Source organism: Amycolatopsis sp. 505 (genome assembly GCF_031625235.1).
Classification (GTDB): domain Bacteria; phylum Actinomycetota; class Actinomycetes; order Mycobacteriales; family Pseudonocardiaceae; genus Amycolatopsis.
This window is the reverse complement of the sequence record NZ_JACKQP010000001.1, coordinates 505,159-560,096: the sequence shown is the minus strand read 5'-3', so window position 1 is coordinate 560,096 and position 54,938 is coordinate 505,159. Positions and strand designations below refer to the sequence as shown.

Annotated in this window: 61 protein-coding genes (2 of these 61 only partly in view); 49 read left to right on the top strand and 12 right to left on the bottom strand. The window is 71.3% G+C overall.

Going from position 1 to position 54,938, the window contains the following annotated elements:
* From rpsQ to truA, 25 genes are all read left to right on the top strand, one after another.
* Positions 1-119: the 3' end of a 30S ribosomal protein S17 gene (rpsQ, locus tag H5965_RS02810; protein WP_004558866.1), read on the top strand. Its footprint begins 160 nt before the window's first position; the window shows 119 of its 279 coding nt (coding positions 161-279); its start codon lies beyond the left edge, outside the window; its stop codon occupies positions 117-119.
* Between the two features lie 78 nt (positions 120-197).
* Complete coding sequence (gene rplN, locus H5965_RS02805) at positions 198-566, top strand: 50S ribosomal protein L14 (RefSeq protein WP_004558867.1); 369 nt, start codon at positions 198-200, stop codon at positions 564-566.
* A complete protein-coding gene (gene rplX / locus H5965_RS02800; protein WP_013222610.1) occupies positions 566-880 on the top strand; it encodes a 50S ribosomal protein L24 in 315 nt (104 codons plus the stop codon). The genes rplN and rplX overlap by 1 nt, the downstream gene beginning before the upstream one ends.
* Positions 880-1,443, top strand: a complete 564-nt coding sequence (rplE, locus tag H5965_RS02795) for a 50S ribosomal protein L5 (protein WP_013222611.1) — start codon at positions 880-882, stop codon at positions 1,441-1,443. Before rplX ends, rplE begins: the two co-directional genes overlap by 1 nt.
* A gap of 4 nt (positions 1,444-1,447) precedes the next feature.
* Positions 1,448-1,633, top strand: a complete 186-nt coding sequence (locus H5965_RS02790) for a type Z 30S ribosomal protein S14 (protein ID WP_004558870.1) — start codon at positions 1,448-1,450, stop codon at positions 1,631-1,633.
* A gap of 85 nt (positions 1,634-1,718) precedes the next feature.
* On the top strand, positions 1,719-2,117 hold the full coding sequence (gene rpsH / locus H5965_RS02785) for a 30S ribosomal protein S8 (protein WP_004558871.1): 399 nt from the start codon (positions 1,719-1,721) through the stop codon (positions 2,115-2,117).
* 16 nt (positions 2,118-2,133) lie between these two features.
* Positions 2,134-2,673 (top strand): 50S ribosomal protein L6, encoded by a 540-nt coding sequence (gene rplF / locus H5965_RS02780; protein WP_043781945.1) that lies wholly within the window; start codon positions 2,134-2,136, stop codon positions 2,671-2,673.
* A gap of 2 nt (positions 2,674-2,675) precedes the next feature.
* On the top strand, positions 2,676-3,074 hold the full coding sequence (gene rplR / locus H5965_RS02775) for a 50S ribosomal protein L18 (RefSeq protein ID WP_004558873.1): 399 nt from the start codon (positions 2,676-2,678) through the stop codon (positions 3,072-3,074).
* Positions 3,075-3,108: 34 nt separating this feature from the next.
* Positions 3,109-3,753, top strand: coding sequence for a 30S ribosomal protein S5 (gene rpsE, locus H5965_RS02770; RefSeq protein WP_004558874.1), 645 nt, complete (start codon positions 3,109-3,111; stop codon positions 3,751-3,753).
* A gap of 1 nt (position 3,754) precedes the next feature.
* The gene (rpmD, locus tag H5965_RS02765) at positions 3,755-3,940 is read left to right on the top strand and encodes a 50S ribosomal protein L30 (protein WP_033291195.1); all 186 of its coding nucleotides are present in this window, start codon (positions 3,755-3,757) and stop codon (positions 3,938-3,940) included.
* Positions 3,937-4,383 (top strand): 50S ribosomal protein L15, encoded by a 447-nt coding sequence (rplO, locus tag H5965_RS02760; RefSeq protein WP_086842934.1) that lies wholly within the window; start codon positions 3,937-3,939, stop codon positions 4,381-4,383. The genes rpmD and rplO overlap by 4 nt, the downstream gene beginning before the upstream one ends.
* Before the next feature lie 330 nt (positions 4,384-4,713).
* Entirely contained in the window at positions 4,714-5,709 is a 996-nt protein-coding gene (locus H5965_RS02755; RefSeq protein ID WP_310967688.1) for a hypothetical protein, read from the top strand.
* On the top strand, positions 5,672-6,319 hold the full coding sequence (locus tag H5965_RS02750; RefSeq protein WP_310967686.1) for a LysE family translocator: 648 nt from the start codon (positions 5,672-5,674) through the stop codon (positions 6,317-6,319). Before H5965_RS02755 ends, H5965_RS02750 begins: the two co-directional genes overlap by 38 nt.
* A 254-nt stretch (positions 6,320-6,573) precedes the next feature.
* A complete protein-coding gene (gene secY / locus H5965_RS02745) occupies positions 6,574-7,881 on the top strand; it encodes a preprotein translocase subunit SecY (RefSeq protein ID WP_310967684.1) in 1,308 nt (435 codons plus the stop codon).
* Positions 7,878-8,432: an adenylate kinase gene (locus H5965_RS02740; RefSeq protein ID WP_310967683.1), complete on the top strand. Its 555-nt coding sequence runs from the start codon at positions 7,878-7,880 to the stop codon at positions 8,430-8,432. Before secY ends, H5965_RS02740 begins: the two co-directional genes overlap by 4 nt.
* A 44-nt stretch (positions 8,433-8,476) precedes the next feature.
* A complete protein-coding gene (gene map, locus H5965_RS02735) occupies positions 8,477-9,253 on the top strand; it encodes a type I methionyl aminopeptidase (protein ID WP_310967681.1) in 777 nt (258 codons plus the stop codon).
* Positions 9,254-9,516: 263 nt separating this feature from the next.
* Entirely contained in the window at positions 9,517-9,738 is a 222-nt protein-coding gene (infA, locus tag H5965_RS02730) for a translation initiation factor IF-1 (protein WP_004558881.1), read from the top strand.
* Positions 9,739-9,775: 37 nt separating this feature from the next.
* Entirely contained in the window at positions 9,776-9,889 is a 114-nt protein-coding gene (rpmJ, locus tag H5965_RS02725) for a 50S ribosomal protein L36 (RefSeq protein WP_004558882.1), read from the top strand.
* A gap of 206 nt (positions 9,890-10,095) precedes the next feature.
* On the top strand, positions 10,096-10,476 hold the full coding sequence (rpsM, locus tag H5965_RS02720; RefSeq protein ID WP_004558883.1) for a 30S ribosomal protein S13: 381 nt from the start codon (positions 10,096-10,098) through the stop codon (positions 10,474-10,476).
* Complete coding sequence (locus H5965_RS02715; RefSeq protein ID WP_013222623.1) at positions 10,473-10,658, top strand: hypothetical protein; 186 nt, start codon at positions 10,473-10,475, stop codon at positions 10,656-10,658. Before rpsM ends, H5965_RS02715 begins: the two co-directional genes overlap by 4 nt.
* Before the next feature lie 18 nt (positions 10,659-10,676).
* A complete protein-coding gene (rpsK, locus tag H5965_RS02710) occupies positions 10,677-11,084 on the top strand; it encodes a 30S ribosomal protein S11 (RefSeq protein WP_004558885.1) in 408 nt (135 codons plus the stop codon).
* A 23-nt stretch (positions 11,085-11,107) separates the two neighbouring features.
* Entirely contained in the window at positions 11,108-11,713 is a 606-nt protein-coding gene (gene rpsD / locus H5965_RS02705; RefSeq protein ID WP_125306120.1) for a 30S ribosomal protein S4, read from the top strand.
* 103 nt (positions 11,714-11,816) lie between these two features.
* Complete coding sequence (locus H5965_RS02700) at positions 11,817-12,887, top strand: DNA-directed RNA polymerase subunit alpha (RefSeq protein ID WP_004558887.1); 1,071 nt, start codon at positions 11,817-11,819, stop codon at positions 12,885-12,887.
* A 41-nt stretch (positions 12,888-12,928) separates the two neighbouring features.
* Positions 12,929-13,483 carry a 50S ribosomal protein L17 gene (rplQ, locus tag H5965_RS02695; protein ID WP_310967669.1) on the top strand — a complete coding sequence of 185 codons (555 nt, stop codon included), beginning with the start codon at positions 12,929-12,931 and terminating at the stop codon, positions 13,481-13,483.
* A gap of 73 nt (positions 13,484-13,556) precedes the next feature.
* The gene (gene truA / locus H5965_RS02690) at positions 13,557-14,384 is read left to right on the top strand and encodes a tRNA pseudouridine(38-40) synthase TruA (RefSeq protein WP_310968482.1); all 828 of its coding nucleotides are present in this window, start codon (positions 13,557-13,559) and stop codon (positions 14,382-14,384) included.
* Positions 14,385-14,450: 66 nt separating this feature from the next.
* Here truA and H5965_RS02685 read toward each other — a convergent pair whose 3' ends face one another.
* From H5965_RS02685 to H5965_RS02675, 3 genes are read right to left on the bottom strand one after another with little or no spacing between them, the layout of a single operon-like run.
* Positions 14,451-15,170, bottom strand: a complete 720-nt coding sequence (locus H5965_RS02685) for a hypothetical protein (protein ID WP_310967668.1) — start codon at positions 15,168-15,170, stop codon at positions 14,451-14,453.
* A complete protein-coding gene (eccE, locus tag H5965_RS02680) occupies positions 15,167-16,348 on the bottom strand; it encodes a type VII secretion protein EccE (RefSeq protein WP_310967666.1) in 1,182 nt (393 codons plus the stop codon). Before eccE ends, H5965_RS02685 begins: the two co-directional genes overlap by 4 nt.
* Positions 16,282-16,854, bottom strand: coding sequence for a hypothetical protein (locus tag H5965_RS02675; protein WP_310967664.1), 573 nt, complete (start codon positions 16,852-16,854; stop codon positions 16,282-16,284). The genes eccE and H5965_RS02675 overlap by 67 nt, the downstream gene beginning before the upstream one ends.
* A gap of 253 nt (positions 16,855-17,107) precedes the next feature.
* On the opposite strand from H5965_RS02675, the gene eccB reads away from it, so the two are divergent.
* From eccB to H5965_RS02660, 3 genes are all read left to right on the top strand, one after another.
* The gene (eccB, locus tag H5965_RS02670) at positions 17,108-18,742 is read left to right on the top strand and encodes a type VII secretion protein EccB (RefSeq protein ID WP_310967663.1); all 1,635 of its coding nucleotides are present in this window, start codon (positions 17,108-17,110) and stop codon (positions 18,740-18,742) included.
* A 64-nt stretch (positions 18,743-18,806) separates the two neighbouring features.
* Positions 18,807-19,124: a hypothetical protein gene (locus tag H5965_RS02665; protein ID WP_310967661.1), complete on the top strand. Its 318-nt coding sequence runs from the start codon at positions 18,807-18,809 to the stop codon at positions 19,122-19,124.
* The gene (locus H5965_RS02660; RefSeq protein ID WP_310967660.1) at positions 19,121-20,248 is read left to right on the top strand and encodes a WXG100 family type VII secretion target; all 1,128 of its coding nucleotides are present in this window, start codon (positions 19,121-19,123) and stop codon (positions 20,246-20,248) included. Before H5965_RS02665 ends, H5965_RS02660 begins: the two co-directional genes overlap by 4 nt.
* Before the next feature lie 205 nt (positions 20,249-20,453).
* Here H5965_RS02660 and mycP read toward each other — a convergent pair whose 3' ends face one another.
* Complete coding sequence (gene mycP, locus H5965_RS02655) at positions 20,454-22,031, bottom strand: type VII secretion-associated serine protease mycosin (RefSeq protein ID WP_310967659.1); 1,578 nt, start codon at positions 22,029-22,031, stop codon at positions 20,454-20,456.
* A 20-nt stretch (positions 22,032-22,051) separates the two neighbouring features.
* Entirely contained in the window at positions 22,052-23,416 is a 1,365-nt protein-coding gene (eccD, locus tag H5965_RS02650) for a type VII secretion integral membrane protein EccD (protein WP_310967657.1), read from the bottom strand.
* A 510-nt stretch (positions 23,417-23,926) separates the two neighbouring features.
* Here eccD and eccCa point away from each other — a divergent pair.
* The 5 genes from eccCa (at position 23,927) to H5965_RS02625 (ending at position 31,376) form a co-directional block, all read left to right on the top strand.
* Positions 23,927-27,937, top strand: a complete 4,011-nt coding sequence (eccCa, locus tag H5965_RS02645; RefSeq protein ID WP_310967655.1) for a type VII secretion protein EccCa — start codon at positions 23,927-23,929, stop codon at positions 27,935-27,937.
* 103 nt (positions 27,938-28,040) lie between these two features.
* A complete protein-coding gene (locus H5965_RS02640) occupies positions 28,041-30,080 on the top strand; it encodes a type VII secretion-associated protein (RefSeq protein WP_310968481.1) in 2,040 nt (679 codons plus the stop codon).
* A gap of 14 nt (positions 30,081-30,094) precedes the next feature.
* A complete protein-coding gene (locus tag H5965_RS02635; RefSeq protein WP_310967654.1) occupies positions 30,095-30,442 on the top strand; it encodes a hypothetical protein in 348 nt (115 codons plus the stop codon).
* A gap of 256 nt (positions 30,443-30,698) precedes the next feature.
* The gene (locus H5965_RS02630; protein WP_310967652.1) at positions 30,699-31,025 is read left to right on the top strand and encodes a WXG100 family type VII secretion target; all 327 of its coding nucleotides are present in this window, start codon (positions 30,699-30,701) and stop codon (positions 31,023-31,025) included.
* A gap of 57 nt (positions 31,026-31,082) precedes the next feature.
* The gene (locus H5965_RS02625; protein ID WP_310967651.1) at positions 31,083-31,376 is read left to right on the top strand and encodes a WXG100 family type VII secretion target; all 294 of its coding nucleotides are present in this window, start codon (positions 31,083-31,085) and stop codon (positions 31,374-31,376) included.
* A 79-nt stretch (positions 31,377-31,455) separates the two neighbouring features.
* Here H5965_RS02625 and H5965_RS02620 read toward each other — a convergent pair whose 3' ends face one another.
* Together H5965_RS02620 and H5965_RS02615 are read right to left on the bottom strand one after the other, a co-directional pair.
* A complete protein-coding gene (locus H5965_RS02620) occupies positions 31,456-32,148 on the bottom strand; it encodes a DUF4333 domain-containing protein (protein WP_310967650.1) in 693 nt (230 codons plus the stop codon).
* Positions 32,149-32,177: 29 nt separating this feature from the next.
* Positions 32,178-33,071 (bottom strand): hypothetical protein, encoded by an 894-nt coding sequence (locus tag H5965_RS02615; RefSeq protein ID WP_310967649.1) that lies wholly within the window; start codon positions 33,069-33,071, stop codon positions 32,178-32,180.
* Between the two features lie 261 nt (positions 33,072-33,332).
* On the opposite strand from H5965_RS02615, the gene rplM reads away from it, so the two are divergent.
* The 3 genes from rplM (at position 33,333) to glmM (ending at position 35,811) form a co-directional block, all read left to right on the top strand.
* Complete coding sequence (rplM, locus tag H5965_RS02610) at positions 33,333-33,785, top strand: 50S ribosomal protein L13 (RefSeq protein WP_004560141.1); 453 nt, start codon at positions 33,333-33,335, stop codon at positions 33,783-33,785.
* Between the two features lie 14 nt (positions 33,786-33,799).
* Complete coding sequence (gene rpsI / locus H5965_RS02605) at positions 33,800-34,300, top strand: 30S ribosomal protein S9 (protein ID WP_310967646.1); 501 nt, start codon at positions 33,800-33,802, stop codon at positions 34,298-34,300.
* 176 nt (positions 34,301-34,476) lie between these two features.
* Complete coding sequence (gene glmM / locus H5965_RS02600) at positions 34,477-35,811, top strand: phosphoglucosamine mutase (protein WP_310967645.1); 1,335 nt, start codon at positions 34,477-34,479, stop codon at positions 35,809-35,811.
* Here the strand turns inward: glmM and H5965_RS02595 are convergent.
* Positions 35,797-36,681: a cytochrome P450 gene (locus H5965_RS02595; protein ID WP_310967644.1), complete on the bottom strand. Its 885-nt coding sequence runs from the start codon at positions 36,679-36,681 to the stop codon at positions 35,797-35,799. The genes glmM and H5965_RS02595 overlap by 15 nt on opposite strands.
* Before the next feature lie 30 nt (positions 36,682-36,711).
* On the opposite strand from H5965_RS02595, the gene H5965_RS02590 reads away from it, so the two are divergent.
* The 5 genes from H5965_RS02590 (at position 36,712) to H5965_RS02570 (ending at position 41,970) form a co-directional block, all read left to right on the top strand.
* A complete protein-coding gene (locus tag H5965_RS02590) occupies positions 36,712-38,241 on the top strand; it encodes a fatty acyl-AMP ligase (RefSeq protein WP_310967643.1) in 1,530 nt (509 codons plus the stop codon).
* Positions 38,234-38,494 carry an acyl carrier protein gene (locus H5965_RS02585; protein WP_310967641.1) on the top strand — a complete coding sequence of 87 codons (261 nt, stop codon included), beginning with the start codon at positions 38,234-38,236 and terminating at the stop codon, positions 38,492-38,494. Before H5965_RS02590 ends, H5965_RS02585 begins: the two co-directional genes overlap by 8 nt.
* A 152-nt stretch (positions 38,495-38,646) precedes the next feature.
* Positions 38,647-38,961 (top strand): hypothetical protein, encoded by a 315-nt coding sequence (locus H5965_RS02580; RefSeq protein ID WP_310967640.1) that lies wholly within the window; start codon positions 38,647-38,649, stop codon positions 38,959-38,961.
* Entirely contained in the window at positions 38,961-41,489 is a 2,529-nt protein-coding gene (locus H5965_RS02575; protein ID WP_310967639.1) for a hypothetical protein, read from the top strand. Before H5965_RS02580 ends, H5965_RS02575 begins: the two co-directional genes overlap by 1 nt.
* Before the next feature lie 19 nt (positions 41,490-41,508).
* Complete coding sequence (locus tag H5965_RS02570) at positions 41,509-41,970, top strand: hypothetical protein (protein ID WP_310967638.1); 462 nt, start codon at positions 41,509-41,511, stop codon at positions 41,968-41,970.
* Positions 41,971-41,987: 17 nt separating this feature from the next.
* On the opposite strand, the gene H5965_RS02565 is transcribed toward H5965_RS02570, so the two are convergent.
* Positions 41,988-42,806: a chlorophyllase/cutinase-like alpha/beta fold protein gene (locus H5965_RS02565; protein ID WP_310967637.1), complete on the bottom strand. Its 819-nt coding sequence runs from the start codon at positions 42,804-42,806 to the stop codon at positions 41,988-41,990.
* Between the two features lie 231 nt (positions 42,807-43,037).
* On the opposite strand from H5965_RS02565, the gene glmS reads away from it, so the two are divergent.
* The 8 genes from glmS to tsaE are packed head-to-tail and all read left to right on the top strand — an operon-like array spanning position 43,038 to position 52,459.
* Positions 43,038-44,900, top strand: a complete 1,863-nt coding sequence (gene glmS, locus H5965_RS02560) for a glutamine--fructose-6-phosphate transaminase (isomerizing) (protein ID WP_310967635.1) — start codon at positions 43,038-43,040, stop codon at positions 44,898-44,900.
* Between the two features lie 14 nt (positions 44,901-44,914).
* Complete coding sequence (locus H5965_RS02555) at positions 44,915-46,354, top strand: NAD(P)H-hydrate dehydratase (protein ID WP_310967634.1); 1,440 nt, start codon at positions 44,915-44,917, stop codon at positions 46,352-46,354.
* 56 nt (positions 46,355-46,410) lie between these two features.
* On the top strand, positions 46,411-47,247 hold the full coding sequence (locus H5965_RS02550) for a DeoR/GlpR family DNA-binding transcription regulator (protein ID WP_310967633.1): 837 nt from the start codon (positions 46,411-46,413) through the stop codon (positions 47,245-47,247).
* On the top strand, positions 47,237-48,667 hold the full coding sequence (xylB, locus tag H5965_RS02545) for a xylulokinase (RefSeq protein WP_310967631.1): 1,431 nt from the start codon (positions 47,237-47,239) through the stop codon (positions 48,665-48,667). The genes H5965_RS02550 and xylB overlap by 11 nt, the downstream gene beginning before the upstream one ends.
* Before the next feature lie 3 nt (positions 48,668-48,670).
* On the top strand, positions 48,671-49,762 hold the full coding sequence (locus tag H5965_RS02540) for a sn-glycerol-3-phosphate ABC transporter ATP-binding protein UgpC (protein ID WP_310967629.1): 1,092 nt from the start codon (positions 48,671-48,673) through the stop codon (positions 49,760-49,762).
* A 29-nt stretch (positions 49,763-49,791) separates the two neighbouring features.
* Entirely contained in the window at positions 49,792-50,907 is a 1,116-nt protein-coding gene (alr, locus tag H5965_RS02535) for an alanine racemase (RefSeq protein WP_310967628.1), read from the top strand.
* Entirely contained in the window at positions 50,904-52,001 is a 1,098-nt protein-coding gene (locus tag H5965_RS02530; protein WP_310967626.1) for an alpha/beta hydrolase, read from the top strand. Before alr ends, H5965_RS02530 begins: the two co-directional genes overlap by 4 nt.
* Positions 51,998-52,459, top strand: coding sequence for a tRNA (adenosine(37)-N6)-threonylcarbamoyltransferase complex ATPase subunit type 1 TsaE (tsaE, locus tag H5965_RS02525; protein ID WP_310967625.1), 462 nt, complete (start codon positions 51,998-52,000; stop codon positions 52,457-52,459). The genes H5965_RS02530 and tsaE overlap by 4 nt, the downstream gene beginning before the upstream one ends.
* Positions 52,460-52,480: 21 nt before the next feature.
* On the opposite strand, the gene H5965_RS02520 is transcribed toward tsaE, so the two are convergent.
* The 3 genes from H5965_RS02520 to H5965_RS02510 all read right to left on the bottom strand — a co-directional run.
* A complete protein-coding gene (locus H5965_RS02520) occupies positions 52,481-53,443 on the bottom strand; it encodes a serine hydrolase (protein WP_310968480.1) in 963 nt (320 codons plus the stop codon).
* A 67-nt stretch (positions 53,444-53,510) separates the two neighbouring features.
* Entirely contained in the window at positions 53,511-54,842 is a 1,332-nt protein-coding gene (locus tag H5965_RS02515; protein ID WP_310967623.1) for a carboxyl transferase domain-containing protein, read from the bottom strand.
* Positions 54,835-54,938: the 3' portion of an acyl-CoA synthetase gene (locus H5965_RS02510; protein WP_310967621.1), read on the bottom strand. The gene runs 1,321 nt beyond the window's last position; the window shows 104 of its 1,425 coding nt (coding positions 1,322-1,425); the start codon falls outside the window, past its right edge; it ends in the stop codon at positions 54,835-54,837. Before H5965_RS02510 ends, H5965_RS02515 begins: the two co-directional genes overlap by 8 nt.

Below are 54,938 nucleotides of genomic sequence, written 5' to 3'. Positions count from 1 at the left end.
AGGTGCACGACGAGAACAACGAGGCGGGCGTGGGCGACCGGGTCACCCTGATGGAGACCCGCCCGCTGTCGGCATCGAAGCGGTGGCGCCTGGTGCAGATCGTGGAGAAGGCCAAGTAAGCAGGGCTCTTTAAGAGTTCTTAGTTCCGCAAGGCTCGCTCGTCCGGGCGAGAACCGGCGCGACATACAGGAGTAGACGTGATCCAGCAGGAGTCGCGGCTTCGGGTAGCCGACAACACGGGTGCGAAGGAAATCCTCTGCATCCGCGTTCTCGGTGGCTCCGGGCGGCGCTACGCCGGCATCGGCGACATCATCGTCGCCACCGTGAAGGACGCCATCCCGGCCGCCGGGGTGAAGAAGGGCGACGTCGTCAAGGCCGTCATCGTCCGCACGGTCAAGGAGCGCCGTCGTCCGGACGGTTCCTACATCCGGTTCGACGAGAACGCCGCCGTGCTCATCAAGAACGACAACGAGCCCCGCGGCACCCGCATCTTCGGCCCGGTGGGCCGCGAGCTGCGCGACCGAAAGTTCATGAAGATCATTTCGCTCGCGCCGGAGGTGCTGTGATGAAGGTGAAGAAGGGCGACACGGTCGTCGTCATCGCCGGCAAGGACAAGGGCGCCAAGGGCAAGGTCATCCAGGCTTACCCCGAGCGCGAGCGCGTGCTGGTCGAAGGCGTGAACCGGATCAAGAAGCACACGCGGATCAGCCAGACCCAGCGCGGCGCGCAGTCCGGCGGCATCGTCACGCAGGAGGCGCCCATCCACGTCTCGAACGTGATGGTCGTCGACTCGGACGGCAAGCCGGCCCGGGTGGGTTACCGCATCGGCGAGGACGGCAAGAAGGTCCGGATCTCGCGCCGGAACGGTAAGGACATCTGATGACCACCGCTGAGAAGACCTCTCCGCGCCTCAAGGTGCGGTACCGCGAGGAAATCAAGGGCCAGCTGCAGGCCGAGTTCTCCTTCGCCAACGTCCACCAGATCCCGGGCGTGACGAAGGTCGTCGTGAACATGGGCGTCGGCGACGCCGCCCGCGACAGCAAGCTGATCGAGGGCGCGGTCAAGGACCTCGCCCTGATCACCGGCCAGAAGCCGGAGGTCCGGAAGGCCCGCAAGTCCATCGCGCAGTTCAAGCTGCGCGAGGGCCAGCCGATCGGCGCGCGCGTCACGCTGCGCGGCGACCGGATGTGGGAGTTCCTCGACCGGCTGCTGACCATCGCGCTGCCGCGTATCCGCGACTTCCGCGGGCTTTCGCCGAAGCAGTTCGACGGCCACGGCAACTACACGTTCGGTCTCAACGAGCAGTCGATGTTCCACGAGATCGACCCCGACTCCATCGACCGCCCGCGCGGCATGGACGTCACCGTCGTCACGACCGCCACGAACGACGACGAGGGCCGGGCGCTGCTGCGCAAGCTCGGCTTCCCGTTCAAGGAGAACTGAGCCGATGGCCAAGAAAGCACTGGTCCACAAGGCCGCGAAGAAGCCGAAGTTCGCCGTGCGCGCCTACACCCGCTGCCAGCGGTGCGGCCGCCCGCACGCCGTGTTCCGCAAGTTCGGGCTCTGCCGGATCTGCCTTCGCGAGATGGCGCACGCGGGCGAGCTGCCCGGCGTCCGCAAGTCCAGCTGGTAAGAGCTTCTATTTAACTCCACTTCGCCACAGGCCCCGTCCCGCTCCGGCGGGCGGGGAACCAGGCGAGAAAGGTTGACAGGTCACCATGACGATGACCGACCCCATCGCAGACTTCTTGACGCGTCTGCGCAACGCGAACTCGGCGTACCACGACGAGGTCAAGCTCCCGCACTCGAAGCTCAAGGCGAACATCGCCGAGATCCTCAAGCGCGAGGGCTACATCGCGGGTTACCACGACGAGCCGGGCGAGAAGCACAAGAACCTCGTCGTCGAGCTCAAGTACGGCCCCAACCGTGAGCGGAGCATCGCCGGCCTGCGGCGTGTCTCCAAGCCCGGTCTGCGGGTCTACGCAAAGTCCACCGAACTGCCGTCGGTCCTCGGCGGCCTGGGCATCGCGATCATTTCGACGTCCGGTGGCCTGCAGACGGACCGGCAGGCCAAGCGCAACAGCGTGGGCGGCGAAGTCCTCGCCTACGTCTGGTAAGGGAAGGGGAACAGGCATGTCACGCATCGGAAAGCTGCCGGTCGCCGTCCCTTCCGGGGTCGAGGTGACCATCGACGGTCAGCTGATCAAGGTCAAGGGGCCCAAGGGCACCCTCGAGCACACCGTCGCCGAGCCGATCACCGTCGAGCGCGACGAGGACGGCACGCTGCTGGTGAAGCGCCCGGACGACGAGCGCACCTCCAAGGCGCTGCACGGGCTCACCCGCACGCTGGTGAACAACCTCGTCGTCGGCGTCACCGCCGGCTACGAGAAGAAGATGGAAATCCACGGCGTGGGTTACCGCGTGCAGGCCAAGGGCTCGGACCTCGAGTTCGCCCTCGGCTACTCGCACCCGGTCAAGATCGAGGCCCCGGAGGGCATCACCTTCAAGGTGGAGACCCCGACCCGGTTCTCGGTCTCGGGCATCGACAAGCAGAAGGTCGGCCAGATCTCGGCCGTCATCCGCAAGCTGCGTCGCCCGGACCCGTACAAGGGCAAGGGCCTGCGCTACGAGGGTGAGAAGATCCGCCGCAAGGTCGGAAAGACGGGTAAGTGATCATGAGCGACACGACTACGAAGCGCAAGCCGGTGGGCAAGGACATCTCGACCCGCCGCCGCGTCGCGAAGGCCCGTCGGCACTTCCGGCTCCGCAAGAAGGTCTCGGGCACCGAGCAGCGTCCGCGCCTGGTCGTCAAGCGGTCCTCGCGGCACATCGCCGTGCAGGTGATCGACGACCTCGCCGGCCACACGCTGGTGTCGGCGTCCACCCTCGAGGCGGACGTCCGGGCGGTCGACGGCGACAAGAAGGCCAAGGCCGCCAAGGTCGGGGCCCTCGTCGCCGAGCGGGCCAAGAACGCCGGGATCTCGGCTGTGGTGTTCGACCGTGGGGGCAACGCCTACCACGGCCGCATCGCCGCGCTCGCCGACGCCGCCCGTGAGGCGGGGTTGGAGTTCTGACGATGCAGAAGCTTGTTAACGGAAGGAAAGCCTGATGCCGGGACGTACACGGCAATTCGGCGGCGGCCAGGGTGGACCCGGCGGGCAGGGCGGCAACGACCGCGGTGACCGTCGCGACCGCCGCGACCGGCGCGACAGCGGCCGTGGCGGGGCGGCCCAGGACAAGACCCCGCACCTCGAGAAGGTCGTGACGATCAACCGCGTCGCCAAGGTCGTCAAGGGTGGTCGTCGCTTCAGCTTCACCGCCCTGGTGGTCGTCGGCGACGGCGACGGTCAGGTCGGCGTCGGCTACGGCAAGGCCAAGGAAGTTCCCGCGGCCATCGCCAAGGGCGTCGAGGAAGCGAAGAAGAACTTCTTCCGCGTTCCCCGCGTCGGTGGCACCATTCCGCACCCGATCCAGGGTGAGGAAGCCGCCGGTGTGGTGCTGCTCCGCCCGGCTTCCGCCGGTACCGGCGTCATCGCCGGTGGCCCGGTGCGCGCCGTGCTGGAGTGCGCGGGTGTCCACGACGTGCTGTCGAAGTCGCTCGGCTCCGACAACGCGATCAACATCGTGCACGCGACCGTGGCGGCCCTGAAGGGCCTGCAGCGTCCCGAAGAGGTCGCGGCCCGCCGCGGTCTCCCGCTCGAGGACGTCGCGCCGGCCCGGATGCTGCGCCAGCGCGCGGGCCAGGGGGTCTGACATGGCTCAACTCAAGGTCACCCAGGTCAAGAGCAAGATCGGCACGAAGCACGCTCACCGCGAGTCGCTGCGCACCCTCGGGCTGCGCAAGATCCGCCAGAGCGTCGTGCGTGAAGACACCCCCCAGGTGCGCGGCCTGATCCACACCGTCCGCCACCTGGTGGAGGTCGAGGAGGTCAAGGCATGACGGCCATCAAGATCCACCACCTGCGTCCGGCTCCGGGCGCCAAGCGCGACAAGATCCGCGTGGGCCGTGGTGAGGGTTCGAAGGGCAAGACGGCCGGTCGCGGTACGAAGGGCACCAAGGCCCGGAAGAACGTGCCGGCCCGGTTCGAGGGTGGGCAGATGCCCATCCAGATGCGGCTCCCGAAGCTCCGCGGCTTCAAGAACCGCTTCCGCACCGAGTACCAGCCGGTGAACGTGGGCGACATCGCCCGCGTCTTCCCGGACGGCGGCACCATCGGCGCCGACGAGCTGGTCAAGGGCGGTCTGGTCCGCAAGGGCAAGCTGGTGAAGGTCCTCGGCAACGGCGACGTGAACGGCGTCAAGCTGAACGTCACCGCCGACGCGTTCTCCGGCTCCGCCAAGGAGAAGCTCGAAGCGGCCGGTGGCTCCGCCACCACCAACTGAGGCTTATTCTGGTTAGGCCGCCGTGCCCCCCGCGCAGACCGCCGGTCAGCTCGGATGTCATGCGGCGGCCGACGGCTGAATAAGCCTCACTGAGATTGCTCGCCCGAAGGCCCGTCCGGCTCACGCCGGGCGGGCCTTCGGCGTTCCCGGACTTCCTTGCCGGAAGCCGGATCCGGGCGGAGGATCACAGGGGTGGACAGACCCGCACAAGACCCCCCACCCCCGGCCGGCGCGGCGGATTCCCCGCTGAGCTTCCCGGTCGAGGCGCCCAAGCTCGCCGGGGTCGAGCCGGGAGCCGGAGCACCGGCAGGCGCCCCGGGGGAGGCGGCAGTGCCGAGGCAGGACGACCCCCTGGCATCCCCGTCGGAGGCGGCGGCCGCACCGCCGAGGCAGGGCGATCCGCTGACCTTCCCCGCGGCGGCCGCACCGCCGAGGGAGGGCGACCCGCTGACCTTCCCCACGCCAGGCGCACCCCACACCGAGCCGCCGCTGTTCCCGGCGGAAACCCCGCCCGCGGAGCCCCTCGCCTTCCCCGCGGCAGCCACGCCCCATACCGAGCCACCGCTCTTCCCACCCCCCACCCCGCCCGGGCACCTGCCGTTCCCGGTCGCCGAGCTGCCGACGGTCGCCGCCGGGCCCCCGCCGGCCGCCCCCGCGGCCGCCCCGACGCCCGCCCAAGCCCCCGCTCCCGAGCCGCCCGCCTCCCGGCTGCCCCGGCACCTCCCGGCGGCCCTCGCCGCCCTGGCGGCCCTCCTGGCCGTCGGAGGCTGCTTCCTGCCGCTCTTCCGGATGCTCCAGGAACTCTCCTTCCGCCAGGGCTTCGGCGACGCGCAGCTGACCATCACCGAGACCGCGTGGGGCAACCGCATCGAGGTCTCCGGCCAGGAACCCACCGACCGGCCGGGGGTGCCTGTCGGCATCCCGGTGATCGTCGCGATCGTTCTCCTGGCCGCGGCCGCGTTCGCGGCCTTCTCCCGGCCCGGGCGCGGCCTCACCCGGTGGCTGCTGTCGGCCGGTGCGGTGTTCGCCGCGGGCGTCGTCACCACCGTCGCGATGTTCCGGTTCGAGCTGGCCGCCATCGCCGGGGAAGAGGTGGACCTGGAGGTCACCACCGGGCCCGGCATGTGGCTCCTGGCCCTGGCCGCCGTGGCGGCCGCCGCCGCGGCGGTCGTGGCCCACCTGCCCCTCCTCGGCCACCTCCGGGACCCCGCCTGGGCTGATCCGGCCGTCGCCTACGCCGACACCCCGACGCCGCCCTCCGGGGTCGCCATCACCGTGCTGCCCCCGGATGAGCCGGACGAGCCGGACGAACCGCCGCTACGGTGAACACGCGTGGGTCTTCTTCGGCGCCTCCGTGCTCGTCGCCCTTACGCCAGGGGCGAACAACCTGCTCGGCCTCCACCACGGCATGACGCACGGTGTTCGCCACGGCCTCGCCGGCCTGGGTGGCCGGCTGGCCGCGTTCACCCTGCTGATCGCCGCCGTCGCGGCCGGGCTGGGGCAGCTCTTGGCCGCCTCCGAGACCGCTCTGACGATCATCAAATGGGCCGGCGCCGCCTACCTGCTCTACCTCGGCGTCCGCCTGCTCTGGTCCACCTTCCGGGGCAAAAACACCCCGAACGAGCTGCCCAAAACCCCCACCACGGCCTGGCGCGTCACCCGCAAGGAGTTCGGTGTCGCGATCACCAACCCGAAGGCGATCCTGATCTTCACCGCCTTCGTCCCGCAGTTCATCGACGCAGGTCACGGCTCCTTTCCGACGCAGATCGCGCTGCTCGGCGCGGTCTATCTGCTGGCCGAGTTCCTGGCCGGCTCGGTCTACGTCGTCGCCGGCGCCGCGGTGAAGACGATCAAACTGCCCCGGCGGGGCGTCGACCGGGCGACCGGGGTGGTCCTCGTCGGGCTGGCCGGCGTGCTCGCGACGTCGAACGCCTGATCCACATTCTGTCAAGGAATACCGCCAAGACGGCGATGTGGATCAACCCGCCGGAGCAACCTTGGTACGGAAAACGCACACGGACTGCGGACACGCCCTGTGAAGCTGTTAGAGTCGGCGACACGCTTCGGGACGAGTGTGCCCCGAAGCGTTCCTGGCTTGCGTGCCAGTAGTGCTGTGTGTTCCCGCCGGCCCCGTGCCGGCCAAGCCGATCGTCGGTTAGGACAGCCGACGACGCCGAGGAGGTCCCCCGCGTGCTCAGCGCCTTCCGCTCGGCTCTCGCGACGCCGGATCTACGCAAGAAGATCCTGTTCACGCTAGCCATCGTCGCGGTTTACCGAATCGGTGCGACCATTCCGGCGCCCGGCATCTCGTACGGTGCCGTACAGGCTTGTAGCTCCCAGGCGCAGCAGGAGGGCGTCTACCAGCTGCTGAACCTGTTCAGCGGTGGTGCGCTGCTGCAGCTGTCGCTCTTCTCGACCGGCATCATGCCGTACATCACGGCGAGCATCATCATCCAGCTGCTCACCGTGGTCATCCCGCGGTTCGAGGAGCTGAAGAAGGAAGGGCAGTCCGGCCAGGGCAAGCTGACCCAGTACACCCGGTACCTCACGATCGCGCTGGCGATCCTGCAGGCCACCGGGGTGGTCGCGCTCGCGGACCGCAAGCAGCTCTTCCCGGACTGCGACCAGCCGATCATCCCGGACAACAGCGTCTACTCGCTGGCGATCATCGTCATCACCATGACCGCGGGCACCGCCGTCATGATGTGGCTGGGCGAGCTGATCACCGAGCGCGGCGTCGGCAACGGCATGTCCGTCCTGATCTTCCTGAACATCGCCGCGCGCATCCCGGTCGAGGGCGGCAACATCCTCAGCAACGCCGGTGGCCTCGGCCTGGCCGTCGTCTGCGCCTTCGGCCTGGTGATCATCGCCAGCGTCATCTTCGTCGAGCAGGGCCAGCGCCGGATCCCGGTGCAGTACGCCAAGCGCATGATCGGCCGCCGGATGTACGGCGGCACGTCGACCTACCTGCCGATCAAGGTGAACCAGGCCGGCGTCATCCCGGTCATCTTCGCGTCGTCCCTGCTGTACCTGCCGGACCTGATCAGCCGTCTCGTCGGCGACCAGAACAGCAACTCCGGCTGGCAGGTGTTCATCCGGAACTACATCGTGAACCAGTCCAGCTGGGTGCACATCCTGCTGTACTTCGCGCTGATCATCTTCTTCACGTACTTCTACATCACGATCACGTTCAACGTGGACGAGCGTGCGGAAGAGATGAAGAAGTTCGGTGGCTTCATCCCGGGCATCCGCCCCGGCCGCCCGACGGCCGAGTACCTCAGCTTCGTGCTGGGCCGGATCACCCTGCCGGGCTCGCTGTACCTGGGCATCATCGCGATCCTCCCGAACTTCTTCCTGTCGGTGACCGGTAGCGGGAACAACCAGAACTTCCCGTTCGGTGGCACGGCTGTGCTGATCATGGTCGGTGTCGGCCTCGACACCGTGAAGCAGATCGAAAGCCAGCTGATGCAGCGCAACTACGAAGGGTTCTTGAAGTGACGCGCCTGGTTCTCGTCGGCCCGCCCGGTGCGGGCAAGGGCACGCAGGCGGTGGCCCTGTCCGAGCAGCTGCGCATCCCGCACATCTCGACCGGTGACCTGTTCCGCGCCCACGTCGGCCAGGAGACCCCGCTCGGCCAGGAGGCGAAGCGCTACCTGGACTCGGGCGAGCTCGTGCCCGACTCGGTGACCAACGAAATGGTCCGCGAGCGGCTCGCCGAGCCGGACGCCAAGGCCGGCTTCCTGCTCGACGGCTTCCCCCGCAACACCAAGCAGGCCGAGGTCCTCGGCGAGATCCTGGGCGACGCGGACGTCGCGCTCGACGCCGTGATCCAGCTGCAGGTGCCGGAGGACGTCGTCGTCGCGCGGCTCATGTCGCGCGGCCGCGCGGACGACACCGAAGAGGTCATCCGCCGCCGTCAGCAGATCTACGTGTCGGACACCGCGCCGCTGCTGGAGTACTACGCCGACATCCTGGTGACCGTCGACGGTGTCGGCAGCGTCGAGGAGATCTCCGGCCGGGTGCTGAAAGCGCTGCGCGACCGCACGTGAACCTCGGAGGATTGCGTGTTCTGCAAGTGCTCCGCCGTGGGCGCATGATCGAAGTCAAGACCCCGGACGAGCTGCAGGCGATGCGGGCCGCGGGCCTCGTCGTCGCCCGCACGCTCGCGGCGGTCCGCGCCGCGGCGAAGCCCGGTGTCAGCACGGCCGAGCTCGACGAGCTGGCCGAGCAGACGATCCGGGACGCCGGCGCGGTGCCGTCGTTCAAGGGCTACCACGGGTTCCCGGCGTCGATCTGCGCGTCGGTGAACGAGCAGATCGTGCACGGCATCCCGGCGAAGACCCAGGTGCTGGCCGACGGCGACATCATCTCCGTCGACTGCGGCGCCATCCTCGACGGCTGGCACGGCGACTCCGCCGTCACGCTGGCCATCGGCAAGGTCTCCGACGCCGACCTGGCGCTGTCCGCGGCGACCGAGGCGGCGATGTGGGCCGGCATCGAGGCGGTCAGTGCCGGTGGCCGGCTCACCGACATCTCCCACGCCGTCCAGTCCGCCGCCGAGCGCGCGGGCCGCGACGACGGCATCGAGTACGGGATGATCGTCGAGTACGGCGGCCACGGCATCGGCCGCCAGATGCACATGGACCCGTTCCTGCCGAACGTCGGCAAGCCCGGCAAGGGCCCCCGGCTCAAGCCCGGCATGGCCCTGGCCATCGAGCCGATGCTCACCGGCGGCGGCGGCGAGACCCGCGAGCTGGACGACGGCTGGACGGTCGTCACGGCCGACGGCTCCCGCGCGGCCCACTGGGAGCACACCGTCGCCATCACCGAAGACGGTCCCTGGGTGCTCACTGCCGCCGAGGACGCCTGACCTGCGCGTTCACCCACAAGCGGTGATCGCCATCACGTCCACCTGCACGGTCCTTTAGCATGGTCACCCCCGGTTTGGGGGTCGCGACACGACCTGCGTACACTGTCAAGTCGGCGCACTTATCGCGCCCGGATCCTGCGCGCTCGTGAATTCACGGTCTTGGGAGCCGGGCACCAGTGTGCCACGCAACACCCGACCCAGCACTAGTGCTCGAGTTGATCAGGTGTGGCGACAGACGCTGCAGACAAGGAAATGCGGAGGACATGGCGAAGAAAGACGGGGCCATCGAGGTCGAAGGCCGCGTAGTCGAGCCGCTCCCCAACGCGATGTTCCGCGTCGAGTTGGAGAACGGTCACAAGGTCCTGGCACACATCAGCGGCAAGATGCGGCAGCACTACATCCGCATCCTGCCGGAGGACAGGGTTGTCGTGGAGCTTTCGCCCTACGACCTCTCTCGTGGTCGCATCGTCTACCGCTACAAGTGATCACGAAGAGCGGCTCAGAAGCAGGAGAGCAGAAGACGTGAAGGTTCAGCCGAGCGTCAAGAAGATCTGCGACAAGTGCAAGGTGATCCGCCGTCACGGCCGGATCATGGTGATCTGCGAGAACCTGCGGCACAAGCAGCGGCAGGGCTGATCGCCAAGCACTCGACCAGAGTGGATTGACGGCTACACAACCTCCCCGCACCTGCCGGCTCACGTGAGTGAACCGGTTCACCCCCGGGCTTCAGGCCGGGGCTGGGACACCCGAGGCGCAAGCCGAGGGCACGACAGGCGAGTCGGTCCCGGAACCGGACGGGGAGCAGACCTGAAGAAGAAACCGAAGAAGGAGCATCAGCGCCAATGGCACGACTCGCTGGCGTAGACCTCCCCCGCGAAAAGCGGTTGGAGATCGCGCTTACCTACATCTACGGCATCGGCCGTACCCGCTCGAAGCAGCTCATCAAGGCTGCCGAGCTCAACGCGGACACCCGCGTCAAGGACCTCAGCGATGACGACCTCGCGAAGCTGCGTACGTACATCGAAGAGAACTTCAAGGTCGAGGGTGACCTTCGCCGTGAGGTGAACGCCGACATCCGTCGGAAGATCGAGATCGGGTGCTACGAGGGCCTTCGCTGGCGCCGCGGACTTCCCGTCCGTGGTCAGCGCACCAAGACGAACGCCCGCACCCGCAAGGGTCCGAAGAAGACGGTCGCCGGCAAGAAGAAGGCTGGAAAGAAGTGAGCGTCCAGGGCAAGAAGGTCGTGCAGATGGGTGGCGTTCAGCGCCGCGGCTCGGCTTGTGTCTCGCCCAAGGCGCTCTACGCCCGCCCGATGGCGCTCCGCAACCTGTACACCGACGCCGGTTCGATCATCCGGCGCGGCCAGGCCGAAGCGGTCGCCGCTCACCAAGAGAACGCGCGCTAACAGGAGAACCCTCAGAACATGCCACCGAAGTCTCGTACTGCGGCCGGGGCCAAGAAGGTCCGCCGCAAGGAAAAGAAGAATGTCGCGCACGGTCACGCGCACATCAAGAGCACCTTCAACAACACCATCGTCTCGATCACGGACCCGACCGGTGCCGTGATCGCGTGGGCGTCGAGTGGGCACGTGGGCTTCAAGGGCTCCCGCAAGTCCACCCCGTTCGCCGCGCAGATGGCCGCCGAGAACGCTGCCCGCAAGGCCGCCGAGCACGGCATGAAGAAGGTCGACGTCTTCGTGAAGGGCCCGGGTTCGGGCCGCGAGACGGCGATCCGCTCGCTGCAGGCGGCCGGCCTCGAGGTCGGCACCATCCAGGACGTGACCCCGCAGCCTCACAACGGCTGCCGCCCGCCCAAGCGGCGCCGGGTCTGAGGAACGGGGAGGAGTAAGAAGAAATGGCTCGTTACACCGGCCCCGCGACGCGTATTTCGCGTCGCCTCAAGGTTGACCTCATCGGCGGCGACCAGGCTTTCGAGCGTCGCCCCTACCCGCCGGGCCAGCACGGCCGCGGGCGCATCAAGGAGTCCGAGTACCTCCTGCAGTCGCAGGAGAAGCAGAAGGCTCGCTACACCTACGGCGTTCTCGAGCGCCAGTTCGTCCGGTACTACAAGGAAGCCGTCCGGCGTCCGGGCAAGACCGGTGAGAACCTGCTGCAGATCCTCGAGTCCCGCCTGGACAACGTGATCTACCGCGCCGGCATCGCCCGCACCCGCCGCCAGGCGCGTCAGCTGGTGAGCCACGGCCACTTCCTGGTCAACGGCCAGAAGGTGAACGTCCCGTCGTTCCAGGTCACCAAGTGGGACATCATCGACGTGCGGCCGAAGTCCATGGGCATGCTGCCGTTCGTCGCGGCGAAGGAGTCCTTCGGCGAGCGCCCCATCCCGGCGTGGCTGCAGGTCGTCCAGTCCAACCTCCGCGTGCTGGTCCACCAGCTGCCGGAGCGTGCGCAGATCGACGTTCCGGTTCAGGAACAGCTGATCGTCGAGCTCTACTCGAAGTAGTCCGGCACCGTCGGACAGGGCGGCGGCGCGACAGGTGCGCCGCCGCCGCGCCATCCCTTCGACGTCATATGGCGGGCGTCGTCTGGAAAGGAACTAGGAAGAAATGCTGATTTCCCAGCGGCCGGCTCTCGGCGAAGAGACGGTCAACGAGACCCGCTCCCGATTCACCATCGAACCGCTGGAGCCCGGCTTCGGCTACACGCTCGGCAACTCGCTGCGGCGCACGCTGCTGTCGTCCATCCCGGGCGCGGCCGTGACGAGCATCCGCATCGACGGCGTGCTGCACGAATTCACCACCGTTCCCGGGGTGAAGGAAGACGTCACCGACATCATCCTGAACCTCAAGGAGCTCGTGGTGTCCTCGGAAGAGGACGAGCCGGTCACCATGTACCTGCGCAAGCAGGGCCCGGGTGAGGTCACGGCGGCCGACATCGTGCCGCCGGCGGGTGTCACCGTGCACAACCCGGATCTGCACATCGCGTCGCTGAACGGCAAGGGCAAGCTCGAAATCGAGCTCGTCGTCGAGCGCGGCCGCGGTTACGTTCCGGCCCTGCAGAACAAGCAGGCGGGCGCGGAGATCGGCCGGATCCCGGTCGACTCGATCTACTCGCCGGTGCTCAAGGTGACCTACAAGGTCGAGGCCACCCGTGTCGAGCAGCGCACCGACTTCGACAAGCTGATCCTGGACGTCGAGACCAAGCCGTCGATCACGCCGCGGGACGCGGTCGCGTCGGCCGGCAAGACGCTGGTGGAGCTGTTCGGTCTCGCCCGCGAGCTGAACGTCGACGCCGAGGGCATCGAGATCGGCCCGTCGCCGCAGGAGGCGGACACCATCGCCGCCTACGCGATGCCGATCGAGGACCTGGACCTCACCGTCCGGTCGTACAACTGCCTCAAGCGCGAGGGCATCCACACGGTGGGCGAGCTCGTCTCGCGCAGCGAGGCGGACCTGCTCGACATCCGCAACTTCGGCGCCAAGTCGATCGACGAGGTCAAGCTCAAGCTCGTCGGTCTTGGCCTCGCGCTGAAGGACAGCCCGCCCGGGTTCGACCCGACCGCGGCGGCCGCCAGCTACGACGGCGAAGGCTGGTCGGAGGGTGTCGGTGGCATCGCCGACGGGATTTCGGACGGCCACGACGATGGCCAGGACTACGCAGAGACCGAGCAGCTCTGAGGCCGTGTGCCTGGACGCTGTGAGCTGAACTAGGAGAACCAATGCCCACCCCTACCAAGGGAGCCCGGCTCGGCGGGTCGTCCGCGCACGAGCGGCTGATCCTGGCCAACTTGGCCACGCAGCTGTTCGAGCACGGCAAGATCACGACCACCGAGGCGAAGGCCCGCCGGGTCCGCCCGCTGGCCGAGAAGCTGATCACGAAGGCGAAGCGGGGCGACCTGCACAACCGTCGTCAGGTGCAGAAGGTCGTCCGTGACAAGGACGTCCTGCACAAGCTGTTCGCCGAGATCGGTCCGCACTTCGCGGAGCGCGCGGGTGGCTACACCCGGATCACCAAGACGATGCCGCGCAAGGGCGACAACGCCGCCATGGCCGTCATCGAGCTGGTGGCCGAGAAGACGGTGACTTCGGAAGCCGAGCGCGCTCGCAAGACGAAGTTCGCCAAGGACGAGAAGGCCGCCGCCCCGGCTGCTGCCGAGGAGACCTCGACCGAGGAGACCACCGAGGCGCCCGCCGCCGAGGAGGCCAAGGCCGAGGACACCGCCGCCGAGACCGAGGCTCCGGCTTCGGACGACGCCGACGCCAAGAAGGACTGACGTCCTGACGGCCGCTTCGACACCGGACGAGCCCGCCACTCCCCCCGGGGAGGGCGGGCTCGTTCGTCTGCGCCTGGACGTCTCCTACGACGGCACGGACTTCTCGGGCTGGGCCCGCCAGCCGGGCCGCCGCACGGTCCAGGGCCTCCTGGAGGAGGCCCTGCAGAAGCAGCCACCGGGGGCGTCGGTGCCGAAGTCCGTCGTCGTGGCGGGCCGCACGGACGCCGGCGTCCACGCGACGGGCCAGGTGGTGCACGTCGACGTGGTGCCCCTCTCGTCGCCTTCGGGCCGGATTCCGGTGTCCCCGGAAGGCATCCCGGATCTGACGCGCATGACGGGCCGCTGGAACCGCCTGCTGCCGGGCGATGTGCGCGTGCTGGGCGCCCGGGTGGCGCCGGAAGGCTTCGACGCCCGGTTCTCGGCGATCCGCCGGCACTACCGCTACCGGGTCTCGGACGCGCCGTGGGGCGTGGACCCGCTGCGCCGCCACGACACCCTGGCCTGGAACCGTCCACTGTCGACGGACGCGATGAACGCGGCGGCGGCGGACCTGCTGGGCCTGCACGACTTCGCGGCGTACTGCAAGCAGCGCGACACGGGCACGACGATCCGCGAGCTGCAGCGGCTGGAGTGGGCGCGGGTCGACGACCACCTGCTGGAGGTCCGCGTTTCGGCGGACGCGTTCTGCCACTCGATGGTCCGCAGCCTGGTCGGAGTGCTCCTCCTGGTCGGCGACGGCCGCCGCACCGACGCGTGGCCGTCGAAGGTCCTGGAGAGCGGCATCCGCGACAGCGCGGTCGCCCCGGCTCACGGCCTCACCCTGCTCGGCGTGGACTACCCGCCGGACGCCGAACTCGCGGCCCGGGCAGCCCAAACCCGCAACATCCGCACGGCCCCGTAACCGAACGTCGCGAATGACTCATTCGGGACCTCCGAGGTCCCCAATGAGTCATTCGCGACGGGCAGTTCAGTCGCCGCGGCGGACCGGGCCGAGGAGCTGCTGCTCCTTGCCCGTCGTCACCAGCCTCAGCGGCCGCCAGAGGTTGCGGCCCAGGGCCACCACCTGGTCGTCCTGCAACGTCGTCAGCTGGCGCATCATCTGGGGCGGCAGGCGCCAGATGCGGGCCGCCAGCTCGGCCTGGCCGGCCGGGAGGCGCTGCATCAGCACCAGGTCCGCCGCGTTGGCCGTCGCGCCCGCTTGCGGGTGCAGGTACGGGAGCACGTAGACCGTCGTCTGCCAGGGCGAGCGGGGCGGGAACAGGTCCTGCGGTGTCGGGCCGCCGTCGGTCACCACCAGCAGCGGGGCGTCCTCCGACGGCCGCGGCAGCTCGACCGGGGACAGCCGGCGGATCTGCACCAGCGGTGACGGCCGGCCGTCGCGGCTGCCCGCCGCGCGGGACAGGACCTGCCACTCGGTCGGGCGACCGGTCGCGACCACGACCCACGCCCCGACCGCCATCGCCCGCATCGCGACCTGCCGGGCCAGGTACAGCCCGCCCACCAGCACGATCCGGGTGGGGGTCGAGCGCAGCGCCGAGATGGTCAGCGGCTCGCCCTTGAGACCCGAGCCGAGGACGATGCCGCCGCGGTCGCCCGAGGGGCTGATCGCGTCGAGCAGCGCGGGGTCCACCGTGAACTCCGGTGCCACGCCGCCGTTCTGCCCGGCGTCACGGACGCGCGAACTCATGCTGTGCCTCCGATCGGCAACGTCGCGGCGAGCGCGGACACCTGCAGCCCGCGCAGCGGCGTCAGGTCCACCCCGAGCCGTTCGGACAGGCTCTGCAGCCGCTGGTCGGCGGCGTCGAGCTCACGCGGGTTCCGCGCGCTCAGCCGGACCACGCCGCGCAGGCCGATCTTGCCCTCGTCGGACGCCGGGGAGATCGACATCGCCAGCGTCGCCGACAGCGCGCGGACGCTCGTCAGCGCGTTGAGGCTGCTGGTGACCTTGCCCTTCGGCCAGCCGGTGATGGCGTAGCTCGCGTGCCCGATGCCGGCCGCGGTCACGCCGGACCAGCGTTCCTGCAGCGTCACCTTCGTGGGTGAACCGGCGACGGAAGTGAGCTCCGCGGCCGAGATGCTCGCCCGCAGCAGCTCGTCCGGGTCGAGCGGCCGCGTCGGCACGCCCTGGGACTCCAGCGCGTTGCGCACCCGCGAGAGCGCGCCGATCAGCGCGCGGTGGGCGCCGACGACGCCGCCGCCGCGTTCCCGGATCGCCGCCGGGCACCGCCGCGGGTCGAGCCGGATCGCCACCCACGTCGTCCGCCGGGCCGCCGCGGGCAGCGGGCCCAGGACCTCCATGTAGGAGCTCAGCGCGGGCGAGTCCGACGGCAGCGCGGCGCTGCCCGGGTAGCAGTGCCAGATCATCTGGATCGAGTCGAGGACCACCCCGCGGTCCTCGAGGCAGGGCGCCAGCGCCGACAGCGGCAGGCTCGGCGCGCCGTCGGCCTGGGTGATCAGCGCCGGGGCCGGCTCGACGAGCAGCACCGCCGTCCACGTGCCGTCGTTCCAGGCGAGCCCGACCTGCTGGCGTTCGTGGTCGACGCCGTGCGCGACGACGAGGTCCGGCACGGCGATGCGCAGCAGGTTCACGCGGGCGTCGTCGGGGCCGGTGACCGTGGTCTCCTCGGCGGTCATGGCTTCGACGGTGCTCGGCGGCAGCGGCTCGGCGACCCGGTCGTGCGAGCGGAAGGTGTAGCGCAACGTCAGGCCCACCCACTGGGTGAACCAGCGGCCGCGCCAGCGCAGCAGCGCGACGACGAGGGCGAAGCCGACGATGCCGACGCCGACCCACTTCAGCTTCATGTCGATGGCGAGCAGCACCAGGCCGATCGCGAGGCCGACTTCGAGCACGACGAGGTTGGCCACGGGCAGCGGGCCGAGGGTGACGCCGGCGGACCGTCGCCGCGCCGGCGGGGCCACCCGGGCCGGGCCGGGCGGGGGAGTGGCGGGACCGCTGTCGTCGGGCCCCTGCGGGCCGCCGGGGCCACCCGGGCCACCGCCGCCGGGACCGCCGGGACCGCCACCACCGGGACCACCAGGACCACCGCCGCTGGGGCCACCAGGGCCGCCGGGACCACCGCCACCGGGGCCGCCGGAGCCACCAGGACCGCCGCCACCCGGGCCGCTACCGCCGGGACCGCCGCCGCCAGGCCCACCGGGCCCACTCGGGCCGCCAGGCCCACCGGGCCCACTCGGGCCGCCGGGGCCGCCAGGGCCGCCCGGACGTCCGCCGGGGCCACCCGGGCCGGGACCGGGGCCGCCGGGACCGCGCGGAGGCAGTCCGGGTACGCCGCCGGGTCCACCGGGCCCGCCAGGCACTCCGCCGGGTCCGCCGGGAACGCCGGGAACGCCACCGGGTCCACCGGGACCACCCGGTCTGCCCGGCCGCGGCGGCGGGCCCGGCGGACGGCCACCGGGCGGCGGGGGCCCGGGCGGGCCAGGCGGACGTGGAGGAGTGGTGACGGACATCCGCGCTTTCTCTTCCCCTCGTGCTTGCTGCGTACCCGGAAGCCGGGTCCCGGGGTGCCCGACACTAGCTTGAGTTGGTAGAAACCCCACACCAGACGGTCCCCGTACGGCTATCCTGCGGAACCGTACCGCGACGGGGAGAGCTGTAGGTCGAGAATGCCATCAACACCCACGACTAAGTCTCAGGTCCAGGCGTATCAGTTCGTCCTGCGGCGGATGCAGTCGGCGCTGGTCCGGCGGGACGCCGTGATGCTGCACGACCCGATGCGCACCCACACGCGGGCCACGATCGTGGGGGTGGTGCTGGGCGCGCTCGGCATGATCGTCTTCGTCGTCTGGGGCCTGCTCAGCCCGGCGCCGTCGGTGCCCGAGGCCGGGAACATCGTGATCGGCGAGCAGTCCGGCACGGTCTACGTCGTGACGGGCAACCCGAAGAAGCTGATCCCGACGTTCAACCTCGCGTCGGCCCGGCTTCTCCTGCTGGCCCAGCAGAAGTCACCGGGCGCGGGAGCCGGCGGCGCGACCGCGGCACCCGCTCCGGCTCCGGCGAGCCCGGCGAGTGTGAAGAATCCCACGGTCGTTTCCGACGACCAGCTGAAGGACATTCCGCGCGACAAACTGACCGGAATTCCGGACGGTCCGCAGCTGATCCCGACGGATTCCCAGCGAATTCCCGCGAATTGGGCCGTGTGCGACCAGGTTCAGCTCGACACGTCGCTGCCGAACCCCGACACGGGCCGCACCAACACCTACGTTTTCGGCGGGATCGCGCCGAGCGGCCTCGGCACCGAGCTGGGCGAGAACGAAGCGCTGCTGGCGAAGGCCGACAACGGGAAGACCTACCTCGTCTACCGGCTGCCGAGCTCCCGGAACCGGCCGAACGCGAACACCGTGCGCGCCGAGATCGACGTCGACAACCCGAACGACGCCGTCCGGACGGCGCTGCAGCTGCCGCCGTCGCCGCGGAAGATCACGCAGGGCCTGCTCAACGCGATCCCCGAGGTCGCGAAGCTGTCGCCGCCGAAGATCCCGAGCGGCCAGGCCCCGGCGGACTTCGACGGCCTCACCTCGGGCGACGTCTTCGCCACGCAGCAGGCCGGCCAGCGCGAGCTGAACTACTGGGCGATCACGCCGACCGGCATCCAGCGGGTGTCCAACGCCGTCGCCGACATCATCCGCGTCGCGAAGAACGGCAGCTCCAGCAGCATCCAGACGCTGGGCCTGGACAAGCTCGCCGGGGTGAAGACCCTGCAGCCGAACGACCCGGACTACATCCCGGTCGACGACTTCCCGCGCTCGGTGCCGACGATCCTCGACGCGACGAAGAACTCCTCGGTCGCGTGCCTGGGCTGGTCGCTGGTCGGCTCCGGCCCGGACCAGGACGGCCACACCTCGGTGTACGTCGACACGCAGCTGCCCGGCCAGAAGAGCACCGGCGAGAAGTTCACCCCGATGGCCGTGACGACGCCGGGCCCGAACCGGGTGCCGCTCAACGGTTTCTACGTCAAGCCCGGGTTCGCCGCGGTCGTCCAGTCCGCCACCGGCAAGGCCAGCTTCGGCAAGGGCGCGATCCAGCTGATCTCCGACCGGGGCGTCCGCTACAGCGTCCCGGACGCCCAGACCGCGGACGCGATCGGCCTGAACAACCGGCAGCCCGCGCCCGAGTCGATCATCGGGCTGCTGCCGACCGGGGCGTCGCTGAATACCCAGGACGTGCTGCGGCAGTTCGACGCGGTGCCGATCGACCCGAACGCCGGCGCGTTCCCGACGACCCAGCAGCCGGCCAACTGAGCGGAACCGCCGGGCCGCGGCGGACGTCCCACGCTCGAAGGTCCTTTTCGCGAGCGGAGGTGCCGTGGCCGGCTTGAAGATGGACGGCGTCGTCGTCGCCGGGTACGCCGAGACGGCCGAGGCCGCTGCGGACGACCTGGACGCGGCGGCGGCCGAGGTCGGCGGCGACGTCACCGGGGAGTCCTTCGGGACGCTGGGGGCGCAGATCGGCGTCGGGGAGTCGTACGGCCGCGCGGCCGGGGCGTTGCGGCGCCAGCTGGCCGACGGCGCCGAGGCGCTGCGCTCGGCCGCGGAGGCGCTGCGGCAGGTGACGGTCCGCCACGGCGGCCAGGACGCCGAAGCCGCGGAGCTGATCAAGCGGGCCGGAAGGCTCGACGGATGACGTTCGCCGAGCCGGAGGCTTCCACGGACTCCATCCCGCACCCGCTCGCGAAGCGGGCCGCCGCCCCGGTGGTCACCGCGCCCGCGGTCGCGTTCGCCCCGGACGCGGACGGCGCGGGGATCGCCGCCACCGCCGAGCCCTACCTGGCCTACCTCACCGAGGTGTCCGGCCGGCTCGGGCTGATCGACCCGGTCGAGACGTACTTCCGCCCGCTGCTCGGCCGCTGGGGCGACCTCGGCGCCGAAGCCGGCCGGTTGCGCTCGGCGGCCGCGGCAGCGGCCGAGGTGTCCGCCCGGCTCGACGACCACCTGGGCCGGCTCGACGCCGGCTGGGCGGGCCGCGACGCCGACGCGTTCGTCGGGTACATCCGGGAGATCGGTGCCGCGGGCGGTGACCTCCGCGAGGCGCTCACGACGCTCGCGGACGCCCTCGACGACCTGGTGACCACCCTGCGCCACCTGGTCGTCGACCTCGCCGACGTCCTGGTCGGTGCCGCAGACCTGATCTCCGAGACGATGATGCTGCCGAGCGGCGGCACCAAGCGCGCGCGGGCGCAGCTGGGGGAGACGCAGGACGCGGCGAAGGCGTTGTACGAGACGGCGCGAGACGTCTTGGAGGCGTTCGACCGGCTGTGCAACGGCGTCGACGACCCCGACGCGGCCACACGCAGCATCGAGATCGCGCACCGGTACCCGGAGGAGCGCTTCCACCTGCACGAGCCGGAATCCGGCACCCCTGCCCCGGCTTCCGCCGGGCCGGGCTCCGACCCCAGCTCCGACTCCAGTTCCGACGCGGTCATGACACCGTCGTCGGCGAGCGGGGACCCGGCGGAGCCGAAGCACACGGGCGCCGGCACGCCGGACGCGGCCCAGCCTGTGGAGCCGGCACCCCAGCCGGCCCCGGACAGCGCCGCGAGCCACAGCGCGTCCGGGATGCCGATGATGCCGATGATGGGCTTCGGCGCGTTCGGCGGAGGCGGTGGCGGCGGCCGCCGCCAGTCGAAGACCCGCCCGACGACGAAGCCGTCGGAATTGCTGGGCGAGCCCGATCTGGTGGCCCCGCCGGTGATCGGCGAGGACGAAAACCCCCAGCCGAAGAAGCCCCCGGCCCCACCCGCGAAGTGACGGAACCGGCAGCACCCGTGATCAGAGGGTCGACACGCGTGATTGAAGGGTCGACACGGGTGATCAGCGGGTCGACACGCGTGATTGAAGGGTCGACACGCGTGATTGAAGGGTCGACACGGCGAGGTTTGGCGTGTCGACCCTTCAATCACGTGTGATGCCTCCCCAATCACGCGTGATGACCCTTCAATCACGGGTGGGCGGGCTATTCGGGGCGGTTGCGGCGGATCGTGCGCATCACGAACAGGGTGATCAGCAACGCCACCAGGCCGCCGCCCGTTCCGGCCAGCGCCACGATCACCGGGGTCGGGCTGCGGTCGTTGGCCGGCGGGAGCTGGGCCAGCTGCGGGCCCGGGATCGGCGCCGGGTTCCCCACCTCCGACGGCAGGCTCTGGGTCAGCGCCGCCACCGGGTCGATGACGCCGTAGCCGACGAAGTTGTCGCGGCCGCCCGGTGCCGCCGGGTGCTGGGCCGTCTCCTTGATCCGGTTGATGATGCCCTTCGCGTCCAGCTGCGGGTACTTGGCCTTGACCAGGGCCGCGAGCCCCGAGACGTACGGCGCCGCGAAGCTCGTTCCCTGGATCGGGCTGGCCTTGTCGCCGTTCTCGAACGTGAGGTTCGCCAAGCCGTCGGAGCCTTCGGCGGGGTCGAGCGACATGATCTGCGTCCCCGGCGCCGCGACGCCGACCCACGGGCCGTGCACGCTGAACGGGGCCACGCTGCCGGTCTCGTCGATCGCCCCGACGGACAACACGTCGTCGGCGAACCACGGCGGTGTCACGATCGTCTTCGGCTTCCGCGCGTCCGGCTGGTCGTTCTGCGGGCAGGTGTCCGTCGCGTTGCCCGCGGCGGCGATGATCACGACACCCCGCTGCGCGGCGAAGCGGGCGGCGGCCTGGACCTGCTGCTCGCCTTCGGTGATCGAGCCGGTGGCCGGGCGGCAGTTGTCGACCGACATGTTGATGATGTCGGCTTCGTTGCGCTCGGCGATGCCGCGGATGATCTCGGCCAGCGTCTTCAACGTCCCCGCGGTGCCGGCCTTCTCCAGCTGGCGGCCGCCGTTGGTCTGCCCCGGAGACGTCCGGTCGCCTTCACCGCCGCCGCCCCCGCCGCCCGGCGGCGGGCTGGTGCTCGACGACGGCGGAGGCGTGCCCCCGCTGCTGCTCGCCGGCGGCGTCGGGGTCGAGGTGTCGGGCTCGTAGTTCTCGCTCAGCTGGCGGTAGGACACGATCGTGGCGTCCGGGGCGACGCCGATGAACCCGACCTCCGGGTTGTCGGGCTTGCCCGCGATGATGCCGGCGACTTCGGTGCCGTGGCCGTCGCAGTCTTCGAGGCCTTCGGGCTTCCCGTCCGGCTTCGCGACGTAGTCGCCGCCGGACTTGACCCGGTTCTGGAACCACGGGTGCTGGGTCACGCCGGTGTCGACGACCGCCACCCGCACGTTGCCCCCGGCGCTGCCGGTGGCCGCTTTGACGATCTCCTGCGCCTTGCCGATCTGCAGGTAGTCCTGGCCCCACGGCCGGTTCTTCAGCACGATGTCCCGGCCGAGCGTGCTGCGCTGGACGCAGGCCTTCGACTTCTTGTACTTCTTGTCCGGCTGCCGGGAATCCGGGATCAGCTTGCTGTCGTCGACCGGGGGCGGCGTCGCGAAGTAGCCGTCGGCCGGGGCGGCCTGGGCGTGCGCCGGCACCGCGCCCGCGACCGTGGCCAGGACGCCGATCGTGCCGGCGAGCAGGGCCGTCGTGGTGCGCCGGGCCGAGCCAAGGGGGCGTCCTGCTGACATCCGAGATTCACCCGACCCGGTCACTTGAAGTTCAGGTGCCGCAGGGTGGTGTAGAGGTCCATCACACCGAGGGCGAGGGGCAGCACGGAGGCGATGCAGATCGCCTCGATGATCTCCACCGTGCGCCGCAGCGGCGGCGAGAACCGCTGGTTCGGGAAGATCACGCCGACGACGAGCGCGCCCGCGGCGAGCAGGATCAGCAGGCCGAAGACGTAGAGCAGGCGGTTCTGGGCGCTCGCCGAGACCAGCCAGCCGACGGCGATCCCGGTGGCCGAGACCAGGCCCGTGGTGAGCAGGGCGATCGCTTGGCTGCCGTTGGCGTACGCGCGGGCGCGCAGCAGCAGCACGAGCGTCGCGACGACGCCGAGGATGATCCCGAACGCGCCGGGCGCGCTCGCCGCGATGATCGCCGAGACGGCCACCGTGGCACCGCAGCCGACCATCAGGCCGGTCATGTAGTTGTGCGCGATCGCCGTGCGGCGCTCGATCGCCCGGTAGTCGGGGAAGCCGGAGTCTTCCTTCAGCTCTTCGGCGTTGCTCGGGACGTGCGGCAGCGGCAGCTTCGCGAGCCAGATGGTGGCGCGCGGGAGGATCGAGATGCAGGCGAGGGCGACCGCGACGGTGCCGGCCGCGATCCCGGGCGCCGGGTGCGCGACGAGCGTGCCGAACAGGAAGGCCAGCGCGCCGAAGGTGCCCGCGGTGGCCGCGGCGATGAACGTCGTGATGCCGGCGCCGATGACCATGATGCAGACCGAGGCGACGATGATCACCAGCACCGCGCCGAGCAGCAGGTTCGCCCGCAGCGACAGCCCGGGCACGATGTAGAAGCCGCTGACGAAGGCCAGCGGCAGCCCGCCCGCCGCGGCGATCAGCACGCCGGTCGGTTCGGCCTGGTAGCCCTTGGCGAGCGTGGCCCCGATCGCGACGCAGGCGATCGCGCCGATGCCGCCGGCGATGGCCGCACCCAGCGCGCTGCCGCCGTAGAAGGAGCCGCTCATGAACAGCGCGACGGCGGCGGCGAACAGCGCCAGCCCGCCCGCGACGTGCCCGAACCGGTTCGCGGTTTCCTTGGTCCAGGGGCGGAAGCTGTCGGGGGAGGACTCGGCGATGGCGTCGACGACGTCGTCGTACAGCGGCGGCGGCGGGTTTTCGTTGCGCTTGCGCAGCTGGAGCAGCTCACCGTCGACGACGCCGAGCGAAGCCAGCGTGCGGCTCGGGTCGAGCGGGGCGTCCCCGAGCTTCGCCAGCGCCCAGCCGCCGTGGCGGGCCCCGCCGTCGGGCGCGGTCTCCTTGGCCATGTCCAGCAGCATCGGCAGCAGATCGGCCACCGCGACGTCGGCGGGCAGCGCGACGTCGATCCGGGTGGACGGTGCGACGACCGTCACCCTGCTGAAAACTGTCGTGCCCGTAGCCACTGCACTGCCCCCGCTCTGATGAGACGTCTCCCGGGGGAACTTATACCGAAGCCGCCCGCGGGCATCATCGAACGTCCGAAATTCACCGGCTGCCGCAGGCCACGGCAACGTCGCCGCGCGGTGCGGCCCACTAGCTCCGGGCCGCCGTCGGATGTCGCGTATGACTCATTCGGGACGTCCGGCGCTGCGAATGAGTCATTCGCGACGCGGCTTGGCAACGGCAGGCCACGGCAACGTCCCCGCGCGGTGCGGCCCACCAGCCCCGGGTCGCCGCGCGACGTGGCTTGGCCCGGCTGCCGCAGCTCACGGCGGCAAACCACACATTACTGTCGGTGCCGCGCCGTACACTCTCCTCACGACGATCGGGCAGCGTTCCCGGGCGGTTCCGGCATCCGGCGGAATTCCACGAGGGCGTTCGATAGGTTGGTCGCGCACCGACGCGGTGGCCGCCATCGTCGAGTTTGAATGAGGGGTCCTTCGATGAGCACGCTGCAGTTCAAGAAGTCGCCGCGGCTGGCGGCACCGCGGCCACCGGGCGGTGAGGTTCACCTCGAGCCGCCGCCCGAGGTGCCCCGGGTGATCCCCGGGAACATCGTGATGAAGGCGCTTCCGGTCGTCATGATCGTCGCGTCGCTCGGGATGATGGTCTTCATGTTCCAGGCCAGCAACCGGAACCCGATGATGATGGCCATGGGCGGCATGATGGTCGTCGGGACGCTCGGGATGATGGCCGGCGGTGGCGGCAAGGGCGGCGGCGCCAAGCGCGCCGAGATGGACGAGGACCGCAAGGACTACCTGCGCTACCTGGGCCAGATGCGCGACCGCGCCCGCGAGGCGATGGTCGACCAGCGCGCCGCCCTGGAATGGGTGCACCCGGACCCCCAGTCGCTGTGGTCGCTGGCCGCCAGCCGCCGGATGTGGGAGCGCCGGCAGAACGACCAGGACTTCCTGCACCTGCGCGTCGGGCGCAGCTCGCACCGCCTCGCCACGCGGCTGGTCCCGCCCCAGACCGGCCCCGTCGACGAGCTGGAGCCGATCGCCACCCTCGCGCTGCGCCGGTTCGTGCGCGCGCACTCGATCGTGCCGGACCTGCCGACCCAGATCACCCTCCGCGGGTTCGCCGCGGTCAGCATGCAGGGCGACCGCGCGCTGACCCGCGGCCTCACCCGCGCCATGCTCGCGCAGCTCGTTTCCTTCCACAGCCCCGACGACGTGCTGATCGCGGTCGCCACCGCGGGCCGCGCGAAGGAGGAGTGGGAGTGGGCGAAGTGGCTGCCGCACGTCCAGCACCCCACGCTGTCCGACGGCATCGGCCAGCTCCGCATGATGGCCGGCTCGCTGGCCCAGATCGAAGACTGGCTCGACGAAGAACTGCGTGACCGCCAGCGCTTCTCCCGCAACGCCACGCCGGCGCCGGACCAGCCGCACGTCGTGATCATCATCGACGACGCCGAGGTCACCCGCGAAGAGCAGATCGTCCTGGAAGAGGGCCTGGTCGGCGTCACGCTGATCGACCTGTCCGACTCCCTCGGCAACCTCGCCGCCCGGCGCGGCCTCCGGCTGGTCGTCGAGCCGGAGAGGCTGGGCGCGCGCAGTGCCGGCGGTGTCGAGTGGTTCGGCCGCCCGGACACCCTCAGCCTGGTCGAGACCGAGTCGCTGGCCCGGCTCATCTCGCCGTACCGCGTCGGCGGTGCCGCGGGTCAGGACGTCGGCGACGAAGAGCCGCTGCTGTCCAACCCGTCGCTGCTGGAGCTGCTCGGCATCCCCGGCGACCCGATGACCTTCGACGTCCAGCAGGCGTGGCGGCCGCGGCCGATCCGCGACCGCTACCGCGTCCCGTTCGGCGTCGGCGAGTACGGCCAGCCGGTCGAGCTGGACATCAAGGAAGCCGCCGCCGAGGGCATGGGCCCGCACGGCCTCTGCATCGGCGCCACCGGTTCCGGCAAGTCGGAGTTCCTCCGCACGCTGGTGCTGGGCCTGCTGGCGACGCACTCGTCGAGCACGCTGAACTTCGTCCTCGTCGACTTCAAGGGTGGCGCGACGTTCCTCGGCCTCGACAAGGCCCCGCACGTCTCCGCGGTCATCACCAACCTCGCGGACGAGGTCACCCTGGTCGACCGCATGAAGGACGCGCTGGCCGGCGAGATGAACCGGCGGCAGGAAGCGCTGAAGAACGGCGGCAACTTCAAGAACGTCTGGGAATACGAGAAGGCGCGCGAAAACGGCGCGGACCTCGACCCGCTGCCCGCCCTCTTCATCGTCTGCGACGAGTTCTCCGAGCTGCTGAGCGCGAAGCCGGACTTCATCGACCTGTTCGTCGCCATCGGCCGGCTGGGCCGGTCGCTGCAGATGCACATGCTGCTCGCCTCGCAGCGCCTCGAAGAGGGCAAGCTGCGCGGTCTCGACTCGCACCTGTCGTACCGGATCGGTCTCAAGACGTTCTCGGCGGCGGAATCCCGCGCCGCGATCGGCGTGCCGGACGCGTTCGAGCTGCCGTCGGTCCCCGGTGGTGGCTACCTCAAGTACGACACCTCGACGCTGGTGCGGTTCAAGGCGTCCTACGTCTCGGGCCCGTACCGGCCGGCCGGCCTCAAGGTGGCCGGCCCGGCGGCGACCGTGGTCCGCGCGGACAAGCGGCCGCAGCTGTTCGTCCCGGACTTCGTCGAGCTGCCGAAGGAGCCGGAGCCGCAGCAGATCGAGGCGCCGGTCCAGCAGCAGCCGCAGTCCGAAGAGGCGGTCGAACCCAGCGAGCTCGACGTCATCGTCTCGCGCCTGGTCGGCCAGGGCCCGCCGGCGCACGAGGTGTGGCTGCCGCCGCTGAAGGACCCGAACTCGCTCGACACGCTGCTGCCCAACCTGAACCCGACCGACGACCGCGGCCTCTCCCCGGTGGGTTACTTCGGCAACGGGCGGCTGCAGGTGCCGCTGGGCATCATCGACCGGCCGTACGAGCAGCGGCGTGACCCGCTGTGGGCGGACTTCTCCGGTGCGGCGGGGCACGGCGTGATCGTCGGCGGCCCGCAGACCGGCAAGTCGACCATGCTGCGGACGCTCATCATGTCGATGGCGCTGACGCACACCCCGGAGGAAGCGCAGTTCTACTGCCTCGACCTCGGTGGTGGCACCCTGGCCGGTCTGGCCGACCTGCCGCACGTCGGCGGGGTCGCGGTGGCCCGGCGCGAGCCGGACAAGGCCCGCCGGATCGTGGCCGAGCTGACCACCCTGCTCACCGAGCGGGAAGGCCGGTTCGGGGCGATGGGCATCGACTCGATGACCGAGTTCCGCAACCGCAAGCGCCGCGGCGAGATCCGGCCGGACCAGGACCCGTTCGGCGACGCGTTCCTGGTCGTCGACAACTGGCGGGCCCTGCGCGACGACTTCGAAGAGCTCGAGACCACGATCACCCGGCTCGCCACCCAGGGTCTGTCGTACGGCGTGCACGTCGTCATCGCCGCCAACCGGTGGGCCGACATCCGCCCGGCGATCAAGGACATGCTGGGCACCCGGTTCGAGCTGCGCCTCGGTGACCCGACCGAGTCGGACATCGACCGGCGCGTCGCGGTGAACATCCCGGCCGGGCGGCCGGGCCGCGGCCTGACCCGCGAGAAGCTGCACATGCTGGGCGGCCTCCCGCGGATCGACGGCTCCAGCGACCCGGAGACGATCGCGGCCGGCGTGGCCGACGCGGTGGCGAAGATCAAGGGCGCCTGGCGCGGCCGCGTCGCCCCGCAGGTCCGCCTGCTGCCGGAGCTGATCACCTACGAAGAGGTGCTCAAGCTCGACTCCGCACGGGACTCGAAGCTGATCCCGATCGGCGTCAACGAAGAGGACCTGCAGCCGATCTACATCGACTTCAACGCCGAGCCGCACTTCTACGCCTTCGCGGACGGCGAGTCGGGCAAGACGAACCTGCTGCGGCAGATCGCCCGGGGTATCTCGGAGCGCTACACCGCCAAGGAAGCGCTCATCCTGCTGGTCGACTACCGGCGCACGATGCTCGGCTTCATCCAGGGCGACTCGCTGCTCGGGTACGCGGTCTCGTCCGCGCAGCTGGAGAGCATGGTCGGCGACGTCTTCAACTCGATGACCCGCCGCCTGCCGGGCCCGGACGTCACGCAGGAGCAGCTGAAGACGCGGTCTTGGTGGAAGGGCCCGGAGCTGTTCATCCTCGTCGACGACTACGACCTGGTGGCCACGTCGACGAACAACCCGCTGCGGAAGATCTCCGACTTCCTGCCGCAGGCCAAGGACGTCGGCCTGCACCTGGTCGTCGTGCGGCGCACCGGTGGCGCGTCGAAGGCGATGTACGACCCGATCATCGGCAAGCTCAAGGAGATCGCGGCCCCGGGCATGGTGATGAACGGCTCGCGCGACGAAGGTGCGCTGGTCGGCAACATCAAGCCGAGCGCGATGCCGCCGGGCCGGGGCAACCTGCTGACCCGGAAGAACGGCAAGCAGCTCATCCAGGTGTCGTGGATCCAGCCCGACTGACGACGGCGGCCGGACGCGCTCCCGGCGGGGTGGGTAGGTTCCTCCCCGGGTGCGCGTCCCGGTGGGGCGCAAGGAAGCCCGAACACGATTGCGGGAGCTGCTGGTGACGGTCCGGGTTGCGGTGGACTTCGGGACATCGAGCACCTGCGTCGTCGCCTCGGTGAACGGGCGCGAGCCGCAGGTCGTGGTGATCGACGGCCAGCCGCTGATGTCCTCGGCCGTGTACGCGGCGGCCGACGGCACGCTGTTCGTCGGCCAGGAGGCCGAGCGGCAGGCCGCGGTCGACCCGTCGCGGTACGAGCCGAACCCGAAGCGGCGGATCGACGAGGGCGAGCTGCTGCTCGGCGAGAACGTCCTGCGGGTGACCGACGTCGTGCACGCCGTGCTGGGGCGCGCGGTGTCCGAAGCGCGCCGCCTGGCCGGGGACGCCGAAGTCGACCTGCTCGTGCTGACCCATCCCGCGGACTGGGGTGCCATCCGCACCCGGCTGCTGCGGCAGGCCGCCGGCGGGCTGGCGCGCGAGGTCGCGCTGGTGCCGGAGCCCGTCGCGGCGGCGGTCTACCACGCGGCGACGTTCGCGCCGCAGGACGTGACCAACGACCGCACCGTCGAGTTCAGTGGGCGCCCCGGCGACGCGCTCGCGGTGCTGGACCTCGGCGGCGGCACGGTCGACGTCAGCGTGGTGCGGCGGCTGCCGGAGACCGCGCGGGACCGGGCCGGCCGTCCGCAGCGCGGCGGTTTCCAGGTGCTCGCCACCCGGGGCGACCCCAGCTTCGGCGGCGCCGACATCGACCAGGCGCTGCTCGAACACGTCGGTTCGCTGGTCTCCGCGGCGGATCCGGGCGCCTGGCGCGAGCTCGTCGAAGGCCGTGAGCTGGCCGACCGGCGCCGTCGCCGCGTGCTGCGCCAGGACGTGCGGGGCGCGAAGGAGACGTTGTCGCGGCACGCCTACACCGACGTGCCGATGCCGCCGCCGTTCGCCGACGCGCACGTCACGCGCGAAGACCTCGAACGGCTGATCGCGGCGCCGCTGGGCCGGGCCGTCGAGCTGACGGTCGCCGCGATCGGCGACGCCGGCCTGCGGCCGAAGCAGCTCACGGCGATCTTCCTGGTCGGCGGGTCGAGCCGGATCCCGATGATCTCCCGGCTGGTGCACGAACGCACCGGCGTCGTGCCGACGAGCCTCGACCAGCCGGAGACGGTCGTCGCGCGCGGCGCGCTGCGGGCGGTCCTGGTGGACCCGGACCGCACCGGCGCGCTGCCCGGCGAAGCGATGGCCCGGCTGGGCGCGGTTCCGGGCGCGAACCTCGGCCCGGCGGCGCAGCGCACGGAGGTCGTCCGCCCCGGCGACGTCGCCCCGCGCCCGGGGGACGGAAGCCAGCGCCCGGGTGACGGGGGCCAGCGTCCGGCACCGCCGCGCACCCCGGTCGCCGCGCCGGGCCCGCCCGGGCCGGCCGGGTTCCCGAACCGCGCGGCCCCGCCGTCGCCGCCCCACGGGCAGCCGGTGGCCCGGCCGTGGACGCCGCCCGCCCGGCCGAACCCGCCGGGGCCCGCCACCGGCCCGCGGCCCGCCCCCGAACCGGAGGGGAAGAACCGCCGGAAGCTGTGGGGTGCCGTCGCGGTCGCGGTGGTCGTCGTCGCCGCGCTCGTCGTCGCCGGGTTCTTCGTGTTCAAGGGCTCCGGGAGCCAAGCGGAGAGCGGCCGGACGCTTTCGCAGTACGACTTCAGGTTCGTCGCCCCGGAGGACTGGGTCCAGACGGACGACCGGGTCGCCGAGAAGCAGGTCGTGATCCACCCGCAGGAGTCCCGGGACGGCAACGACCTCGTGGTCGCGCAGGAGTACGTCATGGACTACGACGCGACCGCGGACCGGCAGAAGCTCGTCGACGAGCTCCGGCAGCTCGCCGAACGGGCGCCGGAACGCTGGAGCGCGTACAACCCGGACCTGTCCTACGCCGGCAAGACCGTGATCGGCTACCACGAGACCAAGCCGGACCGGCCCGATCTCCAGGTCGACTGGTACGTCGTGGCGAAGGGCCGGATCCGGGTCCACGTCGGCTGCCAGTACGCCACCGCCCCGCTGCGCGAGCGGGTCGCCGCCGCGTGCGCGCAAGCCGTGCGCACGGCGGAAATCCTGAACTGAGAGGAGGGCGCGCGGTGCCGTCCGCGGAATTCGAAAGCGCCGCCGCGTCCTTCAAGCGCCTCGGCCAGGACGCGGTGACGCATTCGCGGCGCGTCGCCGGGAACGCGCTCGCCCGCGGCCGGCGGCAGCACAGCGAGAACGCCGAACTGCTGAAGCAGAGCGGGCGCGGCCCGAAGTCCAGCGACCCGACCCCGGGAACGCTGCGCGCGGCCGCCGAACGGTTCCGCCGCGCGCGGGGGCTCACGGTTCCCGCGGTTCCCGATCCGGTTCCTTCGCGTTCGCAATCTCCCGCGCGAGCCCCTCGATCGGGTGACGACGACGAAGACTTTTCCCAGATGCGAATCATGCAGCGCGATCGGTGAAACCCGGGCCGCCGTTGCTGTGCGCGTGCTAATCCCGCTGGTGGGGAACGCGTTTTCGGGTGATGCGTCACCGGTTCGGTGCGGCCGAGGGATACCCGTGGCGATCGGTTCCCACGCCGGGCGTTAACGCAAGCAACTACTTCGGGGCAAACCACGACAAGGGGGAACCGGACGTGGCAGTGTCTGCGTCGTAGGGCCGTACGAACGAACAAGCTTGGTACGGACAACCACCACTCTTTATGAAGGGGGTACCGGTATGAGCGCCGGACAGGGATTCCAAGGGACAGTTGCCCAGTTCACCGAGGCCGAGGGACGCGTCACCGAGGTCCGGGCCCAGATGGACCAGAACCTTTCGACGCTGCGCGACCGCATCGAGGCCACCCGCGCCGGCTGGCAGGGCGACGCGCAGAAGGCCTTCGACCACGTGATGATGCGCTTCGACGAGGACGCCCGCGGCATGGCGCAGGCCCTGCAGCGCATCGGTGAGCTGCTCCGCGAGGCCGGCTCCAAGTACGAGCGTTCCGAGCAGCAGCAGCAGGAGATCCTCGGCGCCGTCAACCGCGGCTTCGACGCTCTCGGCTGAGCACCTCCCGAATCCTTTCTCGACCACCCGACATCTTCAGCTCAAAAGGAGTAAGCCATGCCTGATGGCGCCGGCATTGTCGTCAATTACGCCACCATCCGCGCTGCCGCGGACGACTGCACGCAGACGGGCGGCGAGCTGCAGTCCGCGTTCGACCGCCTCAAGGACGACCTGCGTCCGCTGACCACCACCTGGACCGGTTCCGCGAAGGAGCAGTACGACGCTGCCCAGCGCACCTGGGACCAGAAGTTCGAGGACCTGAAGCAGGTTCTGGCGCAGATCGCCGCCGCCCTGCCGCAGATCGCCGACGGCTACCAGATGACGGACAACGCCGTCGAAGGCCTGTTCTGAGCCGGTAGCCCCGGAAACCACGGCGGGCCCGCACTCCGGTGCGGGGCCCGCCGTTTTCTGTTGTGCGGCAAGGGAAACCTCAGTGCGGTGCGCCGACCTCGTACTCGGGCCGGTCGTTGAGCACCCGCACCGTCACCTTCTTCGGCTGCCCGCCGATGGTCACCGTGCAGTCGAACGTCGTGCCGTTCCGGGCGGCTTCGTTCGCCGGGCACTGCGCATCCTTCACGTCCGGCTCGCCGTAGTTCTCGTTCAGGACCTTGACCACACCGTCCTGAAGGGACTGTTGCTCCAGCACGTCCCCGCGGAACGCGCCCAGCAGCCACGCCGCACCGCCGCCGACCGCGAGCACCAGGACCGCGGCGACCGCGATCAGCGCCGGCTTCTTCGACTTCGGCTTCTTCGCCGGCTCGGCCGGGAACGCACCCAGACCGCCGTACTGCGCCGGCTGGAACCCGCCGCCGTACTGCGGCTGCCCGTGGCCCGGCGTCGGCGCCGGCTGGGACGGCGTCGGCTGGGACGGCGGCTGCCACGGTCCGCTCGGCGGCCCCGGCTGCCACGGCCCGGAGAACGAGCCCGACGGCTGCCCCGGGTGCCACGCACCGGTGTAGGCGCCCGAAGCACCGGGGTCGGCGTTCTGCTGCCACTGCCCGGAGTGCGGACCGGTCGCCTGCTGCTCGGGCTGCCACGCGCCGGGCTGCGGGGCGGCGCCGGAAGCCGGCGGCTGCCACCACTGCGGCTGCTGCGGGTCGGGCGGCTGGGACGGTGGGGTCATCGGGAATCACCTCGGGTCGTGGTCACGCCTCAGCTGCCCTGCGCTTCGCCGAGCCGGCGGTAGAAGTCGTCCATCGCCGCCCGGTCGGGCAGCACCGTGATCTGGCTCGCGTCCGGCAGCTTCGGCATGTCCTGCTGGCTTGCCTTGCCGGTGAACCGGAACTCGTACTTGAGCTCGAGCTGGTGGCCGTCGCCGGAGAACTTGGCCTCCATCACGAAGGAGACCAGGCTGCCGTCGGGGTTCAGCGTGATCGTCGCCGGGACCGCGGCCTTCTTCAGCTCCGGCCCGATCTTGTCCGTCAGGCTCGGCGGCAGGATCTCGACCTTGTTCTTGACGAAGATCTCGAACGGCACGTTGACGGTCAGCGCGGTCTTGCCGTCGCCCAGGCTCTTCGCCCCGCGGACCGCCCGCTTGTCGGCCTGGTAGGCCTGCACGGTCGAATCCGCCATGCGGCACGGCGTCAGCACCCCGCCCCAGACGCACGGGAGGACCAGGCCGCCCTCCGGCTTCGGCATCGACACCCACGCCGTCGGCGAGACGCCCTTCTGCACGTACATCGGGCCGAGGTAGGTGTACTCGACCGTGCCGTCCGCGGGCGTGTACGTGTCGATGATCTCGTCCGGGTTCTTCTGCGACCGGTGCCGCACCGCCCGGCTCTCCGGGCTGCCGGTGCGCGCCGACGTCACCGTGCTGTGGATCCACTTGTCGTCGAACTTGAAGTAGGCGTCCAGCGAGTTGGTGACGTCGCGCGAGTCGGTGATGGTGTCGCCGAGCTTGCCGATGACCTGCTCGAACTTGGCGCCGACGTAGTCCGCCGCGTCGTCGCCCTTCGGCAGCGCCGTGCCCGCCTTCGCCGTGCCGCAGGCGCTGGCCAGGGCCAGCAGGGCACCCAGGACGAAGATCGCCGTCGGTCGTTTGCTCATGCCGTCCCCTGCTCAGCCGTGTCGCCCGGATGGCCCCATCCTCGCGTGTCGCGGTGGCGCGTGCAGGCGCTTCGGCGGGAAAAATCCGGTAGGGTCCCCGCTGCGCCCGGGCCGCTCGGAGCCTAATATGGGCGCTTCCACCACCCCCGATGCGCGGGTGCGGTGACCGTGGGGGTATCTTCATATGTCGTTGTGCGCTGCGGCGCGTAAGCGCTAGGCCCGCACAGAACCCACACGCAATGTTGACGACGAGGTAGACCCTTGCCCACGTACAGCCCCAAGCCCGGCGACGTCACTCGTGCCTGGCACGTGATCGACGCCGAGGATGTCGTGCTCGGACGGCTGGCGACCGAGGTCGCCACGCTGCTGCGCGGCAAGCACAAGCCGACCTACGCCCCGCACGTGGACACCGGTGACTTCGTCATCATCGTCAACGCCGAGAAGGTCGCGCTCACCGGTAACAAGCGCGAGCAGAAGTTCGCGTACCGGCACAGCGGTTACCCGGGCGGTCTGCGGAAGCGCTCGTTCGGCGAGCTGCTGGACACCAAGCCCGAGCACCTTGTCGAGAAGGTCGTCAAGGGCATGCTGCCGAAGAACAAGCTCGGCCGCGCCCAGGCGAAGAAGCTGAAGGTGTACGCCGGCCCGCAGCACCCGCACGCCGCGCAGCAGCCGCAGGCGCGCGAGATCACCAAGATCGCGCAGGTCGCGCAGTGAGTGAGGAACAGTCTGTGACCAGCACCGAGACCGAGGCCCCCGAGGTCGTCGAGACCACCGAGGCGACCGAGACCGGCGCCGTCGCGACCAGCGAGACCCCCGCCGCACCGCGCCCGTCGCGCGCCGCCGGCGGCAACGCCCAGACCGTCGGCCGCCGCAAGGAAGCCGTCGTCCGCGTGCGGGTCGTCCCGGGCACCGGTGAGTTCAAGCTCAACGGCCGCACCCTCGAGGAGTACTTCCCGAACAAGGTGCACCAGCAGCTCATCAAGGAGCCGCTGGTCACGGTCGAGAAGCCGGACTCCTTCGACATCTTCGCCAACCTCAAGGGCGGCGGCGTCTCCGGTCAGGCCGGCGCGCTGCGCCTGGCGATCGCCCGCGCGCTTGTCGAGGTCGACGCCGACGACCGCCCGGCCCTCAAGAAGGCCGGCTTCCTGACCCGTGACGCGCGCGCCACGGAGCGGAAGAAGTACGGCCTCAAGAAGGCCCGCAAGGCCCCGCAGTACAGCAAGCGCTGATCGCGCCCCTGGCGCAACCCACCGGAGCGCCCATCCGTCCATCGGATGGGCGCTCCGGCGTTTTCCGGGTATTCATCTGTGTCGTTTCCGCTGTTCGGAGCGACATCCAGGGGTGGGGGACCGCGGTCCGCCCACGTCGCTAGGTTGTCGTGGTGTTCCCACAAGGAGGTCGATCGATGGCACGCCTGTTCGGTACCGACGGGGTCCGTGGCCTGGCCAACGCCGAGCTGACGCCGGAGCTGGCCATGGCGCTGGCGGCCAGCGCCGCCCGGGTGCTCGCCGCGCACGACCGCTCGCACCGGCCGGTCGCGGTCGTCGGCCGTGACCCGCGCGCCAGCGGCGAGATGCTGGAGGCCGCGGTCGTGGCGGGCCTCACGTCCGCCGGGGCCGACGTGCGCCGCGTCGGGGTGCTGCCCACGCCGGCCGTCGCCTACCTGGTCGGCGCGCTCGAAGCCGACCTCGGCGTGATGATCTCCGCGTCGCACAACCCGATGCCCGACAACGGCATCAAGCTCTTCGCCGCGGGCGGGCACAAGCTCCCCGACGGCATCGAGGACGAGATCGAGGCCGGCCTCTCCGCCGACGCGGTCCGCCCGACCGGCGCCGGTGTGGGCCGCGTCACCGACGTCGAGGACGCCCTCGACCGCTACGCCGCCCACTTGGTCGACGCGACGCCGCACCCGCTCGCCGGGCTGAAGGTCGTCGTCGACTGCGCGAACGGCGCGTCGTCGGCGGCCGCGCCCGAGATCTACCGCCGGGCGGGCGCCGAGGTCGTCGCGCTGTTCGCCGAGCCGGACGGCGTCAACATCAACGAGCACTGCGGCTCCAACCACCCGGAGAAGCTGCGCAAGGCCGTCGTCGAGCACGGCGCCGACCTCGGCATCGCCCACGACGGCGACGCCGACCGCTGCGTGGCCGTCGACTCCGCCGGCGAGCTGGTGGACGGCGACCAGATCATGGCGGTCCTGGCGCTGGCGCTGGCCGAGGCGGGCGAGCTGACCAAGGACACGCTGGTCGCGACCGTGATGAGCAACCTCGGCCTGCACCTGGCCATGAAGGCCCACAGCATCAACGTCGTGACGACCGCGGTCGGCGACCGGTACGTCCTCGAGGAGCTGCGCGCGAGCGGCTTCGCGCTCGGCGGCGAGCAGTCCGGCCACGTCGTGCTCCCGGCCCACGCCACCACCGGCGACGGCCTGCTGACCGCGCTGCGCCTGATGAGCCGGATGGCCGAGACGGGCAAGTCCCTGGCCGACCTGGCCGCGGTGATGAACCGGTTGCCGCAGGTGCTGGTCAACGTCCCGGTGGCCGACAAGGCTGCGGTCGCCGACTCTTCCGAGGTCCGCACGGCCGTCGGCGAGGTCGAAGCCGAACTGGGCGAAGAGGGCCGGGTGCTGCTGCGCCCGTCGGGCACCGAGCAGCTGGTCCGCGTGATGGTCGAGGCCCCGGCGGTCGCCACCGCCCAGGCCGCGGCCGACCGCCTGGCCGGTATCGTCTCAGCCGTTTCCTGACCCGAGGGTGACCACGGCCTCCGCGAGGCCGTGGAACACCGGGTGGGTCTTCCAGCGCACTGCGCCCACCCGGCAGCCGCCGCCGAGGTGCTTCGCCAGTGCGGTGAGCGCGATCTCGCCCTCGGTCACCGCCATCCCGGACCCCGGGCACGCGTGGCGGCCCAGGCCGAACGGCAGGCCGTCGGTCAGCGCGATCGCCACCGGGCCGTCCGGGCCGAAGCGCAGGACGTACCGGGCCGGGCAGATCGCCGTCACCAGCTCCCGTACGATCCGCGGGCCCGAAGCCGCGAGTTCGAGCCCGGCGCAGGCCAGGAAGTTCAGCGAGTTCTCGTAGGCCGCGTGCGCCAGCACCACGGCGTTGATCGTCAGCTCGTCCTCGTCGAGCCGGCCGGCCGCGCGGGCCTCCCGCAACGCCGTCAGCCCGCCCGGCCCGGCCGCCGTCCGGCTCAGCTGCACGGCCAGCCGGAACGCCGACGCCTGCCCGGCCCGGTCGACGCCGCCGAAGACGTCCAGGTTCACTGTCGTCGCCTCCAGGTGGTCCAGGAAGACGTCGTCCAGCTCGACCCCGAGCACCGCCGACGTCACCCGCCCCGCCACCGGCCGCGCGAAGTCGCGCACCAGGTCGAACGACGGCCCCAGCCCGGCCACCACGGTCTCGATCGACGTGCGCAGCGAAGCCGGGAACGGCTCCAGGCCGGCGATGATCTCCCGCAGCACCGCGCGCACGCGGGTGTGTTCTTCGCCGTCCCGCAGGAGCACGCTGGGGGAGCCGCCGCCGGGATTAGACGTCAGCTCGGGCGACCGCAGGGCCCGGGCGCACGCGTCGCGGCCGGAGACCACCGCGATGCCGTGCCGTTCGAACTCGTCCATCGCTTCGACACGGTAGGGCAGGATGGGCCCGTGCCGCCCGCAGAAGTCCCGGATGACGTCCTCGCCACGCCGTTCACGGACCACCTGCTCCGCAACGCCGGCGAAGACCGCCCCGCGTTCACCTGCCGCACCTTCCCCGGACCGGCCGACCACACGCTGACCTGGCCGCAGCTGCTCGCCCGCGTCCGCGGGGTCGCCCGCGAGCTGCGGCGCCGCACCCGGCCGGGCGACCGGGTGGCGATCGTCGCGCGGCAGGACCTCGGCTACGTCACCGGGTTCCTCGGGACGCTCTACGCGGGGCGGATCGCGGTGCCGTTGTCGGTCCCGACCGGCCGCACCGGCCGCGCGCGGATCGACTCGGCCTTCGCCGACGCCTCCCCGGCGGTGTGCCTCACGTCGAAGGACCTGGCCGGCCAGGTCCCGCCCACCACCGTGCTGGTCCTCGACGACATCCAGCCCGACGAGACCGAGCCGCCCGCCGCGGTGGCGATGACCGATCCGGCGTACCTGCAGTACACGTCCGGCTCGACGCGCCGTCCGGCCGGCGCGGTGATCTCGCACCGGGCGCTGGTGGCCGCCTGCTGGCAGACCACGCGGTGCTACCGCGCCGACGCGTCCACCCCGCTGGCCGGCTGGGTGCCGTTCTTCCACGACATGGGCCTGGTCCTGCTCATCGGCACGCCCGTCTTCCTCGGCTCGCGGTCGGTCTTCTTCACGCCGATGGAGTTCGTGCGCGACCCGCTGCGCTGGGTCCGGCTGCTGGCCGAGCTCCCGGGCGTCGTCACGGCCGCGCCGAACTTCGCCTTCGACCTGGCGGCCGAAGCGGCGGGGGAGCTCGAAGCCGTCGACCTCTCGCGGGTGAACTCGCTGCTCAACGGCAGCGAGCCGGTCCGCCCCGCCACCGTCGAGGCCTTCGAGCGGGCCTTCGCCCCCTTCGGGCTGCCGCGGGCCGCGCACAAGCCGTGTTACGGGCTGGCCGAGGCGACGGTGTTCGTCACGAGCGCGGGCGACGAGGGGCCGACGATCACGGCGTTCGACGGCGAGCCGCGCGTGTCGGTGGGGCGGCCGTACGGCCAGCGGATCCGCATTGTCGACAAAGAGATCCAGGTGTCCGGGCCGAACGTAGCCGACCGCTACTGGGGCCGGGACGACGTGCTCGCCCCGGACGGCTGGCTGCGCACCGGCGACCTCGGCTTCGTCCACGACGGCGAGCTGTACGTCACCGGGCGGCTGAAGGACCTGATCATCGTCGACGGCCGCAACCACCACCCGCAGGACATCGAGGCCACCGTCGAGGCCGCGCACCCGGGTGTCCGGCGGGTCGCCGCGTTCGCCGTGCGGGACGGCCACGGCGAAGGCGTCGCGGTCGTGGCCGGGTGCGTCACCCGGGACGAGTCGGTCGAGACGGCCGTGCGGCGGGCCGTGTCCGCGGCTCACGACCTCCCGCTGCGGGCCCTGTGGCTGGTGCGGCCGGGCGAGGTGCCGCGGACCTCCAGCGGCAAGGTGTCCCGCGCCGCGGCCCGCGAACGCTGGTGGGGTGAGAATGGGCGCCATGAGTGACCCGGGGGCCTACGTCGACGAGATCCGGCGGATCGTCGGCTTCGCGCTGGAGATCCCGCCCGAGCGGCTCAGCGACACCACGCCGTTCGACGACCTCGGCCTGACGTCCCGGCAGCGGATCCAGCTGCTGTCCCGGGTCGAGGTGACCTACGGCGTCTCGGTCGACATCGACGAGCTCGACCGGCTGGTCGACATCCGCGGCGTCGCCGAGGTGATCTCCGAGGCGGTCGCCGCGCAGCGCGCCGGCGGGTGAGTCCCGGGCGGGTGCACTTCGCGGAAGCGCAGGTCCGGCGTCCGGGCGGACGCTAGACTCTGTGTGCATCTGCGACGGCACCGAACGGTGTCCGGGCGCGTCACAGTCCCGGAACGTCAGCGCGGAGTGCGGGATCGAAGGGGGCAGCGACCATGCCGAACGGCTACGAAGCGAGTTCGGAGGCGATGACGCGGGCGCAGATCCGCCTGGCGGACGTCGCCGACGACCCGGCCAACGAAGCGAAGAAGGTCGCGCCGACCGAAATCATCGCGGGGGACTTCGGTCGCGTGCACCAGGAGAGTTTCGGCAAGTACAAGGCCGGGATGGACGAGATCGGCGCGGGCATGACCGGGCTGTCGAACGCCCTGCTCAACCTGGGCAGCGGGATCGGGTCGGCCGGCGCCAAGTACACCGCGCAGGAAGCGAACGCCGGCGCGACGGCGAACCAGGCCGGGGGTAACCGCTGATGGCCGAATGGGCTGAGATCAAGAAGGTCCTCGACGACCCGAACGTCTCGATGGAAGCCAAGTCCAAGCTGATGGAGGAGTACAGCGAGGACACGGTCAACTTCAACGAAGAAGAAGAGGCGTACGCCGCCAAGTACATCGAGAACTACACCGACAGCGTCAGCTTCAACGACGACTGGCTGCCGGGTTCGTCGTCCGACGTCGACGAAGCGCTGAAGGAAGCGCAGCAGGAAGCGGCGGCGAAGAAGCAGGAACACGAGCGCGACACCGCCGCGCGGGACCAGGCGAAGAAGAACCTCGACGGCATCGGCACGCCGACGCTGGGGGCCGGCGCGAAGAGTTCCGACGAGCAGCTCGACCAGGGCAACGTCGCCGTCGACATGCTGGCGAAGTGGACCGACGAGGTCTGGAACCAGATCAAGGGCGACAACCCGAAGAAGGATTCCCAGAAGGAGCTCAAGGACAAGTTCCACGAGAACCGCGGGATCCAGTACCAGAAGTTCCTCGGCGACGCCGACGATCTGAGCAAGGCGCACAAGGTCGTCGAGGACGCGCTGACGAAGAGCGACACCGAGCTCCAGACCCTCTTCGACGCGTGGAAGGGCAAGGGCGCCAACGCGGCGGAGATCAAGTACGACGAGACGATCAAGCCGCACGCCAAGGAGCTGTCGGCGCAGATCGACGGCGCGGCGAAGCTGATCCCGCAGACCGTCACGCACGTCTTCGACGCCGTCAAGAAGAAGGTCGACGAGGTCCTGCAGCTGCACCGCCCGGTGATCGCCGAGGCCGACATCCCGATGGCCAAGGACGTCCTCAAGGTCGCCAACGGCGAGACCGAGGAATTCGACGACTTCATGAAGGTCGCCGGCTGGATCGACGCCGTGAACGCCAAGCACGGCAACAATTCGAACCTCGCCGAGCGCCTGCAGAACGACGACGGCTGCTTCAACGACGAGAACATCACTTACGGCCGGAACGTCTGCCGCTACTGGCGTGACGGGGCCTTCTCGACCGAGTACCGGAGCCTGATCGCCGCGTTCGACGGGTCCTGCAAGGCCGCCAAGGACACGATCGATCAGCAGTTCGGCGCGCTGGCGCGGTTCATGGACGGCTACCGCAACCAGCTCACCGAGGCCAAGAACGAAGGCGGCGGCGACCAGACCGGGAACACCGGCAACACGGGGAACACCGGGAATACCGGCAACACCGGGAACACGGGCACCGGCAGCACGGGGAGCACCGGCACCGGGAGCACGGGCAGCACCGGCAGCGGCTCCACGACGCCGTCGGCGGCCGAGCCCCCGAAGGCCGAGGAGCCCGCGAAGCCCGAAGAGGGCAAGAACCCGATCACCGGCAAGCCCCTGGAGGTCGACCCGTCGACCGGCGAGCCGTACCCGATCGACCCGAAGACCGGCGAAGCCATCAAGGACTCCGGCGACACGGACACGGTGTCGGTCAAGAAGGGCGACAACACGATCACGATGTCCGAGCCCGACAAGGAGGGCAAGCAGGACATCTCCGTGGACGACGGCCAGGGCCACAAGAAGGACTACCACCTCGACTGGGGTGACGACGACAAGGCCAAGGACGGTGCGGGCAAGGACGCCGCCGCCGACGGGGACAAGGCGTCCTTCGGGCCGCAGGGCAGCCAGCAGGCGGTCAAGGAAGGGCAGCCCTCGGCCGACGGCTCCTACAAGCTCGGCCCGGACGGCAAGATCCACATCCAGGACGGCAACCTCAAGATCACCGCGGAGCGGCCCGAGGGCCCGGACGGCCCGACGATCGTGACGGTCGACGACGGCAAGGGCGAGCCGACCACCTACACCCTGGACGAGAAGGACGACCCCAAGGCCGGGGACCTCAAGGCGGACGGCCTCAAGGCGGACGTCAAGCCGGTGGCCGTCGGCGCGGACATCCCGCACGACGCGAACGCCGAGTCCCCGCTGACGAAGGACCCCGCGCCGCCGAACCCCGACCCGGGTTTCACTCGCAGCGAGGGGGCCGGCGGATTCACCGCGCCCGGCGGCTTCGAGGGCGACCTCGGGGGCGGGGGCAGCGTCGGGGCCGAGCCCGCGGTGGCGACCGCCGACGCGGGTGCCGGCGCCGGTGCCGGTTCCGCCGCGGACGCGACCACGACGGCCGGCGCGAGCAACTTCGGCTCGGCCGTCACCGGTGGCGGGTCGCCGGACTTCGCCGGGGCCGTCTCGCTCGACCCGGGCGCCCAGACGGGCAGCGACGCCTCGCTCCCGATGTCCGACGGCGGCGGCGGGCTCGGCGCGACCCCGGTCGACGCCGGCCTGCACCAGGCGGCCGCGAGCTCGTCGGGCATGAGCGGCATGTCCGGCATGGGCGGCATGGGGATGATGGGCGGCATGGGCGGCGCGCCGGGCGGTGGCGGCGGCGACCAGCAGCGCGGGCCGAGCCAGTACCGCATCGAGGGCGGCGTGTTCGAGACCAGCGGCGCGAAGGGCCGGATCAGCGGCTCGCTCGACGACGAGGGTGACCGTTCGATCCGGTACGACCGGTGACGAGGGCCGAGGAGGGCCGATGAGCAGCGCCGAAGACCGGTATCGCGCGGCGATCTCGACGATGGACGCGGCGGCGCGGGAGCAGGACGAGCAGCGCGGGCTGCGCGAACGCCGGCTCGCCGAGGCCCAGCAGCAGGTGCGCGAGGGCATGCGGCAGGAGCTGGCCGCCGCGCAGAAGTACGCCGAGCACATGGACGAGCTCAACAAGCGCAAGCAGAGCGCGGGTGGCTGGGCGACGGAGAAGACGCTGGCCGACAAGTCCCGCGAGTCGCTGATGGAGTTCGGCGTCCACGACGAAGAGGCGGACACCGGCTACACGAACTACCCGACGCCGAGCTACGGAACCCCGGCCGCGGCGGCCCCGCCGCGCCCGGAACCGGCGCCGGAACCCCCGGCCGCGCCCGAACCGCCCCGGCGGGGGAGGCACGCGCGTCAGCCGGACGACGAGGACGACTTCTCCAGCACGAGCTGGCTGGTCTGACCCCGGGCCCGCCTGCGTCAGTGGGCGGGCTCTTCCTCGCGCTCGATGGGGGCGCGCTTGACGTCCGCCTCGAGCAGCGGCCGGTACTTGTCGGTGCCGGTGAGGTGCGTCAGGAAGAAGGCGGTGAACAGCGCGCGCGTGAGCTGCTGCGTCTTGCGGTGCGGCTTGCCGTGCATGAACAGCTGTGACCAGTGCCGGCCCTCGGTGACACCCAGGTGGGACGCCTTGCCGAGGAACCGCAGCTGCACGTCGTCGCCACCCCAGGCCCCGGCGATCGCCTCGGCGTGCGCCACGGCGGGGGCGACCAGATCGTCCTCGGCGGCGAGGTGCAGGCCGGGAACGGTGATCGCCTTGGCCGACTCGGTAGCCGGCGGGAGCGTCTGAGCCGCGGTGATGGTGGCGACGGCCTTGATCTTCTTGCTCCCGGCTTCCTGCGCCGCGGCCAGGACGGCGGACCCGCCACCGGTCGAGTGCCCGGCGAGGCCGAGCTTGGCGGGATCGACGCTGATGCCGTCCGGCCCGAGCCGCACGGTGGTGACCACGTCGAGCGTGGTCAGCAGATCGGCGGCGAGCAGCCGGTGCGAGGGCAGGGGACCTTTCTGCGTGGCCGGCGCGGCGGCGACGATGCCCCAGCTGGCGAGGTGCCGCAGCAGCTCCCGGTACCGATCGGGCGGCTGCAGCCACCCGTGCCCGAAGGCGACGGCGGGCAGCCCGAGCCCGGCGCGCGGCGTGAAGACCACGCCGGGCAGCCCGACCAGGGCGAGGTTGCCCCGCAGGACCTCGTGCGGACCCGGGTGCGTCAACTCCGCGAGCAGCTGCTTGGGCTTGCTGGCCATGCGGGGAACCCTACTGTGCGAGCCCACCCCCGGCTCGCCCGCTGCCCACCCACGCATCCCCGTGTCGTCCATCCAGGTACGCGTGTCGTCCGCCCACGTACGCGTGTCGTCCGTCCGGGAACGTCCGGGCGCGTGGCATTGGTTCGAACCACCCCGGCTGTATTCCCGCAGGTCGGAGGCCGTGAGCCCACCCCGTCAACCCGCTGAATGTCCCTCGTTAGGCTGGTGCGCGTGTGTGGAATCGTGGGATATGTCGGGCACCGCCCGGCTCTGGACGTCGTCCTCGGTGGGCTCCGGCGCATGGAGTACCGCGGTTACGACTCCGCCGGTGTCGCGGTCCTCGACGGCGCCGGCGCGCTGACCGTCGAGCGCAAGGCCGGCCGGCTGGCCAACCTGGAGACCCGGCTCGACGAGGTCGGCCGCGAGCACTTCGGCGGGACCGCCGGCATGGGGCACACCCGCTGGGCCACCCACGGCGCCCCGATCGACCGCAACTCGCACCCGCACCGGGACGCCTCGCAGCGCGTCGCCGTCGTGCACAACGGCATCATCGAGAACTTCGCCGCGCTGCGCGCCGAGCTGGAAGCCGACGGCGTCGAGATGGCCAGCGACACCGACAGCGAGACCGCCGCGCACCTCATCGCCCGCGCTTACACCGAAGGCGACACCAAGGGCGACCTCACCGCCAGCGTCGCCGCCGTCTGCCGGCGGCTCGAAGGGGCGTTCACCCTGGTCGTGACGCACGCCGACCAACCGGACACGATCGTCGCCGCGCGCCGGTCGTCGCCGCTGGTCGTCGGGGTCGGGGACGGCGAGCACTTCGTCGCCTCCGACGTCGCCGCCTTCATCGAGCACACCCGCGAGGCCGTCGAACTCGGGCAGGACCAGCTCGTCGTGATCACCCGCGAGGGCTACGACGTCCTGGACTTCCACGGCGACGCTGCCCAGGCCAAGCCGTTCACCGTGGACTGGGACCTGAGTGCCGCCGAGAAGGGCGGCCACGAGTACTTCATGCTCAAGGAGATCGAGGAGCAGCCCGAGGCGCTGGCCAACACGCTGCGCGGCCACTTCGAGTCCGGCCGGATCATCCTCGACGAGCAGCGCATCTCCGACCAGGACCTCCGCGACGTCGACAAGGTCTTCGTCGTCGCCTGCGGGTCGGCCTACCACTCCGGCCTGGTCGCCAAGTACGCCATCGAGCACTGGACGCGGCTGCCGGTCGAGGTCGAGCTCGCGAGCGAGTTCCGCTACCGCGACCCGGTCCTCGACCGGGACACGCTCGTCGTCGCCGTCTCCCAGTCCGGCGAGACGGCGGACACGCTCGAAGCCGTCCGGCACGCGCGCGAGCAGAAGGCCCGCGTCCTCGCCGTCTGCAACACCAACGGCGCGCAGATCCCGCGCGAGTCCGACGCCGTCCTCTACACCCACGCCGGGCCCGAGATCGGCGTCGCCTCGACCAAGGCGTTCCTCGCCCAAATCGCGGCCAACTACCTGGTCGGCCTGGCGCTCGCGCAGGCCCGCGGCACGAAGTACCCGGACGAGGTCGCGCGCGAGTTCGCCGAGCTGGAGGCCATGCCCGCGGCCGTCCAAAAGGTACTGTCCACTGTGGAGCAGGTGCGCGATCTCGGCCGCCGCATCGCCGACTCCAAGGCCGTCCTCTTCCTCGGCCGCCACGTCGGTTTCCCGGTCGCCCTCGAAGGTGCGCTGAAGCTCAAGGAACTCGCGTACATGCACGCCGAGGGCTTCGCGGCCGGCGAGCTCAAGCACGGCCCGATCGCGCTGATCGAGGACGGCCTGCCGGTCGTCGTCGTGATGCCCTCGCCCAAGGGCCGCGCGGTGCTGCACTCGAAGCTCGTGTCGAACATCAGCGAGATCCAGGCCCGCGGTGCCCGCACGATCGTGATCGCCGAAGAGGGTGACGAGACGGTCCGGCCGTTCGCCGACGAGCTCATCGAGGTCCCCGCGGTGCCGACGCTGCTCCAGCCGCTGGTGTCCACCGTGCCGCTGCAGGTGCTCGCCGCGGAGATCGCCCGCACCCGCGGGTACGACGTCGACAAGCCGCGTAACCTGGCGAAGTCCGTCACAGTCGAGTAAGCGGAGGCCCCGCCGTGCAGGGAATCTGGACCACGGAACGGATTCGCGAGGCGGAGGGGCGGGCGTTCGCCGTCACGCCCGAGGGCGAGCTGATGCGGCGGGCGTCGTTCGGGCTCGCGGTGCAGATCGCGGACCTCCTGGAGGACCACACCGGCGGCGTTTCCGGCCGCCGGGTCGTCCTGCTGGCCGGCTCCGGCGACAACGGCGGCGACGCGCTCTGGGCCGGGGCGTTCCTGCGCCGCCGCGGGGTCGCGGTCACGGCCGTGCTGCTCAAGCCCGAAAAGGCACACGCAAAAGGTCTGGCTGCGCTCAAGCGCGCGGGCGGCCGCGCGGTGTCCGCCGCGGACGGTCCACAGTGGATCGCCAAAGCGGACGTCGTGGTCGACGGGATCGTCGGCATCTCCGGCCGCGGCCCCCTGCGTCCCGACGCAGCCCGGCTGGTCGATCTGGTCGAGGCCCCGATCGTCGCGGTCGACCTGCCCAGCGGTGTCGACCCGGACACCGGCGCGGTCGACGGCCCCGCCGTCAAAGCCACCCGCACGGTGACCTTCGGCGCGCTCAAGCCGGTCCACGCGCTCGCGCCCGCCCACTGCGGCGAGGTCGTCCTCGTCGACATCGGCCTCGACCTGGCCAACCCCGATCTCCGGCGCCTCGACATCGTCGACGTCGCCGCGGCCTGGCCGGTGCCCGGGCCGGAGGACGACAAGTACAGCCAGGGCGTGGTCGGCGTCGCGGCGGGCTCGGCGACGTACCCGGGCGCGGCGGTGCTGGCCGCGGGCTCGGCCGTCCGCGCGACCTCGGGTCTCGTGCGCTACGCGGGCCACGCGGCGGACGTCGTCCGCGCGCAGTGGCCGGAGGTCATCGCCACCGGCACGGTCGCCGACGCGGGCCGGGTCCAGGCGTGGGTGGTCGGGCCGGGCATCGGCACCGGCGCGGAGGGCCGGGACGTGCTCCGCCACGTCCTCGGCCAGGGCGTCCCGGTCTGCGCGGACGCCGACGCGACGACGATCATCGCGAAGTCCCCGGACGTCCTGGACGCCCGCGACCCGGACACCCCGCTGGTCCTGACCCCGCACGCGGGCGAGTACGAGCGCCTGATGGGCCGGAAGCCCGGCGCGGACCGCGTGACGGCGGCGCGCGAAGCGGCGAAGAAGTACGACGCGGTCGTGCTGTTGAAGGGCCACTGCACGGTGATCGCCGCCCCGGACGGCCGGGTCGCGGTCAACACCCCGCGCGGCGCCTGGCTGGCCACGGCGGGCTCCGGTGACGTCCTGTCCGGCCTGGTCGGTGCGCTCCTGGCGGCGGGGCTGGACCCCTGGCTGGCCGCGGCTGCCGCGGCGAACGTGCACTCGCTGGCGGGCGCGATCGCCGCCCAGAACGCCCCGACCTCGGCGTCGGGCCTGGTCCACGCGATCCCGGAGGCCATCCGGGCCATTCGCTCGCTAACGTCCTGAGAAGACTTATCGAGTTCTCTGTTAACTTCGCGCGATAAATCTGGTAAGAAGTCCGTGTGAGCGGCGGCACAGGAGCACCCGGAGACCGGAAGACCCGGCCGTCCGATGCCGTCGTCGAGCAGCGGCGGCAGGACATCCTCGACCACGTCATCGAGCAGGGTGAAGCCCGGATCGACGACCTGACGTCGAAGTTCAAGGTCAGCCTGATGACCATCCACCGCGACCTCGACGACCTGGCCGAACGCCGGCTCCTGCGCAAGCTGCGCGGCAAGGTCGAGGCCTACCCGGCGCTCACCATCGAGTCCGCCGCCCGCTTCCGCGACACGCTCCACCACGGCGAGAAGGAAGCCCTCGGCCAGGCCGCCGCGAACCACGTGCAGCCCGGCCAGACCGTCTTCGTCGACGACTCCACGACCCTCCTCCCGCTGGTCAAGCGGCTCGCCGAGATCGACGCCCTCACCGTCGTCACCAACTCGCTGCACGCCGCCCGGCTGCTCGGACCCAAGGTCGAAGTCGTCCTCGCGGGCGGCCGCTACAGCCACGAGTACGACTCCTGCGCCGGCCCCGAGGTCCTGAACCTGCTCGACTCCATTCGCGCGGACGTCTCGTTCGTCTCGGTCACGGCCGTCGCCGTCGGGCGCCTCTTCCACCCCGACCGCGACTACGCCGAGCTGAAGAAGGCCGCGCTGAAGGTCGCGAACCAGACCGTCCTCGTCGTCGACCACTCGAAGTTCGGCCGCACCGCCACCTACGCGCACGGCGACGTCGGCGACTACGACCTGCTGATCACGGGCCAAGCCACGCCCACCGAGGAGATCGAGGCCGCGCTCAACGCGGGCACCGCGATCGAGATCGTCGAACACGTCGCAGAGGGGCAGCCCTATGACAGCTGAACTGGTCGCCGGCATCGACTCGTCCACCCAGTCGACCAAGGTCGTCGTGTGCGACGCGCAAACCGGCGAGATCGTCCGCACCGGCCGCGCGCCGCACCCCGACGGCACCGAGGTCGACCCCGCCGCCTGGTGGGACGCCTTCCGGGAAGCCACGAACGGCGTGCTCGACGGCGTCCGGGCCATCGGCGTCGGCGGCCAGCAGCACGGCATGGTCACCCTCGACGAAAACGACGACGTGGTCCGGCCCGCGCTGCTCTGGAACGACACCCGCTCCGCGCAGGCGGCGCTCGACCTGATCGAAGAGCTCGGCGGGCCATCGGCCTGGGCGAAGTCCGTCGGCTCGGTGCCGGTCGCCAGCTTCACCGTCACGAAGCTGCGCTGGCTGGCCGAAAACGAGCCGAAGCTCGCCGACCGCGTGGCGCGCGTGCTGCTGCCGCACGACTGGCTGACCTGGAAGCTCACCGGCGGCGACCCGGTCACCGACCGCGGCGACGCCTCCGGCACCGGCTACTTCTCGCCGACCGACAACGCCTACCGCCTCGACGTCCTGAGCCACGCCTTCGGCGGCCGGACGCCGGAGCTGCCCACCGTGCTCGGCCCGGCCGACACCGCCGGCCACACCCCGGACGGCGTCCTGGTGTCCGCCGGCACCGGCGACAACATGGCCGCCGCGCTGGGGCTGGAGCTCAAGCCCGGTGACGCCGTCGTCTCGCTCGGCACCAGCGGCACCGTGTTCGGCGTCGCCGAGACCGGCGCGGCCGACGTCAGCGGCGAGGTCGCCGGGTTCGCCGACGCCACCGGCCGCTTCCTCCCGCTCGCCTGCACCCTCAACGCCGCCCGCGTCCTCACCGCGACGGCCGCGATGCTCGGCGCGACGCTCAGCGAGTTCGACCGCCTCGCCCTGACCGCCGAGCCCGGCGCCGGCGGGCTGACCTTCCTGCCGTACCTGGACGGCGAGCGCACCCCGAACCTGCCCGGCGCGACCGGTTCCCTGGCCGGGCTGACGCGGGACAACATGACCCCGGAGAACCTCGCGCGCAGTGCCGTCGAAGGCATGCTCTGCGGCCTGGCCGCCGGCCTCGACGCCGTGCGCGCGCACGGTCTCGACGTCCAGCGCGTGCTGCTGATCGGCGGGGGCGCGCAGTCGCGGGCCGTCCGCGCGGTCGCGCCACTGGTCTTCGGGGTGCCCGTGCAGCTGCCCGAAGTCGCCGAGTACGTCGCGCTCGGCGCGGCCCGGCAGGCGGCGTGGGCGCTGGCTTCCAGTGCGGAACCCCCGTCCTGGCAGGAGAACCAGAAGCTCCGGCTCGAGCTGGACGAGCCGACCGAGGCGCAGCGCGCCGCGGGCCACCGGATCCAGCAGCGCCACCTCGAAGCCCGCGAAGCGGCTTACGGGGTCCGGCGGAATCTCGGAGAGGACTGACCGATGGCTTCCATCACCTACGACAAGGCCACCCGCCGCTACCCGGGTGCCGAGCGGCCCGCCGTCGACGCGCTGGACCTGGAGATCGCCGACGGCGAGTTCCTCGTGCTGGTCGGCCCGTCCGGCTGCGGCAAGTCGACCAGCCTGCGCATGCTGGCCGGCCTCGAGGACATCGACGACGGCGCCGTCTGGATCGGCGACCGCGACGTCACCCAGCTGCCGCCGCGCTCACGCGACATCGCGATGGTGTTCCAGAACTACGCGCTGTACCCGCACATGACGGTCGCGCAGAACATGGGCTTCGCGCTGAAGATCGCCGGGCGGCCCGCGTCCGAGATCAAGCAGAAGGTCCTCGAAGCCGCGAAGCTGCTGGACATCGAGCAGTACCTCGACCGCAAGCCGAAGGCGCTCTCCGGTGGTCAGCGCCAGCGCGTCGCGATGGGCCGCGCGATCGTGCGTGAGCCGCAGGTGTTCCTGATGGACGAGCCGCTGTCGAACCTCGACGCCAAGCTGCGTGTCTCGACGCGTACGCAGATCGCCGCGCTCCAGCGCCGCCTCGGCGTCACCACCGTGTACGTGACGCACGACCAGGTCGAGGCCATGACGATGGGTGACCGCGTCGCGGTGCTGTCGGACGGCCTGCTGCAGCAGTGCGACACCCCGCGCGCGCTGTACGACAAGCCCGCAAACGCTTTCGTCGCGGGCTTCATCGGCTCGCCGGCGATGAACCTGGTGACCGCGAAGCTGACGGCGGACGGCGCCGAGCTGGGCGGCGGCAGCGTGGCCCTGACCCGCGAGGTCATCGCCGCGGCCGACGGCGACACGGTGACCCTCGGCTTCCGGCCAGAGTCCCTCGAGGTGGTCAGCGAAGGCGCCGACTCGGTGCCGATCAAGGTGGACCTGGTCGAGGAGCTCGGCTCGGACGCGTACGTCTACGGCAAGCTGGCCGAGACCGACGCCGAGGGCACGAAGTCCAACATCGTCGCCCGCGTCGACCCGCGCACGCCGCCGGCCATGGGCGACACCATCCACCTGCGGATCCGGCCGGACGAGCTGCACGTGTTCTCCGCCACGTCCGGGGCGCGCCTGCCCTGACCTCGGGACATGGGAAACTGGAAGGCGCTATGTCTTCCAGTTTCCCGCGGGCCCAGGTCGACATCGACCTCGACGCGATCCGCCACAACCTCACCCTGCTGGGCGCCCGCGCGCCCGGCGCCCAGGTGATGGCCGTGGTGAAGGCCGACGCCTACGGCCACGGCGCGCTGCCGGTGGCGCGCGCCGCGGTCGAGGCCGGCGCGTCCTGGCTGGGCACCTGCTCGCTCGGCGAAGCCCTCGCCCTCCGCGAAGCCGGCATCGGGACCCGGCTGTTCAGCTGGCTGGACACCCCGGACGTCGACTTCGCGGCGGGCGTCGAAAACGACGTCGACCTCGCCGCCAGCTCGCTGGGTGAGCTTCGCCGCATCGCCGCGGCCGCGAAACCGGGTACCCGGGCGCGTGTGCACCTCAAAATCGACACCGGGCTCTCGCGCAACGGCTGCCCGCCCGCCGCGTGGGCCGAACTGGTCGAAGCGGCGGCCGCCGAACCGCGGGTCGAGGTCGTCGCGATCTGGTCCCACCTCGCGTGCGCGGACGAGCCGGACCACCCGGCCACCGACCAGCAGGCCAAGCGCTTCGCCGACGCCTACGACGCCGCCCGCGCGGCCGGGCTCGATCCGATGCGGCACCTGGCGAACTCCGCGGCCCTGCTCACCCGGCCCGACCTGCACTTCGACGTCGTCCGGCCCGGCATCGCGATGTACGGGCTCAACCCGGTGCCCCAGCCGGAAGACCTGCGCCCGGCCATGACGTTCCGCTCCGCGGTCGCGCTGGTCAAGCGCATCGAAGCCGGCGAATCGGTGTCCTACGGGCACACCTGGACCGCCGCCAGGGACACGAACCTGGCGCTCGTCCCGGCCGGGTACGCCGACGGTGTCCCGCGGTCGTTGTCCGGACGGATGGACGTCTGGCTCGGTGGGCAGCGGCGGCCGGTCGCCGGGCGGGTCTGCATGGATCAGCTGGTGGTCGACTGCGGCGACTACGAACCGGCCGTCGGCGACGAGGTTGTCCTGTTCGGGGCCGGGACGCACGGGGAGCCGACCGCCCGGGAATGGGCCGACAAGCTCGGCACCATCGACTACGAGATCGTCACCTCGATGTACCGCCCGCGAGTGCGGCGCCGGTATCTGGGGGAACGCGGGTGACACCTTCACGACGACTGCTGGCCATCGCCGGCGGGGTCGGGGCTCTGGCCACCGGCACCGCCGCCGCCGCTATCGTCGCCGCGCAGCAGCGGCGGCATAATGAGGATCCGTACGTGGACGAGCCGCTGGGGGAGCTGAAGCCCGACCGCACTTCGACGGTCGCGGCCGAGGACGGCACGCCGCTTTCGGTCGAGGAGATCGACCCGGAGGACGGCGGCGAACCGGAACTGACCGTCGTGGGAGTGCACGGCTTCGCGCTTTCGCGGCGTTGCTGGCACTTCCAGCGCCGCGACCTGGCGAAGCTGCGGCTGCCGCGCGTGCGTCAGGTGTACTACGACCACCGCGGCCACGGCCTGTCCGGTGCGGCTTCTGCCGAGACGTCGACCATCGAACAGCTGGCGCGCGACCTCGACTGCGTGCTGCGGTCCGTGGTGCCCGAGGGGCCCATCGTGCTGATGGGGCACTCGATGGGCGGCATGGTCATCATGGAGCTGGCCGCCGAGTTCCCCGAGCTGTTCGAAGACCGCGTGTGCGGGGTCGCCTTCATCGCGACGGCGGCGGGCGAAGTCGGGGCACGCGGGTTGCCGCGTTCGCTGCTCTCGAAGTACAACCCGCTGACACGCGCCGCCGGTGGCCTCGCGGGTTGGCAGCCGGGGCTGGTGGAGTTCGTCCGCGCGGCCGGCGGCCAGTTGACGCGGCAGGCCGTGCGGCGGCTGGCGTTCGGCAGCCGCGACGTCGCGCCCCGGCTCGTCGACTTCATGCTCGAGATGCTGGAAGTGACGCCGGTGCGCGGGCTCGTCAACTTCGTCGACACGCTCGGCAGCCACAACCGCTACGCGGCCCTGGCCGGCCTGAAGCACGCGGAAGTGCTGGTCATCGGCGGCGACTCGGACCGGTTCACGCCGTTCGCGCACGCCGAGCGGATCGCGGCCGAGCTGCCCGACGCGGAGCTGGTCCGCGTCCGCGGCGCCGGCCACATGGTCCAGCTCGAGCAGCCCGAGCTGGTGAACAGCCATCTGATCGATCTCCTGCAACGCTGTTCCGGTGTGGACGGCGAATCCTCGTCCCGGCGAACCTGGTGGTGGCAGCGTTGAGTTTCGTGTTCCCGACCCCCGACGACACGATGGACTTCGGGCGCGCGCTCGGCCGCGTGCTGCGCGCGGGCGACCTGGTCCTGCTGGCCGGCCCGCTCGGCGCGGGCAAGACGACGCTGACCCGCGGCATCGCGGACGGCCTCGGCGTCGGCGGCCGGGTGAGCAGCCCGACGTTCGTGCTGGCCCGCGTCCACCCGGCGGGCGCTTCGGGCGTGCCGCTGGTGCACGTGGACGCGTACCGCCTCGGCGGCGACCTGTCCCAGCTGGACGACCTGGACCTGGACACCGACCTCGAGCGCTCGGCGATCGTGGTCGAGTGGGGCGAGGGTTCGGCCGAGCGCCTCTCGGAGGACTACCTGGTGGTGCGCCTGGACCGCCGCGAGGACGACGTCCGCGAGGTGACGCTCGAACCGCACGGTACCTGGGCCGACCGGGTTCCGGACCTGGTGCGGGCGTAGGTCCGCACCAGGTCCCTGCGCTCAGCCGCCGTTGTACTGCTGGTAGGCCGGGGCCCGGAACGTCCGGGCGCCGGCGCCCGCGATCTTGTCGACCGCGCGCAGGAACTTCGGCCCCATCTTCGCGGTGGCCTGCCGGACCGGGTGCGTGGCCCCGAAGTCCTCCGGGTTCGCCTGGCCGTGCGCGAACATCGAGTAGGTCAGCACCGGCTTGCCCGCGGCGTCGAACATGATCCCGGCCTCGTTGCGGCCGTCGTTCAGCCAGCCCGCCTTCGTGGCGATCCTCGCCCGGTCCACGGACGACATCTCCCGGCGGATCCCGTCGGTGAACGCCACCTGCGACCGCAGGATGGACAGCAGGTAATCCGTCGACGCCGCGCTCAGCAGGGTGCCCGCGACCAGCGCCTGCAGCAGGTCGTGGGTCTCGCGCGGAGTGGTCTGGCCGAGGAAGTAGCGGTTCGGGTTGGCCACCGGCGTCACCTGGGTCTTGGGGAAGCCCTTGGCCACCAGGATCTGGTTGATCTCGGCCGCCGGGACCACGAGCCCCACCAGCCGGACGCACGTGTCGTCCGAAACCGTGAGGAAGAGCGACAGGACGTGGCCCAGCGTGAACGCGCTCGGGTACGCCTTGTCCAGGATGATGATGCCGTCACCACCCGGCACGACGATGCTCTCCGGCACCTGGACCTGCTGGTCCAGGGTGAGCAGACCGCGGTCGATCTTGTCCATCAAGGTGACCGCGACTGCCACCTTGTTGACGCTGTACGCCTCGACGACCTCGTCGGACGCCACGTCCACGGCCGCTTGGCCGGCCACGCTGATGTAGGAGTTCCAGATGCCGCCCGCCTCGGCCGCCGCGGCGTCGTAGACGCGCTTCACCTTCTGCCTGGCCCGGTCCGGTGTGGCCGGGCTGGCCTCGATGTCTGCTTCCTGCGCGGACGCGGGAGAGCCGGCCAGAATGCTTCCGGCGGCGACGGCGGTCCCCAAACCGAACGCCGCCCGCCTGTTGAGTCGATACCCCATCGCAAGATCCAACCACGGATCGACGCGGGTGCTAACCCCCTTCGACACTCACGACCGCGCGCGCGACGCCCAAGTCCACGAGGTCCTGGGGCCGCAGGTGCAGCTGGTTGGCGATGTCCGGCACCTCTTCGGGCGGGCGCTTGAGGATTGCCGCCGCGGCTTCCGGGGACGTCACCGAGAAGTACGCGTCCGGCGCCACCCACGTCGAGCCCGCCGCGGCGAAGGCCAGTGCGCCGCCCGAGCCGCCTTCGCCGATCACCAGGGTCGTCACCGGGACCGACGCCGTCGCCACCGCCCGGAACAGCTCCGCGATCGCGCCACCGACCCCCGCCTGCTCGGCCGCCGCGTCGTTCGCCGCGCCCGGGGTGTCGACCAGCGTCAGCACCGGGATGCCCAGGCGGGACGCCAGCCGCACCAGCCGGGCGGCCGTCCGGAAGCCGGACGGCAACGTCGGCGTGCCGCACTGGGCCGCGTAGGCGATCGTCCGGCCGTCGCGCCAGCCGAAGCCGCACGCGACACCCGGGTCCGCGCCGCCGACGCGGTCGCCGCTGATGTCCTCCCGCCAGTCGAAGTAGGCGTCGAGGTATTCGGCCGCCCGGGCCCGCTCCGGCGAACGCGCCGCCTGAACCGCCTCCCAGCCCGTTTCCGGAAGCGGAGCGGGCCGCAGCGCGGTGGGCGGCGGTGCCGCGGCCGAGGACCGCGCGGTCAGCAGCCGCAGCCACCGCTCCAGCGTCACGCCGAGGTCCTCCGGCGCCACGACGGCGTCGACCTGACCCCAGCCGAGGTGCGCCTCCGCGGTGTACGCCTCCGGCGAGCCCGGCGGCCGCACCCGCGAGCCCGCGAAGCCGACCTGCGCCTCCGGCAGCGCGAGGACGACGTCGGCGCCCGCGCCGAGCGTCGCCCAGCCGCCGCCGGTCGTCGGGTCGCGCAGCACCGAGATCTGCGGGATGCCCACCGAGCGCGTCAGCGCCGACGCCCGCGCCACCCGCTGCAGCTGCATCAACGCGCGCATGCCCTGCTGCATGCGGCTGCCACCGGTCGCGATCAGCGACACCACCGGCAGCCGCACGTCGCGGGCGTGCGCGAACGCGGCCTCGATCCGGTCGCCCGTGCGCTGCCCGAGCGAGCCGCCGAGGAACCCGAACTCGAAGGCGATCAGCACGGCTTCGACGTCGCCGATCTTCGCCGTCCCGCAGACGACCGACTCCTTCTCGCCGGTGCGGTCTTCCGCGGCGGAACGCGCTTCCCGGTAGCCCGGCCAGCCGATCGGGCCGTCGGCGGGTTCTTCGCGCAGCGGCGTGGCGAACTCCGTGAACCCGTTCGCGATCGCGCCGACGACCTCGCGCGCCGGCAGCCTAGGCACCGAGGGCCCGCTTCATGACCTTGCCCATGTCGTTGCGCGGCAACGCATCCAGGTACCGGACCACCCGTGGGCGCTTGTGCGGCGCGAGCAGCTTCG

Coding starts and splice junctions, on each gene's coding strand:
- rpmD (WP_033291195.1), top strand. CDS start 3,755: ATGGCTCAACTCAAGGTCACCCAGGTCAAGAGCAAGATCGGCACGAAG.
- rpsM (WP_004558883.1), top strand. CDS start 10,096: ATGGCACGACTCGCTGGCGTAGACCTCCCCCGCGAAAAGCGGTTGGAG.
- rpsE (WP_004558874.1), top strand. CDS start 3,109: ATGCCGGGACGTACACGGCAATTCGGCGGCGGCCAGGGTGGACCCGGC.
- eccB (WP_310967663.1), top strand. CDS start 17,108: ATGCCATCAACACCCACGACTAAGTCTCAGGTCCAGGCGTATCAGTTC.
- rpsH (WP_004558871.1), top strand. CDS start 1,719: ATGACGATGACCGACCCCATCGCAGACTTCTTGACGCGTCTGCGCAAC.
- rplF (WP_043781945.1), top strand. CDS start 2,134: ATGTCACGCATCGGAAAGCTGCCGGTCGCCGTCCCTTCCGGGGTCGAG.
- H5965_RS02625 (WP_310967651.1), top strand. CDS start 31,083: ATGCCTGATGGCGCCGGCATTGTCGTCAATTACGCCACCATCCGCGCT.
- H5965_RS02580 (WP_310967640.1), top strand. CDS start 38,647: ATGCCGAACGGCTACGAAGCGAGTTCGGAGGCGATGACGCGGGCGCAG.
- rplR (WP_004558873.1), top strand. CDS start 2,676: ATGAGCGACACGACTACGAAGCGCAAGCCGGTGGGCAAGGACATCTCG.
- H5965_RS02620 (WP_310967650.1), bottom strand. CDS start 32,148: ATGACCCCACCGTCCCAGCCGCCCGACCCGCAGCAGCCGCAGTGGTGG.
- rplX (WP_013222610.1), top strand. CDS start 566: ATGAAGGTGAAGAAGGGCGACACGGTCGTCGTCATCGCCGGCAAGGAC.
- rpsK (WP_004558885.1), top strand. CDS start 10,677: ATGCCACCGAAGTCTCGTACTGCGGCCGGGGCCAAGAAGGTCCGCCGC.
- H5965_RS02685 (WP_310967668.1), bottom strand. CDS start 15,170: ATGAGTTCGCGCGTCCGTGACGCCGGGCAGAACGGCGGCGTGGCACCG.
- H5965_RS02565 (WP_310967637.1), bottom strand. CDS start 42,806: ATGGCCAGCAAGCCCAAGCAGCTGCTCGCGGAGTTGACGCACCCGGGT.
- mycP (WP_310967659.1), bottom strand. CDS start 22,031: ATGTCAGCAGGACGCCCCCTTGGCTCGGCCCGGCGCACCACGACGGCC.
- infA (WP_004558881.1), top strand. CDS start 9,517: ATGGCGAAGAAAGACGGGGCCATCGAGGTCGAAGGCCGCGTAGTCGAG.
- H5965_RS02750 (WP_310967686.1), top strand. CDS start 5,672: ATGAGCCGGACGAGCCGGACGAACCGCCGCTACGGTGAACACGCGTGG.
- rplQ (WP_310967669.1), top strand. CDS start 12,929: ATGCCCACCCCTACCAAGGGAGCCCGGCTCGGCGGGTCGTCCGCGCAC.
- rplE (WP_013222611.1), top strand. CDS start 880: ATGACCACCGCTGAGAAGACCTCTCCGCGCCTCAAGGTGCGGTACCGC.
- glmM (WP_310967645.1), top strand. CDS start 34,477: ATGGCACGCCTGTTCGGTACCGACGGGGTCCGTGGCCTGGCCAACGCC.
- H5965_RS02570 (WP_310967638.1), top strand. CDS start 41,509: ATGAGCAGCGCCGAAGACCGGTATCGCGCGGCGATCTCGACGATGGAC.
- eccCa (WP_310967655.1), top strand. CDS start 23,927: ATGAGCACGCTGCAGTTCAAGAAGTCGCCGCGGCTGGCGGCACCGCGG.
- H5965_RS02660 (WP_310967660.1), top strand. CDS start 19,121: ATGACGTTCGCCGAGCCGGAGGCTTCCACGGACTCCATCCCGCACCCG.
- rpsD (WP_125306120.1), top strand. CDS start 11,108: ATGGCTCGTTACACCGGCCCCGCGACGCGTATTTCGCGTCGCCTCAAG.
- H5965_RS02585 (WP_310967641.1), top strand. CDS start 38,234: ATGAGTGACCCGGGGGCCTACGTCGACGAGATCCGGCGGATCGTCGGC.
- map (WP_310967681.1), top strand. CDS start 8,477: ATGATCGAAGTCAAGACCCCGGACGAGCTGCAGGCGATGCGGGCCGCG.
- H5965_RS02615 (WP_310967649.1), bottom strand. CDS start 33,071: ATGAGCAAACGACCGACGGCGATCTTCGTCCTGGGTGCCCTGCTGGCC.
- H5965_RS02595 (WP_310967644.1), bottom strand. CDS start 36,681: ATGGACGAGTTCGAACGGCACGGCATCGCGGTGGTCTCCGGCCGCGAC.
- alr (WP_310967628.1), top strand. CDS start 49,792: ATGTCTTCCAGTTTCCCGCGGGCCCAGGTCGACATCGACCTCGACGCG.
- H5965_RS02700 (WP_004558887.1), top strand. CDS start 11,817: ATGCTGATTTCCCAGCGGCCGGCTCTCGGCGAAGAGACGGTCAACGAG.
- H5965_RS02630 (WP_310967652.1), top strand. CDS start 30,699: ATGAGCGCCGGACAGGGATTCCAAGGGACAGTTGCCCAGTTCACCGAG.
- H5965_RS02575 (WP_310967639.1), top strand. CDS start 38,961: ATGGCCGAATGGGCTGAGATCAAGAAGGTCCTCGACGACCCGAACGTC.
- H5965_RS02540 (WP_310967629.1), top strand. CDS start 48,671: ATGGCTTCCATCACCTACGACAAGGCCACCCGCCGCTACCCGGGTGCC.
- xylB (WP_310967631.1), top strand. CDS start 47,237: ATGACAGCTGAACTGGTCGCCGGCATCGACTCGTCCACCCAGTCGACC.
- rplO (WP_086842934.1), top strand. CDS start 3,937: ATGACGGCCATCAAGATCCACCACCTGCGTCCGGCTCCGGGCGCCAAG.
- H5965_RS02790 (WP_004558870.1), top strand. CDS start 1,448: ATGGCCAAGAAAGCACTGGTCCACAAGGCCGCGAAGAAGCCGAAGTTC.